The organism is Paraburkholderia phytofirmans OLGA172 (assembly GCF_001634365.1).
In the GTDB taxonomy this organism is placed as follows: domain Bacteria; phylum Pseudomonadota; class Gammaproteobacteria; order Burkholderiales; family Burkholderiaceae; genus Paraburkholderia.
This window is the reverse complement of record NZ_CP014579.1, coordinates 2698652-2756322: the sequence shown is the minus strand read 5'-3', so window position 1 is coordinate 2756322 and position 57671 is coordinate 2698652. Positions and strand designations below refer to the sequence as shown.

Here is a 57671-nt window from a genome sequence, read left to right as displayed (position 1 = left end):
TCTCGTCGCGGCCTTCGTGATTGGCTGCGACAAGCTTCGCCGCGCGCCCGGAGGCCGTCCATGACGACCTGGATGACCTGGCTCGCGGCGGCCTCGACGCTGATTCTGTTCGCTTACCTCGTGTATGCCTTGCTACGCGCGGAGGCTCTCGAATGAACTTCAACAACCTGTTTCAGCCCGGCCTGTTCATCGTCGTGCTGATCGCGCTCGCCATACCGCTTGGCCGTTACATGACCGGCGTGGTGGACGGTTCTTCGGTCGTCGTGCGCCGGATAGGGCGGCCGATCGAAACCGCGCTCTACAAGCTCGCCGGGGTCGACCCCAGCGCCGAAATGTCGTGGAAGCGCTATGCGCTGGCCGTGCTGGCGTTCAACACGCTCGGCGTGCTCGCGGTGTATGGATTTCTGCGTTTGCAGCAATGGCTGCCCGCGAACCCGCAGAGCTTCGGACCGATGACGCCCGACGCCGCTTTCAACACGGCAATCAGCTTCGTGACCAACACGAACTGGCAGGACTACACGCCGGAATCGACTGTCAGCTATCTCACGCAGATGGCCGCGCTGACGGTGCAAAACTTTCTTTCGGCTGCCACCGGCATTGCGGTCGTGGTCGCGCTGATTCGCGGTTTCGCACGCCATACGACGGCGACGATCGGCAATTTCTGGGTCGATCTGACGCGTATCACGCTGTATATCCTCGCGCCGCTCGCGACGGTCATCGCGCTCGTCTTCATCAGCCAGGGCGTGATTCAGAACTTCAAGTCGTACGAAGACGTGCCGACGCTGCAGGTGACGACGTATCAAACACCGAAGACCGATGCCCAGGGCAACCCCGTCAAGGACGCCAAAGGCAATCCGGTGATGGTGGACAACAAGGCCGACAAGCAGACCATCGCCATGGGGCCGGTCGCGTCGCAGGAAGCGATCAAGATGCTCGGTACCAACGGCGGCGGCTTTTTCAACGCCAATTCCGCGCATCCCTATGAGAACCCGACGCCGTTCTCCAACTTCGTTCAGATGATAGCGATGCTCGTTATTCCGGCTGCCTTGTGCGTGGTGTTCGGCCGGATGGTGGGCGACCCGCGCCAGGGCTATGCGGTGCTTGCCGCGATGACGATCGCTTTCGCGCTCGCCTGCTGGGGCGAGATTTCGTCGGAGCAGAACGGCAATCCGCTGTATACGTCGCTGCATGTCGAGCAAACGGCATCGGCCACGCAAGCGGGCGGCAACATGGAAGGCAAGGAAACCCGCTTCGGCATCGCGCAGTCCGGCATCTTCACCGTGGCGACCACCGCCGCGTCGTGTGGCGCCGTTCTCAACACGCACGATTCGTTGACGCCGATGGGCGGCTTCGTTCCGCTCCTGCTGATCGAGCTCGGCGAGGTGATCTTCGGCGGCGTCGGCTCGGGTCTGTACGGCATGCTCGTGTTCGCCTTGCTCGCGGTGTTCGTGGCCGGCCTGATGATCGGGCGAACGCCGGAATACATCGGCAAGAAGATCGAGTCGTACGAGATGAAGATGGTGTCGATTGCCGTGCTGCTTACGCCGCTGCTTGTGCTGGTCGGAGCATCGATTGCCGTGCTGACGGCAGCCGGCGTGGCTGGCATCGCGAACCCCGGCCCGCACGGATTCTCCGAGATCCTCTACGCGTATAGTTCGGCCGCCAATAACAACGGCAGTGCTTTCGCGGGCCTCTCGGTCAATACGCCGTTCTATAACGGGACGCTGGCCATCGTCATGTGGTTCGGCCGCTTTGGTTCGATTGTGCCGGTGCTGGCGATCGCCGGATCGCTCGCCGCAAAGAAACGCATCTCCGCGACCGCCGGCACGTTGCCGACGCATGGCCCATTGTTCGTCGTGCTGTTGCTCGGCACAGTGGTGCTGGTCGGCGCACTGACGTACGTGCCCGCGCTGGCGCTCGGCCCGGTCGTTGAACATCTGATCATGGTCGCGGGACATTGACTGAGAGGACAGCATGACTAACGAACTCCAACCGCCGGTTCATCAGCCTGGCAACATCGGTCAGGCACGCAACGCCGCGCGTTCGATGTTCGACCCGGCGATTGCGCGGCCGGCGCTCGTCGATTCGTTCAGGAAGCTCGCGCCACGCCATCAGTTGCGTAACCCGGTGATGTTCTGCGTGTACATCGGCAGCATTCTGACGACCGTTCTGTGGATCGCGGCGCTCGGGGGCCAGGCCGAAGCGCCCGCTGGTTTCATTCTCGCGATCGCGCTCTGGCTGTGGTTTACCGTGCTGTTCGCCAACTTCGCGGAGGCGCTGGCCGAGGGTCGCTCGAAGGCGCAAGCGGCTTCGCTGCGCAGCGCGAAGCACAACGTGATGGCGAAGAAACTGCAGGATGGGCATCCCAAGTCGCCGATCCTTATGACGACGGCCACCGATCTGCGCAAGGGCGACGTCGTGCTGATCGAAACCGGCGACGTGATTCCGGCGGACGGCGAAGTGATCGAAGGCGTCGCCTCGGTCGACGAGTCGGCGATCACGGGGGAATCCGCGCCGGTGATCCGCGAGTCGGGCGGCGATTTTTCGTCGGTGACAGGCGGCACGCGTGTGCTGTCGGACTGGATCGTCGTGCGGGTCAGTGTGAATCCCGGCGAGGCCTTCCTCGACCGGATGATCGCGATGGTGGAGGGCGCGAAGCGTCAAAAGACGCCGAACGAGATCGCGTTGACGATCCTGCTGGTCGCGTTGACGCTCGTGCTGCTGTTCGCCACCGCGACGCTGCTGCCGTTCTCGATGTTTTCGGTCGAAGCCGCGAAAGCAGGGCATGTCGTCACGATTACCGCACTGGTGGCGCTGCTGGTGTGCCTGATTCCGACCACCATCGGCGGCCTGCTGTCGGCGATCGGCGTAGCAGGCATGAGCCGGATGATGCAGGCGAACGTGATCGCCACCTCGGGCCGTGCTGTCGAAGCCGCAGGTGACGTCGACGTGTTGCTGCTCGACAAGACTGGCACGATCACGCTCGGTAATCGCCAGGCTTCGGCTTTCACGCCGGCGCCGGGCGTCACGGAGGAACAGCTCGCCGACGCCGCGCAGTTGTCCTCACTTGCGGACGAAACCCCGGAAGGGCGCAGCATCGTCATACTCGCGAAGCAGCGCTTCAACATCCGCGAACGCGACATGCATGCGTTGCAGGCAGTTTTCCTCGCTTTTAGCGCACAGTCGCGCATGAGTGGTGTCGATCTACCCGACCGTGAGATTCGCAAGGGCGCATCCGATGCGATCAAGCACTATGTTGAGGAGCACGGTGGCAGTTTCCCCGCGGAGCTCACGGTTGCGGTCACGGAAATCGCACGTCGCGGCAGCACACCGCTGGTCGTCGCGCAGCACGTCCGCGGCGAGAGCGGCGCACGCTGCATGGGCGTGATCGAGCTGAAGGACATCGTCAAGGGCGGTATCAAGGAGCGTTTTGCCGAACTGCGCAAGATGGGCATCAAGACCATCATGGTGACGGGCGACAACCGCCTGACGGCAGCCGCGATCGCTGCCGAAGCAGGCGTCGACGATTTCCTCGCCGAAGCCACGCCGGAAGCGAAGCTCGCCACGATCCGCACGCACCAGGCCGAAGGGCGGCTCGTGGCGATGACCGGCGACGGCACCAACGACGCGCCGGCGCTCGCGCAAGCGGACGTCGCGGTGGCGATGAACACCGGCACGCAGGCAGCGAAAGAAGCCGGCAACATGGTCGACCTCGATTCGAATCCGACCAAGCTGATCGAGATCGTCGAGATCGGCAAGCAGATGCTGATGACGCGCGGCTCGCTCACCACCTTCTCGATCGCCAACGACGTCGCCAAATACTTCGCGATCATCCCGGCGGCTTTCGCGACGACCTATCCGCAACTGCGGGTGCTCGACGTGATGCATCTAAGCTCGCCGTCGTCGGCCATTCTGTCGGCGGTGATTTTCAATGCGCTGATTATCGTGGCGCTGATCCCGCTTGCCCTCAAGGGAGTGAGGTACCGGCCGCTCGGCGCGGCGTCGCTGTTGCGCCGCAATCTGCTGGTCTACGGGCTGGGCGGCATTCTGCTGCCGTTCCCGTTCATCAAGCTGATCGATATGGTGCTGAACGTGTTCGGCTGGGTCTGACCACAATAGAGTGGTGAACATCATGAAAACGCTGCTTCGCCCGGTACTCGTCCTGTTCATCCTGATGACCGTGATCACCGGGGTGATCTATCCGATCGTTGTGACCGCAATCGGTCATGCGGCCTTCGCGGCGCAAGCGAACGGCAGCCTCCTCGAGCGCAACGGCAACGCCGCCGGCTCCGCGCTGATCGGCCAGCAGTTCGACGCGCCGTACTATTTCTGGGGACGCCTGTCGGCCACCACGCCCCAGCCCTACAACGCGCAGAACTCGGGTGGTTCGAACCTCGGCCCGACCAACCCCGCGCTCGCCGATGAAATCAAAGGCCGTCTCGATGCCTTGAAGGCAGCGGGTAACGACATGTCGCAGCCGGTGCCGGTGGATCTGGTGACGTCGTCGGGCAGCGGGCTCGATCCGGAGATCAGTCCTGCGGCTGCCGCTTATCAGGCGGAGCGGGTGGCGAAGGCCCGCGGCCTGCCGGTCGAACAGGTGAACGATCTTGTTGCGCGCAATACGTCGGGGCGGCAGTTCGGCGTTTTCGGCGAGGCACGCGTGAACGTGCTGAAGCTCAACCTGGCGTTGGACGATCTCAAGCCGATGCATTGAGTCCGTTGCTTTACTGCCGTTGTTTTGCCGGCGCGCATGAAGCGCGCCTGTCCAATAATCTATGGAGACTCCGCCTGGAAGTTGGCCGCGACCTCAGGGGGGCTGCCGACGTGGCACATTCATGAGCGATCCCACCGTAACAATCGTTGTGATCGACGCTGACAAAGCCATCCGCCGCTTCATTCGCACGAGCCTCGAAGCGGCCGGCATGAGTGTCTTCGATGCGCAGACCGGCGCACAAGGCCTGGCGCAGGCTGCCACGCGGCTGGCGGATCTCGTCATTGTCGATCTGAGTTTGCCGGACATGGACGGCATCGAGGTGATCCGTGAGTTGCGCGGCTGGTCCGCGATGCCGGTGATCGTCCTGTCGGCGCGCAGCCGCGAGGAAGACAAGGTTGCCGCGCTCGATGCCGGCGCCGACGATTACCTCACCAAACCATTCGGCTTGCCGGAGCTCAGCGCGCGGATCCGCGCGCATTTGCGCAGACAGGTCAACGGCGACAGGGTTGGTGTGCCTCAGGTTCGGTTCGGCCTCGTCACGATCGATCTCGGCGAGCGGAGGGTCGTGCGCGGCAGCCGGACCGTCCATCTCAGCCCCACCGAATATCGCCTTCTCTCCGCGCTGGTGCGCCATCCCGGGCGCGTATTGACGCATGAGCAGCTGCTCGGCGAGGTATGGGGTCCCTTGCAAACCGACAACCACCACTACCTGCGAATCTACATGGGGCATCTGCGCCACAAGCTCGAACGCGATCCGGCGCATCCGGAACACATCGTCACCGAAGCGGGGGTGGGCTACAGGCTGGTTGGCGTGCGGTGAATTTCACAAGATTTTTATATCGCCGGCGGCAATCGTTTCTCGGCCTTTATGGCGTTGTCCGTTGTGTGACATGCGGGCTGCTAACGCTGTGGCTGCAATCCGATGCGCGGCGCGCGTTCGGTTTCGCGCGTGAGAAGGGGTTCGTGAAGACGGTCGGCGAGCGCAAGCAGGAGCTGCAGATTGCCGAGGATTGTCCGAAGCGGTGGCTGGTGATTTTGCATATCGAGCTGAATCCCGCAGCGATACAGGCAACGTGAGGCTGCTTTGCGCCGCTGTGGAATTCGCTCGTACGCTGCCAGACAATACAGCCGGCTTTTTACGCCACGTTAACGGCGCATTGGCTAAGCTCAAAGTATCAGTTACCCGCCAGGAGTTCTCGATGATACGCATGCTGATCCCTGTTCTCGACCAGGGCGGCGCGATAGAAGCCGCGCGCTACGCGGCGTTCATGTTTCTGGAGCGCGGCGTAACCGAAGTCGAACTGCTGGAAGTACTCGAGCCTGTCGATCAGGGGCGCGCGGCAGCCTTCCACAGTCGAAGTGCATTGGTGCGCCGGGAAAAGCAGGCCATGCTGAAGGCCTTGATCGACGTCCGCACCATTCTCGAAGAAGCCGGCGTGCCGTATCGCTGGAAGCGGGTCTTCGGCCACCGTACGAAAGCGATCGCCGACTACGCTGCGACCACCCAGCCCGACGTGATGGTGATCGATGCCAGCCATATGGGCTTTTTCCGCAGGCTGGCCATGTTCGCGTCGCTCTCAAGGCGCACGGTGACCCCGGTGACGATGGTTCACTGATTTAGCCAACGTTCATCGGCAGCGGCACCATCTGTTTGCCATGCTGGTGCAGGCGCGTCTGGATTTCCAGCGGCGTGCGATTGCGCAACCACATCGCAAGTCGCGAAAATCGACAGATCGTGCCTTGCACAAGACCGCGACGCGCGGAACCTTCTAGCCGCGCATACCCAGGTCCGCAAAAGCGATGGTTTTCGCCTCGCATGCTTGCGTAAAAGCCGGGTCGTAGCTCGAGAAAAAGACCGTGCGGGTTTCGGCCAGCGTTTTAAACAGCTCGACCAGAACTCCGCGCGCCGAGGCGTCGAGTCCGCCGGCCGGTTCATCCGCGATCACGACTTTCGTCTCGCCGAGTACGGCCGCGCTCAGGAAGAACTTCTTGCGCGTGCCAAACGACATCTGCTCGAAGCGCTTGTCGAAATGCGGTTCGAGTCCCAAGCGATGGGCCAGCTCGAGCGCATGGCTGTCGACCGCTGTCTTTCTTTCCGACGCCACGCGCTCCAGATACGCGCGACCGGTCTGGTCCGGATACGTCATGCAGTCTTCCGGCACATGCGTGAGCACGGATTTCGCCTCATGCGGCGCGGTGCGCAACGAATGGCCGCCCAGCCACACTTCGCCGGCGTCGGGGCCGATCGTGCCGGCGAGGATGCCAAGCAGCGTCGACTTGCCGCTGCCCGATTCATCGTTGAGCGCCACGCATCCTGCAGCCGTGTCGTAGTGCAGTCCTTGAAAGATGATGTGTTCGCTATAGCGCTTGCTGAGGTTCTCGAATCGAAGCATGGCGTGCGGAGTGTGTCAGCCGAAGAAAGTGCCGCACGACGCTCACGCAGATTGCGATCAGCACGATGCCGGGCGACGAGGATTCTTTGGGAAGTGGGCAGTGCGCAAGTGTAGCAGCGCGGTCCGACGTTTTCCCGCGTTCGAGCGTGGGCGATGTCGCCGCGCTCGTCATCATCACGTCGTACGTGGCGCTTGCGGTCAACAGCGCCGGCCCGAGTTCCGTGCTGATCATGGAAGCGTTTCCGGCAACTCGGCGCGCGGCCGGACTTGCGGTGATTTACAGCTTCGGCGTGGTGCTGTTCGCCGGATGCGCGCCTTGCCGGCGCTTCGCAACCGCCTGCGTAAGCTCCTCCGCGCTGCGGTGCTGCAGGTCCAGCGCGTGCGCCCGCATATCCTGCGGGCTCATGTCGAAGGCACGGCGAAATGCGCGGGTGAAATCGGACGCGCTTCGGAAACCGAGTCCGTAAGCGATTTCCGTCACCTGAAGATGCGGAAAACGGACCAGTTCGTCCGCTGCTTCCCGCAACCGGCGATTGCGGATGTAGGCGCCGAGCCCGCCGTCGTGCTCGAACCAGCGATAGATGGTGGCGCGTTTCAGCTGTAACGCCTGAACCACGCTGGTCGGCGTGAGGTCGTCCTGGTGCAGGTTGGCTTCGACGTAGCGCCGCACCTGTCCCATCACGGCAGCCTGCAGCGCCGCCCGGCTCGCTCCGGTCAGGCGCGCCTCCTTGCGGAAGGCTGCGACCAGCAGTTGGGCGCCGGCATGGAGTGCCTCCGCCGCGGCGGCCGGGTCGAGCGTGGGGATTTCCCGGGCGACTGCCGCGAGGTGGTCCAGCACGAGGCCGGTCAGCGGCGAACCCTGCTGGACAATCCGGCCGTGAATCGCCGCGCCGTCGCCCAGTTCCTCGTCCACGATCGCGGACGGTACGAACAGGCTCAGAAGCCGGCATTCGGGCCGTTCGGCCCGAAACGGCTGGTTCAGGTCGAACGCGACGATGCCCTGCACCGAGTCCGGCGCGCTGCGTTTCTTGCGCATGCCCGTCACATGGCCGATTTCGCCTTCCACGAACAGGTGAAAGGCGTAATCGCGCCGCGAGTCTGTGGAGACGCGCGCGACCGACCGTTCCAGCCGCAGCGCTTGCGTGCTGCAGTCCGTAAACACCATGCCGCCGACTGCATAAAAATCGATTTCACCGCGAAAGCCCCTGCCGATCTGTTCCTTCGACGGCGGCGTGTCGACCACATGGCCCACGCGCTGGCGCCAGGCCAGAAATTGTTCCTCGGCTGCGAGCGCATGCGTGCTGAAGCGGCTCGTGGAAATGGCGGAGCGCGGTTCGGCTGGGGCTGCAGCGGCCAGGGATGGCGGCAAGGTGCGCTGATTCATGGATCGGTTGCTGCGAATGGAGGATGCGGTTCTGGTGAAGTACCGATGGTAACCAGGTATTTAACACGCCGTCGTCCAAAATTGAGACGGATGGTAAAGCCAATCAGAAAACCTGCGGTATCGTCGGATGATTAGATGCAGATCGCTTCTCGACCAGCTCGGGAGTGAAGCGCAGATGAAGCCGGGGCGGCGTACAGCCGCCTGAGTCTGACTCTGTCGAGGGAAAGGTTGCGGGAATCGGGGGTAGTTGCGGGAGAGCAGACCGGTGCCACAAGGTACCGGCAATAAAAAAGAAGAACCTGAGAGTGCGGCGAGATGCGGACGGGCCCAAAGAGGCCCGCCGCTCAGCTGCTCGAACGTTAGGCGCCTTGCCTATCGAACGTTTAGTTCATTCCACGATTTTTTCGCTATTTGCTGTAATTCTGACCGCTTTTTAATAGGGCGCGGGTACTTTCACGTATACAGAATACGCAGTGAATATAGCGCTGATAAACTGTGCGCCGGTGCAGCGGGTCGTCGCTTTCAAGGCGCCGATCGCTCCCCCAAATTCGACGATATAAATCGCCGGATAGACGGTAGAAACCGGTCTTTTCTGCAATATGGAAAAAGTGGCCACCCGGCATACTGACCGGCGTGCGAGCTGCTAAAAGGGACATGGAGTCGAATGTCCTTCTTTCCGCCATGCGCGCTGTCGCGTCAGCAGATTCCCTCTCGCCAGCCTCTACCACCTGATTTTGACCAGTATTGAAGGCCAGCCCTGGCCTGTTTTTGGAAGTGACTTATGAAGCCGGGAAAGAACTCGCTTGGGAAAAGACGCGTGCGCAAGATCGCCATGGGAGCTGGTGCTGTACTCATCGCGGTGTTGCTTGCGTTGAGCGTCTGGATTTACCAGCAGCGCGACGGGCAGGCCACGCCGGCGCTTACCGGCATCGCGAGCCAGATGCGCCACGATCCCTCGGCGTGGACGCGCGACGAGCAAGATGCGTCGCAAATGTTGCGTGACATTCACAGCGCCAACGTGGCCGCGATCGGCGTGAGCCCCAACGCGATTCTGGTGTCGACGCGCGAGGGCGCGAAATACTTCGTCACCGACCATAACGCAACGTTCTCGCACGCACTGCTGCTTGGCGAGCCCAAAGCCGGCGAGGCCGCGTCCTATCAGCTCGTGTGGCTGCCCGACGCCGATATCCGGACCGGCGCATCGCGCTGGGTTCCGGTGTTCAACCAGGTGCGCGATGCAATCGGCCTGCTGCTGCCGCTGCTGTTGATCGGCGGCATGGCGTGGTTCATGCGCCGCGAGATGAGGGGCGGCGCGTCGCTTCTCAGCCGTGCACCCAGGCTGCGTTTCGACGACGTGATCGGCGCGGGTGAAGCCAAGGCGGCGCTGGCGGACATCCGCGGCTACCTGTCCGATCCGAAGCAATTCACGTCGATGGGCGTGCGCGCGCCGTGCGGCATTCTGATGGTCGGCGGCCCGGGCGTCGGTAAGACGCGGCTTGCGCAGGCGCTCGCCGGCGAATGCGGCGCGAACTTCATTTCGATCACGGGCAGCTATTTCAGTGCGAAGTACTACGGCGTCGGCATCCAGAAGGTCAAACATCTGTTCGAACTCGCGCGCAAGAATGCCCCCACGGTCATCTTCATCGACGAAGCCGACGGCCTCGCCAAGCGTACGGATACCGGCGGCGGTCCCGTCGAAGCCGAGAGCAACCGGATCATCAACCAGCTGCTGGCGGAAATGGATGGCTTTGCTTCCAACGAAGGCGTCATCATCGTTGCGGCGACCAACCATCCCGACAATCTCGATGAGGCGTTGCGCCGTCCGGGCCGGTTCGACCGCACGGTGCAGGTCCGTTTGCCCGACCGCGAAGACCGCGCAAAAATTTTCCGCTTCTATGCGGAGAAGCTGAAGTCGAAGGCCGCCGACATCGACTACGACCAGCTCGCTCGCCTGACCACGGGCCTTTCTCCCGCTACCGTCGCGATGGTCGTGAATCAGGCGGGGCTGGTCGCGCGCAAGGCCGGCGAAACGGAAATCGCTTCGAAGCATTTCATGGAGGCGATCAAGATTGCGCGCATCGGCGACGTAAGCGGCGCGGAACGGGCACTGAGCGAGGACGAACGCACGCGTATCGCAGTGCACGAAGCAGGGCACGGTCTCGTTGCCGCGCTGCTCGGCACCGGCGTGCTGGAAGAGGTCACGATCTTGCCGCGTGGCGGCGCATTGGGTGTCGCGCTCATCACGAAGGCGCAGGACAAGCACCTGTACCGTGAAACTGAAATCCGCAACGAAATTCAGGTCTTGCTCGGCGGACGCAACGCCGAAATTCTCACGTTCTCCGAAGCTTCTAGCGGCGCTGCGTCGGATCTGCAGGAAGCATCGCGCATCAGCCTCGACATGGTGTCGAAGTTCGGCTTCAACCGCGACGGCGATCTGTTCAGCCTGGCGGCGCTGCCGTCGCAGTACGCGGGCCTGCAAATGAAAGGTGCCATCGAACACGCCAACGTGCTGCTCAAGGAATTGAACGAGTTGTGTTATGGGCTGCTGCACGCCTATGAGCCCGTACTGCGCGCCATTGCCGACGAACTGCTCGAGCGGGAGACCGTTCCTGGTGAAACCGTTTACCGGCTGGTCAAGGAGCATAAGAGCGCGCTGAAGATCGTCCACGAGCCGGCGGCCGCCTGATCCGCATTGCGCCGGGAAAGCGCGAAAACGGGCGGCGGTTTTCCTTGTTCCGCCCCGATTGGACAAGCGGGAAACTGCGGCCCCGTCGTTATAATCCGCCGCGCTTTTGTCCGATATTCCCGGATGCGCGGCCTATACTGAATCTCGCGGTGCAATCTTAATGCGCCGCTGACTCACGAAGTCAGCCAATGCGCGGATTTCCGTGCGATTCCTCCGCACGCGTCCGCCGGCACCGGGCTATCAATCATTTGCCCGGTGAAGCAGTTCGCCAATCACTATCTTCCGCTATCGGCCCCCCCGGCACCGCGCGCCTGCGCTGCTCGAATCGCCGACGATACCATGCCGTATTTCCGCTGGACGCGAGCCTGTTGAGGGGCTTCGTCCTTTTATCGCTGGCTGCGCGAACAGCGTCGGCCGGGTACGGGCGTGCCTGTTAAATCGCTTTGAAAGGTCCACTCGATTCAGTTAGGTAGCCGAAGTGTATGAATTGAGTTGGGCGTCTGATTTGCTTGGAAAGGAGATGAACATGAATAGCAAGCGTATAAGCGTTCTGTCGGCCACGGCTGTGGCGCTTCTGGCGCTCAGTGGCGCGGCAAAGGCCGCCGATAAGTGCTCGCTCGCCACGCTGAACGGCGCGTACGGCTTCAGCGCGCAAGGGAAACTGATTGGATTGTTGGATTCGACGGGGGGAGTCCATCCGTTTGTCACGCAACAGCTACTTAACGACGTTGCGCTCGTAATCTTCAACGGGTCCGGCCACTTCAAGCGGATCGACACCGGTACCGTCGGCGGCGCACCCAAGGGCGGTCAGACTGATTTCACCGGAAATCAGAGCGGCTACTACACGGTCAATTCGAATTGCACCGGTACGATGACGATCCAGTATGACAGCGGCGTGACGCTCCTTCTGGAGATGGTCGTGACCGATGATGCCAGATTGATCAAAGCCATTATCATCACCGAGACCCTCCCAGGCGCCGCGCCCACGATCGACAACACGCCCTGCCAGGCGCCTTGCGCTGAGGCGGTCGAGGTCAGTCTCGAGGGGCGCAAGGTGGAGGCTTTCGGATTCCGTTAATCGGCGGCGGATGCCGCTATTCTGGCGCCGCCGTAACCGCGGGGATGTCGCTTCGCGGGCGGTGGCGTTTCGCCCCTTTGAGGCAGCGGCTGATCGAGGCCCGGCTCGACCGGCTTGGGAATGGCGTCGCCAATGGGCCTGGACACTTCTGTGCCCGCGTGTCGCGCAAGGTTCGAAGCAGCCGGCTAAGTGAGGCCGCATGACACCGTGCCCTTACTCAAACCGCAGGAAAGAAGAACGTAATGAAGCCTTTAAGCGGCATCTGAAGCCGCGCCTTCATCCCTCAATGCGCGCCCGTTGCGAGCGACAAACGTGGCCGGTGTTTGCGTCGCCATAGGAGCCGTGGTGCGCGGCTGTGCGCGCTGTGTCTTCAAGCGAAGAATCGGCGCTTCGATCAGCCGCCAGGAGAGCACGGCCATCGTCAGCGAAATCAGGAACGACGCGACAATCCCGGCGACGTGCGCCCAGATCGGTACGGTGCCCCCGAAGAACGCCATGGCGTGGTGGTTGCGGGTCAGGTCCGGAATCAGATTGTGATAGAGATAAAAGCCGTAGCTGATGCGCCCGAAGTTCACCAGCCAGCCGGTTTCAAGCAGACCGATCACTGCCGCGTTACGGCAGCACGCAATCGAACACACAAGCGCCGCGATAGAGACGCCATACAACGCGCTGACCATCGTGAACGCAAGCGAACTGTCTAACTGACTCCACCTTGGCTCGGTCGCACAAAACCCCACAAGGCAAACACTCAACACGAACAGCGTCATGCCATGTCCGAGCATGACGCGTAAACGGCTTTCTTTCCCGGCGATCATCAAGCCGCCAATCCCGCCCAGCGCCAGCAACCAGAAGTTGGTCAGCGGATGCGTGTAGATGGTGATTTCCTGCCACTGTGCGGCCCGCATCGCCAGCAGAGAAACCAGACCAACCGCGACAATCGCGAGGCACACCGCGCGATGCCGTCGCGCCGCAACCAGCAGCAAGAACGGCGCAAAGACGAGATAGAACTGCTCCTCGATCGCGAGACTCCAGAGATGCGAGTAACACCCCGGCCAGTAATGCAGCACGGAGCCGATCCAGACGTTCGACAGATAAGCGAAATGAAACGGCATGCCGCTCGCTAACTCAGGGCTCGCCATCCCGAGCGCCATCAGCACGCACATCACCACCAGCATCAGGTAGTAGACCGGAAATATGCGTAGCGTACGGCGAAACAGGAAGCGCTTCAGTTCAGCGCCGAACCGGCTGCCGTTTGTTTCGATGCGCGTGCGTTGCGCGGACAGAATGCCGATGATCAGAAAGCCGCTCAGCGCGAAGAAGATCCATACGCCGAGGTGGCCGATTTCGCCAACGTCACCGAATAGCCGGTGCTGAAAAAAGACCATCAGGACTGCAATCGCGCGCAATCCGTCGAAGCCGGCAATCCTGTTGTTCATGTGTATGTCTTCCAACGGGCGTGCGGGAACCCATCCTACGATGAAAAAAAGCGAAAAAAATCGCGCACCGACATGGGTGATTTTTTTCCGTGGCCTTTACCGATTATGCTCACGCTGGACGCAATAAAAGCCGCAAAACTTGCCGCAAGACTTCCCGTCAACCCAAGCCGTGACGACGCAGTATTACTTCACGCCGACATCCGAATTTCAGATTGCTGCCACTTCGCCCACACTTAAAGGGAGGTTGTCAGCACGCGTCGGCGTGGTGCGCGGCATCGGTGGGAAAGTTTTATTGTTATGGAGTTCCTACTGGGAACACCGGTGTATAACCGCTTTTCTCGGCGCATTACACGCATGCGCCATCTTGCGAGAACCTGAATGGACACCCGTCGCGGACGCTCGATTGAAGTGGATTTTTTCCGCGGCGTCGTGTTGATCGTCATCGTGTTGGACCACATTCCCGGTAGCACGCTCTCGCATCTGATGTTGCACACCTATGCCTTGTGCGACTCGGCCGAAGTGTTCGTGTTCCTCGGCGGCTATGCGTCGGCGGCAGCGTATACGGCAGTACTCGCGGGCCGCGGCGAGAGTGCGGCGGCGATGCGCTTCATCAGGCGCTGCTGGGAGATCTATCGCGCCTATCTATTGACGGCCGTATTAACACTGCTGTCCGGCGCCGTTCTCGCGCAATTGCATCTGAACCAGCCGATGGTCGACCTCACCGGCTGGCAGCCGTTCGCGGTGCAGCCGTTGCGCGAGGCGTTCGATATTGCGGTGCTGCGGCGCCAGCCGTATCTGTCGAGCGTGCTGCCCATGTACGTGATCTTTGCGCTGTGCGTACCGTTCGTGGTGCCGCTGGCGCGCCGTTCCCCGCTCGCGGCGCTGGGCGCGAGCGCGACGGTCTGGTCGCTCGCCCGGCCGCTGGCCGCGCTATTCAGCATTGACGACATGGCCGACTGGGCTTTTAATCCGTTTGCATGGCAACTGATGTTCGTGCTCGGCGTTCTGTGCCGGGTGCAACCCATCAGCGAGCGCTTTCACGCCACCCGCACGGCGCACTGGTTCACGCGCGCCGCGGTAGTCGCGGTGCTGGCGTTCGCCATTGTCAAACTCTTTGTGCTGACGCAGCCGCTGCCCGGTGTGCTTAAACAGAACCTTTCCGTGGAGCGCGTGATCAACTTTGTCGTCATCGCCTGGCTCGCCGCGCAGTTCGTGCGCGTGGGCAGCATCGCGTGGCTCGCACAGCGGTTGCCGGCGGTGGTGACGGTCGGCCGTACCGGGCTTGTGTGCTTTGTCGCCGGAACGTTGGTGTCATTGATCGTCGATACGGCGACGCCGCATACGTTCCACGGTTTTCGCGGCACGCTGATCGGACTCGGCGGCGATCTGGTCGCCATCGGCGCGGTATTGATGATCGCGCGCGGCTGGAACGACTGGAAAGGGCAGCAGTCGCGCACGGCTGCCAATAGCGCGGGTTACGGATGAGGGCGCGTGCGCGCCGTACGCGCCATGTGAATCTGACGCGAGGGTCGCGCACGGTCATGACGCTCGCCGGTGCGATGCTATGGCTGAACGCCTCAGGGGCATTCGCCGCACCCAATGAAGCGTCGCTCGCCATGCATTGCGCGGAATTCGCGGGCGCGGTGTTGCCCCCTGAGTTGATCGCTTTGCCCACGGCCGGCGTGCAGATCGAAAGCGCGGCGATGGTGGCGGCCACCGCGCCGGGCAATCAGCAAGGCGGCGAATATTGCCGTATCACTGGCCGCATCAAAGCGCTCACAGCCAGCACACCCGATATCCGTTTCGACCTGAATCTGCCGCGCCGCTGGAACGGCCGCGCGCTGCAGATCGGCGGCGGGGGCTACAACGGCGTGGTGGTGAGCGGTACGGGCGTGATGCCGTTCTCTCCGGATCGTGCGCCGCTCGCGCAAGGCTATGCGACTTTCGGCGACGACTCGGGGCATGTGGGCGATTCGTCGCTCGCGATCTTTGGCCTCGTCGATGAAGCGGTGACGAACTTCGGCTACGCGCATCTGAAGAAAACGCACGACGCCGCGCTCGCACTCATTGCGCGCGCTTACGGCCGGCCGCCGCAACGGATGTATTTCGCCGGCGGCTCGACGGGCGGCCGCGAAGGCTACACGGCGATGCAGCGCTATCCCGACGACTACGACGGCGTGATCGCCAATTCGCCCGCGCTCAATTTTTCGGGCGTGCGTTTGATGGGCTTGAAGCTTGGTCAGGCGGAATATTCGACGCCTGGTGGCTTCATTCCACCGCTGTTGCTCGAGCATGTGTATCAACGCACGCTTGCGGTCTGCGACCGGCTCGACGGCGCGGCGGACGGCATCGTCAGCGACGTTGCCGGGTGCCGGGAACACGAAGCGGAAATCATCGCCTCGTTGCGCTGCGCCGGACGAACCCCCTCGCACGACGAGTGCCTCGCCGACGCGCAACTCTCCACCTTGCTGGTGATGCGCGACGGCCTGACCTGGCCCTACCCGCTGGCGTGGAATGTCACCGGTTATCGCGGCTACAACATCTTTCAGGGGACGCGTCTGACCGGCATGCTCGGGCTCGCGCATCAACCCGAGCGTTTGCCGGTGCCGAGCTTCTTCGCCAACGGCTACCTGTTCGCGCAGGGCGACGGCTACATTCGCTATTTCGTGACGCGCGACGCCCGGTTCGACTCGCTCACGTTCGACCCGCTCCATCCCGGCAAATATCGCGGGCAGCTCATCGCGCTGTCCCAGGCGATCGGCGCGATGAACCCGGACCTCGCACGCTACATCGCGCGCGGCGGCAAGCTCATCACGCTGCAAGGCCTCGCGGACGAAGTCATCAGCCCGAACCAGACGATCGCCTACTACGAAGCGCTGATCGATCGTTTCGGCGTCGACCAGGTCGATGCGTTCATGCGGCTCTACATGGTGCCGGGTTTTCAACATGGCGGCGGGGTGTTCATCCCATCCGTGGATCTGCTGGGTGCACTCGATAATTGGGTGACGCGCGGTATATCGCCCGAAACCTTGATCGCTACCGATATCGCGGCCGCGACCAACGGACGCTCGCGTCCGTTGTGCCGTTACCCGCTGTTTCCCCGCTATGGCGGGAAGGGCAATGTGAATCTCGCCAGCAGTTTCGCGTGCGCCGAACCGTGACAGGATCGGGCCTGTCTGGCATGAACCACGGCCGGTCTTGAAAGGCAGACGGACCTTGCCGACGGATCTTGAGCCAGCGTATCGGCTTCCTCCGCATCTCGAGATTGCGCTGCACGCTTTCTCACTTTCAATTACATTGCGGGTGCGGTCGCACATTCGCGCCGCCTTCCTCCAATCAAACACCGGTGTCTGCCATCGTCGAATCCATGCAGCCAATCGTTTCAGTCACGAATCTGTCGAAAACCTATGCCACAGGTTTTCATGCACTCAAGAACATCAATCTGGCGATCAACCGCGGAGAAATCTTCGCCTTGCTTGGGCCCAACGGCGCGGGCAAAACCACCCTTATTAGCATCATCTGCGGCATCGTCAATGCGAGCGTTGGCAGCGTGATGGTGGACGGCCGCGACATCGCGACGGACTATCGCGGCGCACGCTCGCTGATCGGTCTCGTGCCGCAGGAGCTGACCACCGACTCGTTCGAAACCGTCTGGGCGACCGTCTCGTTCAGCCGCGGGCTGTTCGGCAAGCCGAAAAACCCCGCTTACATCGAAAAGATCTTGCGCGATCTGTCGCTGTGGGAAAAACGCGATAGCAAGATCATTACGCTGTCGGGCGGCATGAAGCGCCGCGTACTGATTGCGAAAGCGCTCTCGCACGAACCGCGCGTGCTGTTTCTCGACGAACCCACGGCGGGCGTCGACGTCGAGTTGCGCCGCGATATGTGGAAGCTGGTGCGCTCGCTTACCGCCAGCGGGGTGACGATCATTCTCACCACGCACTACATCGACGAAGCCGAGGAAATGGCCGACCGCATCGGCGTGATCAATGCGGGCGAGATCATGCTAGTGGAAGAGAAGACGGAGTTGATGCGCAAACTCGGCAAGAAGCAGTTGACGCTGCAACTGGAGGGTCAGCTCGCGGAGGTGCCGCCGGTGCTGGCCGGTTATGGGCTGGATGTCGCCAAGGGGGGCAACGAGCTGATCTACACGTATGAGGGCGACGGCGGGCGCACCGACATCATCGCGCTGCTCAAAGCGCTCGACGACGCCGGTATCCGCTTCAAGGATCTGCATACGACACAAAGTTCGCTCGAAGACATCTTCGTCAGTTTGCTCCGAGGTAATTAATGAATATCTACGCAATTCGCGCGATCTATAAGTTCGAGATGGCACGCACCTGGCGCACGCTGATGCAGAGCATCATCGCGCCGGTGATTTCGACTTCGCTTTACTTCGTCGTGTTCGGCGCGGCTATCGGTTCGCGTATCAAGGAAGTGGACGGCATCAGTTACGGCGCGTTCATCGTGCCGGGGTTGATCATGCTGTCGCTGTTGTCGCAAAGCATATCGAATGCGTCATTCGGCATTTACTTTCCGCGCTTTACCGGCACGATCTACGAGCTGCTGTCGGCCCCGGTGTCGTATCTGGAGATCGTCGTGAGCTATGTGGGCGCGGCGGCCACCAAATCGATTCTGCTTGGCTTGATCATTCTGGCTACCGCCGGGCTGTTCGTACCGCTGCAAGTGCAGCATCCGTTCTGGATGATTCTGTTCCTGGTGCTCACCGCGGTGACGTTCAGTCTGCTCGGTTTCATTATCGGCATCTGGGCGGATAGCTTCGAGAAATTGCAACTCGTGCCGCTGCTGATCATCACGCCGCTCACGTTCCTCGGCGGCAGTTTCTATGCGGTGAATATGCTGCCGCCGTTCTGGAAGATCGTGACGCTGTTCAATCCGATCGTCTACCTGGTTAGCGGATTTCGCTGGAGCTTCTATGGCCTCGCCGATGTGGATGTCGGTGTCAGCCTCGGGATGACCACGTTGTTTCTGGCGGTGTTTCTCGTGATCGTCGCGTGGATCTTCAAGACCGGGTATCGGCTCAAGAGCTAACCGGGCAGGTGCAACGCGTCGATCAGGCGCCCCGTGAATTGCGGCGTCTCCGCAGCCGGCCAGATACGTGCGCCGGCCGCGGCTCGCCTCCGTCTATATCGCCTACGTCACATAGCCCTGCGCCACATTGATCAGCTGCACGCGATTGCGCACGTTGAACAACTGCCGCAGGCGCCGCAAGTGGTAGTCGACGTTATGCGGCGACAGCCCGAGGAAGTAGGCGATTTCCTTGTCGCGCTGTCCCTGCACAACCGCCTTCAGCACCGCATGCTGCAAGTCGCTCAGCGTGACGCGCTGCTGCTGCGCGGGCGCAATCCCGATCACGCTCTTCGCGTGCGTCCAGATGAATTCGTGGATCGTATGCGCGAACATCAGCGTTTCGGCCACGATCGACTCTGTCATCCAGCGCGGGTTGCCGATCTCCGAGTTGAAGCACAGGCTCGCGCTCAGTTCCGGCTCGGGCAGCGGCATTTGCGTGAGAATCCCGCTTTTGCGGCCGGTGGCCTCCAGCATGTCGATCAGGCCGCCGAGCCTTTCGCTGCGCATCTGCGCGCGCGGCAGGTCGGCGCGCATGTCGGCGGTGTTCCAGAGGAACGGCATGCCGGTCGGCGACGCCAGCGCGATGCGCGGATCCAGCTCGAAATAACGCTCGCGGAAATAGCGCGTGAGCCATGCCTGCGACTCGTAGCTGGTCAGCACGAACATCGTCTTGTGATGCGCGGTGGTGCGCGTGGCTGTATAGCTGAACGAGTCGAAGCCGAGTTGCCTGATGCGCCGCCGCACGAATTCCATGCGGTCCTGCGCGCTGCCAAATCGCACCAGCGGACTGATTATCGGTGCGGCCCGCCGCGCGATGGGCGAGGGCGTGCCAATCTCCTCCTCGGTGAAGAGCGTGAGAAAACCTGTGGGCACCATGCCTGATGCGGTGCGGGTGGATGCCCTGGATGCTTCAGCCGCGTGGGCTGATTCCTCGGGTTGCCGCGTGCCGGCCGGGTAAGCCGGTTGTGCGGCAACCGCTGAGTTGTAAGCCGCCGACAAGTGGCTGGCCTCGCCTTGCGGCGAGCCGGTCAGCCAATGTGGCAGCGTATCGCATTCGTGTTCCATGAAACGGTAGCTCCGGCGTTCGAAACGCGTGATGGACGACAACCCGGATGATTAACTATTTCCAAATATTACGGAAGCCGGTTCCTCGCTATCATTTTTGAGATCTTGCGCTGACCGAGTTGTCGCTTGGCGACGCGATGCAGTTTCACGATCCATTGATCGCCGCGATGCTCGGCGCATTGCATCGTGCCACGGGCGACCCCGCCGACTCGCGGCTGTACGTCGACGCGCTGGCCCACGCGCTCGCCGCTCATCTGTTGCAACATTACTCGCGCGGTCGTCACGCCGGGGCTGGCCAGCCCCGGCAGCCCGAGCGCCTGGTGCCGCGCCGCATCCGCCGTGTAACCGATTACATTCGCGCCAATCTCGCCGCCGATCTAGCCATCAGCGAACTGGCCGCGCAGGCCGGGTTAAGCAGCTTTCACTTTGCTCGTGTGTTCCACCGCGAGACGGGTGAAACGCCTCATCAGTTCGTCACGCGCTTGCGGCTCGAGGAGGCCGCGAGGCTGCTGCGCGCCACCGATCAGACGGTGCTGCAAATCGCGATTGCGGTTGGTTTCGAGAATGCCAGTCATTTCTCCGTGCAGTTCAAGCGTGGCTATGGCGTGACGCCGCTTGCCTACCGGCTGCGCGGCTGAGAGCCGGGTTGCGCGGCTGGATCGTATGGGTGGCTCGCTAGCGTGCGATGCGCGAGCGGCATCCCGACGATTGAAAGCACGCTGGCATTCGCCGGCGCCGATGCCGTGCAGCGCGGGAATGTTCGGTCGCCGCGTGGTACAACGTATCGAGGCCGGTCGCGGTAGGTCATTGAGGGCAAATGAATCACCGAAACGACAACTACGCACTTCGCACAGTTTGCTGGGCATTGCGTGGCTTGCAAACTACGAACTTTCGTGGCGCGATGGGAGATGGACCTGGCATGGCCGGGCCTGAATTCTGGTCCGACCAGTTCAGAAGCCATGATGTTCACTATGCAATGAACCGGAGGTCGCGGGTAACCATTGCAGTTGCTGGGTTTAGATGATATGCAGCGGGCTGCCATGGGTTGGCGGCGGCCTGCGCGATGTGCAGTAGCCGCTATCACTGGATCAACTGGCCTGACCAGATGTGTGGCAACTGTATCTGTCGAAGCATTGCACCGGCCGACAGAATGTTATGCCTGCAGCCTGGCTTCAGCCGGCGTCTGACCGACCCTTCCACTCAACCCCTCACACCGGATACCTAGCGATGACCCGACTTCGAATCACCTCCTGCGGCCACGTCTTTACCGCCGAAACGCATCCTGACGCGCCGCAAACGGTGGCCGCCTTTCTGAAGCTCCTGCCTTACCGTCAGAAGATCATCCACGTGCGCTGGAGCGGCGAGGGCTGCTGGGTTCCGCTTGGCGACTTCAAACTCGAAAACGACGGCGCGGCAGTCGGTTTTGAAAATCACACGAGCCATCCGTCGGTTGGCGACATTCTGTTCTACCCCGGCGGTTACAGCGAAACGGAGATCATTCTCGCGTACGGCTCGTGCTGTTTCGCAAGCAAGATGGGCCAACTCGCGGGCAATCACTTCCTGACCATCGTCGAGGGCAAGGAAAAGCTGCGCGAACTCGGCACCAAGGTGTTGTGGGAAGGTGCCCAAGACGTGCTGTTCGAAAGGATCTGAAGCGGCCGTGCGGTGTTTGCGCGGTCTGCGGCGAACGCAAACGCCCTGGTTGATTTTCTCTGCATAAAGCGCCTCGGCACTGAGTCATGTCTGACTCGGCGAACGGCACCGGACCGCTCGCTGACTTTGTTCGCTCGATGACCGTGTGACGCAGGGTGTCACGCGGGGTGTCACGTTGAGGGCTTAATGCCCATCCTCCTGGTTTAAGAAGCGCTAAGAACGCGTCTTAACACCGCCTAAAGATATCCGGTTGATTTAAGACGTTTGGCACTTTGCGTCCTAAACCAGGTATGCCGTTTGTACTTATTCAAGCTAAAAAATTGCTTTTAAGAGTTTTCGTATTCGCGATCTTGTAAGCGGACGGCAAACTATGGGCGTCGCGTTTGTTGGTCAAGGGGCAGCGCGACGCATTCTTAAGTCTCTCGACGGTTGAGATAGATATTTAGGATGTCTTAAGACAATTCTTGATGGATGGATTTCGATAAAAAGACTGGGAGGAATGTTGAACAAGACTTACAAAACCGTTTGGAATAGATCGACCCTCACCTACATCGCCGCATCGGAGGCAGCGAAGTTCCGTGGCGCGAAGGGTGCTTCGGCATGCGGGGCGCTGGTGGCCGGTGCGGGGTTGTTGAGTACGCTGGTGTATGCATTGCCGGCTAGTGCGGCGGGTTCTATCGATCAATATATCGCTGTCAGCACGACATTGACCGAGGGCAGTGAGCCTACGTCGGTGGACAATACGAAGTTGAACGCGATGGCCCTTGGCCCAAATGCGGTGTCGAATGGCAACAACGCTTTGGCGGTCGGCGCCAAGACACTGGCAAGTCTGGACGGCACGACTGCCGTTGGTTCGGCTGCTGCCGCATTGGCAGTGAATGCCACGGTGATCGGTGCGGGCGCCACGACCGGTGGTGACGCGCTGAATGGCGTGGCTATTGGTTATATGGCGTCTGCAGAAGGTGTCAACACGCTGGGTCTTGGCGCGCACGCAAGCGCGCTTGGCGATGATTCCATCGCGCTTGGTACCAATGCCTCGACATCCGACGGCGTGGCGAAAACCATCGCCATCGGTTCTGGCGCGTCGGCCAGTGCCGCCGGCGGGATTGCGCTCGGGGCCGGCTCAAGGGCGGATCGGGCCAATGCGTTGTCGGTCGGGAATTCGAGCCTGAACAGGCAAATCATCAATGTGGCTGCTGGCACGCAGAACAGCGACGTGGTCAATGTTTCGCAACTGAAGGGCGCGATGGAGGCCATTGGTGGAGGCGCTACCGTCAATGTTGACGGCACGATCAGGAAGCCAATGTACATGATCGGTGGTCAGACTTACGCCGATGTCGGTGCGGCTCTATCCGCTTTGGTGACAAGCACGGAAACAGCGAGCGCCGACTGGGTTCGATATGACTCGACCTCGCACGACGCCGTAACGTTGGGCAACACTGGCACCCCGGCTCAGCTCACCAACGTGCGCGCCGGGGCACTCGCCGCCGACAGCTCAGACGCCGTGAACGGCTCGCAACTGTTCGCGACCAACCAGGCGGTGGCGCAGAACACCAGCGATATCGCCGCCAACACCGGCAGCATTACCAACCTCGACGCGCGCACCACCACGATCGAAGGAGACGTGAGTAACATCACAAACCAGATCACGAACGGCGAGATCGGGCTTGTCCAGCAGGATCAGGTATCGCGCAATCTCACGGTCGCCAAAGACCTCGACGGCGCCAGCGTCGATTTCACCGGGTCCGGCGGCGCCCGCGAACTGACGGGGATCGCGGCGGGCACCACGGATACGTCCGCGGTGAGCCTTGGCCAGCTCAAGCCGGTGGTGGCTGCGCTCGGCGGCGGCGCGCAGATCAATGCCGACGGTTCGCTGACCGGTCCCACCTATCACATGCAGGGTGGCACGCAAGGCAATGTCGGCGATGCACTCGGCTCGCTCGACAGCGGACTCACGACGCTGCAGCAGAACATGCAGACCGGTGGCATCGGCATCGTCACGCAAGATCCGGTGTCGCGCATCATCAACGTCGGTGCAACGACGGACGGCGATCTGATCAACGTGGCCGGCACGGCGGGCAATCGTTTGGTCACCGGCGTCGCGCCTGGCGCGGTCAATGCCGCGAGTACGGATGCGATCAACGGTTCGCAACTCTATACGCACGCGGCAAGTACGGCGGTGGCGCTCGGCGGCGGCTCGACGGTCAATCCGGACGGTTCGGTGACGGCGCCCTCGTACAGCGTGGGTGGCACGGTCGTGAACAACGTCGGCAGCGCGATCAGCAATCTGGATGGCCGCGTGACGCAGAACACCAGTGACATTGCCGGACTGCAAACCACGATCGGCAACATCAGCGGGTCGGTGGCGAATGCGGTCCAGTACGACAGTTCCGCGCACGACAAGGTCACGCTTGGCGGCACGGCAGCCACTACGCCGAGGGTCACGCTTACCAACCTGCAGGATGGCGAAGTATCGGCCACCAGCACCGATGCGGTCACCGGCGCGCAACTGTGGAACACCAATCAGCAGATTGGCAACCTCGGTCAGCAAATCGGAGACCTCGGTCAGGCGGTGAAGAATACTCAGGTTACCGGCAGTTCATATGTGGCCGTCAATAGCTCAGGCAATGCGGCGCAGGCGATCGGCAACGGTACCGTGGCGATCGGCGGCGGCGCAAAAGCGAGTGCGCCAAACTCGGTTGCGATCGGCGAAGGCTCGGTTGCCGATCAGTCGAACACGGTTTCTGTCGGGGCGACGGGCAACGAGCGCCGCATTACGAACGTCGCAGCGGGACAGGCGCCCGGCGACGCCGTGAATATGCAGCAGTTCCAGGGCGGCATGAGCGATATGGCGCGCAATGCGTATTCGGGCACGGCGTCGGCTATCGCGTTGACGATGGTTCCGGAGGTCGATGCGAACAAGAACCTCGCAATCGGTGTCGGGACGGCCGGCTATAAGGGCTATCAGGCGGTGGCGGTGGGCTTGTCGGCGCGTGTCACGCAGAGCCTGAAGGTCAAGCTCGGCGCGGGCATCAGCTCGGCCACGACGACAGTCGGCGCCGGTGCGGCGTACCAGTGGTAGCGGGAAGCAGGGTAGGAGGACGCGCGCCGCTCGCGCGCGCGTCGGCAGGCTTTTCTCACGCCCCGCACGTTCGATCGTGCGGGGTGCAGTGCAACATTTACTCGGAAGCGTGTGCAGGTAGACGGGAGCGGACCAGGCGGTTCTCGGTCGAGCCTGTTTGCCGCATTGATCGAGCACGCTGACCAACACCCTGTTTTCCGTTTTGGCATGTGCCTTTACTCGTATTCCGCGGCACGCGGCGCATACCAGTCAGGCGGATCTCGAATCGGCATCCCTTGTGGTTTGAGATGAGTCACCGAGACCATTGATTTCTGTCTGACGCTGATAACTTAGTGAGGCGATATGCCTCGCCATTCATAAAATCCAGAGCAGATTGTGCACGCTAATATTGGATTTCGTCCGATGCCGCCAAAAATCCCGGTTTTATCCATCTATTACTAGTGCAGAGAGTCTTCCGAATGCCGATATACGAGTCAGAAGATATTAAAGACGTTAAAAGGCAAGGTGTGCGATCTCATTCAAAAATTATGGGTTCCAGGAGGCGCCGCAAGATTTCAAATTCGGCTGATGCGGATTCGCTATTTGTTTTTGATCCGCAACACCAGGCTAATGGGGATGCTACTGATGAAAATGACTTGACAGAAACAGAAAATAAAATCGTGGAACCGGCTGTTCGTTATGACGCAATAACCGGTATGTTAATCAATCTGATGTTTTCGATGCAGAAAAAAGCTATCGAAAAATTAATTGATGCTCTGCCAGGGAGTTGTCGGAATTTTATCTCGAAAGGCCACAAATTAGCGGCCTTGTATCGTTCGTTGTGGGAAATTCATCGGGATAATAATAGCGGTTTATCGGGGCGGCTCGAGGCCATGATTTCCGTAATTGAAAATCATGGGGAACTATTGCCCGACAGCGTTGTTGCGTTGAAATCCTGGTTAGTGCTGGCATCCGATGCTTTACTGCTGAAGGATATCAATCTGGGACGGGCGATGTCCGGAAGCCTGCAGGACATCCTCAGCAGGACCAGGACACTGCTCGAAAATGAGGCGTTGCAGTCTCTCTTGCCGGAAAAGTATGTCGAACAGTTTGTGTATCTGTTGGACCAGTGTTCACTCGCATCCGGACTGATTGCCAAGCTGAAGAATTTGCCCGAAGGGGCAAGCTTTGCGGACTACCTCCAGTTGTTTAAATCCGATCAGATTTTAAGGAATATTGTGCCGGAAAGTCTGCTCGAGCTCGCCGATTTTGCGGAAAAAATAAAAACTAGAATTGAGAGGCTGGATAAGGAAGTCTTGGGATTTCTGCCTGTTTATCCAGATCAAGGCGGATATTCTGAAAAGCTGGAGTGGCTAATTGAGGTCCTGAGTTCACAGCGTGTTCAGCGCGAATTGGGACCCTATTTGGACTCCCGTTGGATGGCGTTGTTCAGGACGCCCGCAGCATTAATGCACTTCTTTCAAACCTATCCGGTCGAAGCAGGTGCCCTCGAAAAATTGCATTGGATCGCCGCCCAGGCTGCCGCCTCGAACGAAGCGCGTCCGTTCGAGGGTACTTTGCTGGAGCCGGTTCTTCTAAATCTGCAGCGGTCATTGGTTGACGGCAAAGACGTCAGGCCTGTCATCGACATGATAATGAGTCGGCCCTGCAAAATTCAGTTTGCTTGACGCACGACGCCGATCGGGTATTTTGTCGGAGCGGGACGGTTAGCCCGCCGGAAGCGTTCCCGGTGCGCAAGCAGCGGATGCGACAGGACATCGGCGATCGAATGCAGCCAGGCGAGGACAAAAAAGATGGGCCCCAGACCCAGGCGAACAATCGCGCGCAACAGCCAGCGCAGGTTGTAGCCCGTGGCGCACAGCACGGCATGCAGCGCATCGCCGGTTTGTCCTTTGAGCCAGCAGCGACGCATACCGTGGTCGTGCTTCACATGGCCGATGATCGGTTCAATCGCCTGGCGTCGCTTGAGCCAACGTCGCTGCGTGCTGGTCAGTGTCCTGTGTTTGCCGCGATGAATCAGGTGTACTGATGATACCTCCACGTCGACGCCGCGAAACCCGAGATCGACCAACACGGTCTTCGGCTGTGGTGTACCGGGCAGGTCCTGCAACAGAATGGAGCTCTGTTCGAGTTGCTCGGCCAGCGTATGGCCGTCATAGGGGTTGCCGGGGAACGCCCGCGCACCGACGATCAACCCTTGTTTCTCCGTGATCGCGAGGCTCACCTTGACGCCGAACTCGTAGGGCTGGCGTGCCTTTCCTTTCCCAATGCATTCAACTTCAGGCGCATGCAGTGCGTAGAGTTTGTTCCTGTCCTTTGGACGTTGGTGGCAAATGCGCCAGGCCCGCTCAAGCCAGACGCGCAGTTGTGCCTGCCGTTCGTCTGAAGCTCCAGACAGCTTGCGTTCGATATCGCGCAGCAACCGTCCCAGTACCGTGCGCTGACGCTTGAGTACACGACGCAGGCGCCTGAACTGCTTCGCATGGGCATAGCCGCCCGCGCGGCGACGCAGTCGCTTGCCTTCGCGCTCGTACGTTTGCTTCAGCCCCAACCCTGCGCGTTGCGCCAACTGAACGAGTCTGGCCCGCGCCACCTCAAGCAGACGGCTGTCGGTCGGATACGCAATCGCCTTCTCCTGCACCGTGGTGTCGACAATCACGCGCTCGAATTCGACCGGCGTCACCGCCTTCATCTGCACCGCAGCCGCGATCGTCGCCGCGAGCAGCTCCTCGACACCGGCTTCGCCCAGCGCCTGCCGAAAACGCACCAGGTTGGTCGGGTCGCACGGCAGACGCGGCTGGAAATACTCCTCGCCGCAGAAGAACTGAAAGTACACGTCCTGTGCCCAGCGCTCGCACACCGTTTCGTCACTCTCGTTGTAGGCGTGCTTCAGGTACAGCAGACCCACCATCAGCCGCATAGGCAAGCGCGGACGTCCAGCCGCACTGACGCCACCGGCAAATTCCAGCGAGTTCGAGCCAAACAGGTCAACCGCTTCGCTCACCCGTCCATCGCGTGAACGTCGCTCGAACAGGGGAGCAAGCGTCGTTTCGATTGAAGCCCATGACATCTTCGTTGCCAACACGGCAAGCGGGTGACGTAGATCAATCATCGCGTCCAGACGGCTACGAAAGAAATCAGGCGTGCTCATTGGCGACCACTCCGAAACTCCCAGAATCTTTATCAGATCGATATTCGTTCTGGGAGTTCTATTACCCTCCAACAAACTGCATCGCTTGGCCAGGCGGGGCTTCACGAACTTCTGCAAGGCCGACTAATGAAGCTGACCGATCCGGAGGCTGGCCGATTTGAGCGAATGAAAACATTGCTGCAACCCATTGCTACGACTGAAAATATCGTAACGATGACTTCGTATCTAACGCAGTGGGGCGCAGCAGTCCGTGCAGGGTTTGATCTGTTTAGCTGGTATCAAACAATTCCTCCAGAAAGTAGCTGGGAACAGACCTTGGCGGCGCTTGTGGGAAAAATAAAAGAACTCGCCTCGGCCAATTCAGACTGGTTACTGTCGGGCGTTGGATTAACCGGAAAGGCTGCCGGTGATCTGAAATGTGTTTTTGACGCGCTAACAGGTATCCGGAGCGAATGGACTTGGGGGCAGACGGTTAGCTGGTTGCTCGACAGGGCGAAGGAAAGTCCGTCCGGACGTTGGTACTACGACCGCTTACTCGAGTTTTGTCTGGTGTGGCAGCTTGGTCAGGCCGCACAGGGACAGGATGCGAAGAAGGTCGCAGAGGTGCTGCAGCAAGCGGGTAGCGCCTTGAGAAGTTATCTACCCGGGATCAGCGGCGCTGCTTTCGATAAGATCGCTTCGGTGCTCCCTCTGCTTCCCGGATTAATGGCGTTGCGCCGCGAAGTGCCACATTTGCCGAACACAGCGTCGTGGATAACGTGGCTGAATAACGTGGTTGCCGTCGCGGGAAAGAGCAAGGATCCTTCAGTACGCCGATTGATCGAGCAGATAGACGAATTTGTCGAGAATGTCTGCACTGATGCGATGCTGACTGCGTTTAATAGCCTGTCAGGCGCTGCCGAGACGCTGATGCAAGACCCTTCGGCGCCAGGAGCGGCAGAGAACACCGCCTCAGGGGCGCCCGATTTCCCAACACGGTCAAGCCACATGGCCTTGGTGCGGACTATTCGCGAAGCGGGAGGGCATGTCGCAACTACGCTATCCCATTTATCCATTGCGGTTTCGCAGAGTATTGACGAGTTCATTGAATCCCGGCTAGCCATCGGACCTCGCCGGCATGCGTTGCGGGATCCGACGTCTCTGGTTGACTTACTTCTGCCGCTCGGCGCTTTGGGTGTGCTGCGGTACGAGCTTGTGGCTGGTTTTGCGGCGGACAATATTGGAGAACGCGATCCCGCCGCTAATAAACCGCACATAATCTGGGGCGACGAACATGTAAGAAGTAAAAAGATCTGGGCTGGTGCGGTACTGGCTGCTTACTGGTTAGCGACGAGTTGGGCACTGTACGCGTTGGTAAAAAAAAGGCGCCAGCCTTCAGCAAACGAACCGTTCTATAGCGCTCTTGCTGCGGACTCAGTTCAGATTGCCATGCCGCAGAACGGTGATCCTGCTGAAGGGGCATCAGGGGGCGCCACCGAGCTTGGCAGCATCGGCGCAGAACAGAAATTGACCGTCGCGACTGACGCCGGGGAGGTACCTCGCACGGCAACGGGACTGGCGAGGTTCATAGAGAAATACAAAGGCGAAATGGCGGTCGGCGGCACTGTATTGCTGGGTGCTGGATTAACTTTTTACCTCACAAAAAATTTCATATTAACGAGGCCTGCTTATCTTGATCTTTCCGATGTGATTGGAAAGATGGAATTTATAGACATTGCGGAAAGTCCTGATTTCAGAAAAATATTCGACGTTCCAACGCAATTCCCCAGTCGGAAAATTCTGTCCGCCGATGTCCCGGGAAATGCGGAAGAAAATTTAAAGCGGTACATCTCGGATTTGAGCGCGGGCCTTGCTCGAAATACCTTGCTGAGGCAATTCTTCGACGATCTCATGCATCGGCTTGCACCCAGGATAGCCCAAAACAAGAGTCTTATGACCAGGGTGGGTAATGAGTTTGCATTCCTGGTGGAGCTGGACCAGATGATTTGCAATATGCAAAACTACATCGTCACACGCGAAATTTATGCGGGAGATTATACTCATTTAAAAGCGATTTTTATACTTAATAAAATAAGAAATTACGTATTGGGCAGTCTGATTGATAAATATCAGGGGAGGGCAATCGATTACTATTCTATTTCAGGTGGAAAGGAAAATTTTAAGCGGCTGGAGAAATTCTGGAGTTCGGATCTTGTTTCCGTATATGTTCAGTATATGCTTCACGAAAACGGGGCGTCAGAAAGTGAGATTGAGTATTACGGTGAAGTATTAAGAATAATTATCGAGGCGGCAAGGCTTTCCGTGACAGAGTATACGGAGAGCGGTGGCGTAGGATTTGTCGATGAAGGAGGCGTCATAAAGCTGGCCATTGATGGCATAAGTGAGCGATTGATATATGCGAAAGGTCAGCTTTCCTGGGAAAAAAGAGCGGATGCCAGAGCCAGTACCGATACCGGTCACGGAGGGTCGAAAGATAGCGATTCGGTGGAGAGGTACACCAAACTTGTCGAATATCTGCGACAGGCCTCAAAAGACCTCGGGAGTACGGGTAGTCATGACTTCATCTATCCAGGCGACCTGCCGGGCAGGCTTAAGTCACAGTTTATTACGGAGCGCTGCGAGGAGATACTGGGCGACGCGGCCAGGAAGAAAATAATAATTCCCGTGACATACAAGGACGGACCCAATGCCCAGGTTGCGATGTTTAGTCTTGAGCAGATCATTCTGGGCGTCCACCTGAAGCATTCATATTACGATGGTCACGCGGAGATAAATTGGCCTGATGTTATTGAAAGCGCTCTGAAAACGCCGCTGCTCAATATGCGAGAGGAGGTGAGTTGGATATATAAGATTTTGTCAAATATAGACGTGGTTCAGAAGCACGTGGCGACGTTGAAGGGCGCGAATCTCGATGGGATCGTAGCGTTCGCAGACAAGTTAATTAAGGAAAAAGCGTGGGAACTGAGCATAACGAAAGACGTTAACTTCGAAACAACCGTATCCGTTACGACGACAGAAATAGTCGCATCGCGGCCCGGCGGTCGTCGTGAAAAGACGGCTGAGTATATGCTGGGACAGATCGCTTTCACGAAGTTGAGATCGCGCCAGAATATGCGTGTGTCTGATCCGGAATTTACAGAACTGGTCAAATTCCTTCTTGAATTTGATTTTCAGACGTCATATCAGCGACAGGTACTGGATGCGAGAGAGGATCCAACGTTGAAGAGCGCGTTCGACGCAATCACGCTCGCCAAAGTGCAGCCATTAATAGACAACGGGCTTCGCCTTCGTGCAATGAAATACTCCGGATACGAATTGGCGGGATTGTTTGCATTCGAAGATCTGGATGGAAAATTTAAGATAATCTCTCTTGTCGATAATACGATCAAAGTTTTTGATTCAATTCTCGGCGTGCGGGAAAAAATTCGGCGTGATCGTGATGTTCGAGAATGGCTCCTGGGACATTCTATCGATCCGCAGGCAAACTGGGCGTATGAAAATGGTGGTTACGGGGCAGGGGTGATTTTTCCGATCTCTTTTGATGAAGACGATCACACTTCCAATGCAATCACATACCATTCTGTTGACCATTCGGATATTTCATTTTTCAGGAAATTTGCCGAGAGGTTATATAATGAGGCCGACGCATTGGCCAAGTCGGAAAGCGAGATCATGTGGGGGAGGATTCTCAGTTGGCTGGATGTCCTGGGCTTTTTCATCCAACTTCTGACTGCTCCGTTGAGCGCATTGCCAGCGATCGCTATCAGTGCGGCCGCGGCGGGAATACCTGCTATCGGCAAGATCCTCATTGCGGACGACCCGGATGAGAAGAATGGACATATGCTCGAGCTGGCTCTTGGTGTCGGGATCGAGGGTGCAAGCGAGGCGGCCCCAGAATTGTTGGGTAGATTTTTTAGAAGGATAGGCTCGTCGGCAGCGTATCGTCGCTTTGCAACAAAAATGGCGAACGGAAAATTTGGCAGATGGCTTGATGAAGTGGATCTTCCAAAACCGGTTAGTCAAGGTGAATATCCCGGCTCTCTTGAGTTGGTCAGGGACATAAGCAATGAAGTTCGCGTGGAAAAGAACGCCGACGTTGTTGCGAAAATCAATGCGCTTGAGAATATTGTCCAGAATGATCCTGTCCTGCGCGATCACTTGTTATCGCCAGGGTGGCAAAATTCATTCGATGCAGGGGAGCGCTTGAAAAACCTGCTCCAGCCTTTCCCGGATCCGTCTTCCATTCCCGGCGAAAGTGGCGCGCGGATTCCGCTTGAGCTGAGCCAGTTATGTCGCGATAAAAACATCGTGCTTCGATATAGATCCATCAACGCCTGGAGTCGTCTCGCTCCAGACTCGCGGGTAAGTCATCTTGCGGTGGTCTGCGAGATTGACAAGGTGATGTACGTTGTCGATCCCACCTTATTCGAGGTAAGCGGCCGTCACGTTATCAAGGACGCCGTGTTACTGGAGCAGGAATGGTTTGAAAAGACCCGGGAACAGTTGAAGGGAGTGCTCGTCAGATATAAAGACTTTCCGAGTCTTGACGAGGCGAAGCAGTTCGGGCGCATGGATTATTTATTTGACGTAGATAAAACAGAGCCCGGGACCATCGTTCTCAACGCACCTGCCTGGTTCGAGTCCGATCTGCAGAATTACGCCGGATTGAACCGGGGATGGCGAGTGGAAGTCGATCTGGAGGGGATGAGTTCCGACGTGGATCGCGCTTATGCGTCAGGCGCAGATCCGGATGGCAAACGCTATATGAGGGACCTTGACGGAAGCGTCTATTGGGTGAAAAAAGACGTGGACGCGAACACGTGGCGCGTTGTCGATCCGGCGAATCCAACAGGATATGCGCCGCCCATTCGCCGCGAAATTTCAGGGCGGTTGGTGCGCCATCTCGACCTTGCGGGCAAAGGCGGCGCGCCGGTGCAGTTGCGGCAGTTGCATCTCGACGGTGCGAATTTGCGTGGCATGGAGGATTTCATGAGGCAAGGTAAGGTGCGTGCGCTGGAGCAACTCGATCTGGTAAGGCAATCTTTAAGAGCGAGCGGCGATGACGCAATGACGGCAAAACTTGCGGAAGCCTTGTGGGGGAGTAAATGGTCGGATGAATTAATTCGGCCCCAGCTCGTCGGGCAATTAACCGAAAAGATTGCCTTAATAAAAAAGAGGGTCGAGCGTTTTGATCCGGGTAAACATGTTGACTATTTTAATTTGAAAGTCGGAAAGAATCCGGACGGTTCTCCGCGTGTGAGCACGGAGACCGTGGCGGAACTCGATACCCTGCAGTACTCAGATTTTTCAGATCGCGGGATCAATGTAAAGTATATGAACGCGTACGAGAATGGCGTTGACTTTCTCAAGAGCCGGGACGATCTTGGATCTGATTATATGGGAAGAGTCATTGTTCATGAAATGACGCATGCGGTCGACAATGCTGGCGGCCTGTGCGCGGTTGATAATGCATATATCGGTATCAAACGACCCGATAAAAAACATGATTTGACTGCGTTGGCGAAGCTTGCTTCCGAGCCCGGAGATGCGGCGGCCAAAAATGCCGACTCTTACGCGACCTTTATTCACTACCTGTCGCATTTCAAAAAAAATCCGCAAAAATTTGCCGACTTTGAGAGGGCGTTCAAATTCTGGACGCAATCCAGAGTGCGGAGTGAGGGAATTGAATTTCTGTTCGATTTCAATGTTGAAATGATCCCGGGCCCCACGGTAACTATGGGCTACGCAGTACGGGATTCGTTCAGGAACATGGCGTGGAAACGAGCAAGTGACGAAGGGAAAATAGACAATCTGATTAGATACGCAATGCAATTGCCGGAAGCTCGCGAGCTCTCCTACCTTGCGGGAAAAAATACTGTGGAACTTTCCATCCGGAATAGTTTGCAATTTGATTTCGAGGGCGAGCGAAAAACGAGATTTTCATGGGGGACTACGCCGGCGGTCGACGTCGAGAAAGTCCGGCTACGCATCGCTCGCGATATTCGACGTTACCTTGAGGCGCACGCTCATCTCGATTCGTTAACCAGGTCCCCCCCGGACCTCGTTCGGGATCCGATCGACGCCGAGTCCCCCGAAACCGCGGCGGCGAAGTGGATTCTGAAGAGCAGCCGCTCCCGCAGTAACGAGATCGATGAAATAAAGCGCGTCATTGCGGATTTCAAGAACGAAGATCTGTTTGATCCGGTGACGATCGGCAAAGTGCATGACCGCGTCTACCGTCCTCCTGCGGGCGTGACTTACCGTAAGGCCCGAACCGCGGACAATTCGCTTTTCATGAGTCTGGATGTGGGCGACAGCCTTTTTGTCAAACAGGTTGAGAAGATGGTCGCCGACCCCGAGCATGCGGGGGATCAGTTATTTGCCACGCTTGTGCGCACCCATCCGTATGGGGACGGTAATGGTCGAACGGCAAGGACACTATACGCAATCCATCGGCTTCGCCTGAACGAACCTGGTTTCAGGGCATTGACCCCAGCGGACGAGGATGTGTTGAGCGGGCTCCCCCCTGTAGGGAGCAACCCGCCGAATCCGCTTCCGAAGGACCTGCCTGCGGCCTCTGGTGTCGTTCAGGAATTGGCAATGGGATCGCAGGTGGCTGCGAACCGAAGGCAATATCTGATTCTGGAGACGGGGGAGGACTTCCACCTCGGTTATGCGGCAATCGATGAACATGCTGCGCATGTGACATCCTGGCGAAAAGGCGAAAAGCCGCTTCAGAATCAGGCGGAAGACCTGGTCGTGCACGCTGGTGTCTTGCGGATGCGGACACGAGGCTTGCCGGGTAATAGCACCGCGCCAAGTACGACAAGCGAGTCTGGAAAGAAACTGATTTTCTACGCGCCCGGCACGTATAGGATACTCGATCCAGATCTGGTTGCGGCTGCCAATAAGCAGACCTCGAGTTCGCCAGATGGAGGGGCAGCAAATATCGCGGGATTTAAGCCGAATGAGTTCGAGTCAATGCACCATTCCAGAGGATATTATGCCGACGGAGCGGATATGCCTGAACCGTCGCTTGTTTATTCGAGTGAGATGCATCTTGGTGCTGCTGACGCAGCGGTCATAAGCGGAATTTCAGAATACGAATTCTCGCATTACGTGCCAGATTATATCGACACTGAAAGATTGAGTTTGCTCGATGGCTCGGCGGCTCGCGGAGCGAGCCGCACGGATATATTGTCTTTAACCGGCGAGGAGATGTCAATCGAGCAGATTCTGGCTCGCGTGTCTAAAACCGGGTTGAAATATAAGCGTGTGCATATTTGTGTCTGCCGTGAGCTTGCCGACACGGCGAAGCTGACGCGGGGGGCGCAAAAAATGGACTCGGCTGCGAATATCCTGGCTGGCGAAAATAGTGACCTGGACACACCCCGCCCGGCGCATGTCGAAGGTCGCATGATAACTCACCTGGTCACGCTCTTAACATTAGACACCGGGAGTGGAACGATTGAAGAGACCGTGCAGGGTGCAATTGCCAGAGTTTCGGGCGAATATCTGGAGATCTACGCCGCGGCTGGCGATATCTTGTCAATCCATGATTATGAACAGCTCAATTGGGGCACAGCGGAATACTGGGTGAAGATTAGCGACAGGGTGGTTGATGAAAGCGTCCCCGGAAAACCGGTAGTTGCGCAGCCGAAGATTGTCATAAAAGATCCGCAAAACATATACGTCGGTCAGGGCGTCTATTTGATGTACAGAAATGGTAAATTTACCCATGTGATGTCAGGTAACCTGAGTATTGGTGAGGTGGCCAATATAGTCTACGGCAGTGAGGTTCAGGATTTTAATCTGGCGGCGAAGAATTTAAAAAATCCAACGAATAGCGGACGCATTTCGATAAGCCAGATGGATGGCAGCGTGCTTGTCATGGCGGGCGCGGAGGTGGAGCTCCATAATCTTTACAGGGTAGGTTATGGAGAGACTTTAAAATCTGTAGCGCTGTCCAGGCTTGGCTCGACGAATTATGTCAGGCAACTGGCATTCGTGAACGTCGATTTACTTGAGAGCTTTGACGTCAACCGAATTCCGGTTAACTCGGATATCTTGATCGAACGGCTCGAAGAAACGGTGGATTACGATAAGGAAATTTTGCCCGGCTCTGTCCTCAGAATTCCCATGAAGTTAGAAGTCGGTGTCGATCTATTTAAACAGCGTGGTGACTATGCGTACAATTATTTAATGAAACAGGCTTTTGGTTACGAAAGTGCCTTTTTGAGGGCGAAGCTGAAGGTGTGGAATGACTTGAAGCTGCTGTCGCCGGGGCGAAGGATTGAGGAAATTCAGGACCAGAGCGGCGGACGTTACATCTATATCGCGCCGCTTTAGCCGTCGCCGGCCTTCCGGCAGCAAAGCGGGCCGGCACTGGCACCTTCGCCAGGCCGGCCCGCCGCAATAGTCATCGGCAAGAATCAGTCGACCGTGCGCCCGGTCTTCATCTTCGCCGCCACCAGCACCGAGATCAGGCAGCCGATCGCCAGGTAGGCCGCTACCGGATGCCAGGAGCCGCCGGCAAAGCTGACCAGCGCCACCGCGATAAACGGTGTGAAACCGCCGCCGACCACGCTCGCCACTTGATAACCGACGCCCGCGCCGCTGTAGCGATACTCGGTGCCGAACAGTTCGGTGAACATGGGTTGCTGCACGCTCACGACCATGTCGTGGGCAACGTTGGCGAGCATCACCGCGAAGATCACGATCCACACTGTCGAGCGGGCCTCGAGAGCGAGAAAAAAGGGCACCGCGCTGAACATGCCGACCAGCGCGCCGACGATATACACGCGCCGGCGGCCGAAACGGTCAGCAAGCCACGCGAAGCAAGGAATCGTCACGCAGCTCACGGCGCCGACCAGCAGGCCGATCGTGAGAAAGAACTCGCGCGGCATGTGCAGATTTGCTGTCGAGTAGTTCAGTGCGAATGCCGTCACGATATACATCGTGAACAGCTCGGCAAGGCGCAGCGCGATGATCAGCAGGAAAGCCTTGGGGTGTTTCAGCAATGCCTCGACGATCGGCAGCCGCACGCTGCGCTCACCGTGCTCGCCGACCTTCTCGACGAACTCCTTCGATTCTTCCATGCTCGAGCGGATCCACAGCGCAATCAGCACCAGCACCACACTGAACAGGAAGGGCAGACGCCAACCCCAGTTCAGGAACGACGCGTTGTCCATCGAGCGGCTAATGATCGCGACCAGCCCGGTCGAGAGCACGAGACCCACGCCATAGCCGACCTGCACGCCGCTGCTGTAGAACGCCTTTTTCTTCTCCGGCGCGCTTTCGACCGCCATCAACGCCGCGCCGCCCCATTCGCCGCCTACCGCGAAGCCCTGGATCGCGCGCAACGTCACGAGCAGCACCGGCGCCCACCAGCCGATGCTGGAGAAGGCCGGCAGCAGGCCGATCGCCGCGGTGGAGAGGCCCATCATCATTACTGTGAGCACCAGCATGCGCTTGCGTCCGAGCCGGTCGCCGTAGTGGCCGAACACGAAGCCGCCGAGCGGCCGGAACAGAAAGCCGACGCCGAACGTCGCGAATGCGGCGAGCGTGCCCATCGCCGGGCTGACCTTCGGGAAGAACTCGGCATTGAAGACCAGCGCGGCGACGATGCCGTACAGCAGAAAGTCGTACCAGTCGACCACGGCGCCGACGAAGCTGCCAAGCGCCGCCTTGCGCGCCCGGCTGCGCGCCGTGCGGCTGTCGGCGATGGCCATTTTCGGCGCTTTCGGGAGGGTGATACTCATGACGGTGTCTCCTTCGGATTCTCGGGATGCTGTCTGGAAGCGCGCGGCAGATGCAGGGCAGTGGCTGCTGCAGGCCCATCACAGGATTCCCGAAGGTTAATGATGGGAAGCCGTTCCCACAATCTGCATTAGGTGAAATTGCGCGATCATCGGACGCAGCTGCGCGCATAGCGCGCGTTTTGCGCGTTTACACGGAGCTTCGCCGGTTTGATTTGGGCACGCGGAGGAGTCGTCCGCAGGTCGCTCGTGCTACCTTGAACATGCCATCCTAAAATCGACGTGTACTGATATACTACATACGGAATATTGATTTTTGCGGCGATGCAGCATATGATTGAGTCATCTATTCGCTCAATTATTCGGAGTTACAAATGGAATTTGTTCCTCTCGCGCTGCTTGCCGTTGCTGTTGTGGGTTTAGGCTCTGCCGCCACCGTCCTGTTGACCCGCTGGATCCCGCAGCCGGTTGCGCAGCTTGCAGCGCAACATGGCCGGTTCATCGGCTTGGGCGAGCAAGACGGCGGAATGGCTGCGGCGGCGCCGTATCGTGGGCATGTTCAACAAGAGGCGATGAATGTCGTCAGAACTTCAAACTGAAGCAGTGGCCACACCCTTGACGCTGTCATTGCAGCCGATCGGCGCGAGCGTGAGCTTGCGCGATCAGGCGTATGCCATGCTCCGCCAGGCCATTGCCGACGCGGATATCTATCAGACCCGCGAAGAAATCCGCCTCGACGAGCGTGTGCTGAGCGAATCGCTGGGCGTGAGCCGCACGCCGGTGCGCGAGGCGATGACGCTGCTGGAACAGGAGGGTTTTCTGCGCATGGTGCCGCGGCGCGGCATCTACATCGTGCGCAAGAGCAAGCGTGAGATCGTCGAAATGATCCAGATGTGGGCCGCGCTTGAAAGCATGGCGGCGCGTCTTGCCACCCTGCACGCCACGGACGAGGAAATCGCCCGCCTGCGCCACATGTTCGACCATTTCCGCGACGCCATGCCGGCCGAGCACATCGCCGAGTATTCAGACGCCAACATCGCGTTTCATCAGGCGATCGTCGAGTTATCGAAGTCGCAGATCATTCTCGACACGATCAAGAACATCTTCATCCACGTGCGGGCGATTCGCCGCATGACCATTTCGCAAAGCGACCGCGCGTCGCGTTCGATCGTCGATCACCTGCGCATTATCGAGGCGCTGGAGCAGCGCGATACCGAACTGGCTGAGCGGCTGACGCGTCAGCATTCGCTCGATCTGGCGGCGTTTGTCGAAGCGAATTGCGATTTTCTGGATTGACGGCTGCTTAGGCGCCAGCTTGGCGCTAGGGATGAAAAAGGCCTGCGGTGATGACATCACCGCAGGCCTTTTTGCCTTTCTGACCCGCAGGTGCCAAACGACGCTGGCAGTGCGGGTTAAGTCGCGCTTGACGGTCTTTAAAATATGGTATGTGATATATCAACATAACAATCAAACGGCAATAATTCGGTGTTTTCCCTAGGATTAGCGTGCACAAGCGGGAACATTTGGCCGCAGCGAAGGCCAGGCAGGCCTTCAACACGGACACGCCCGGAACAGCCGGATCGAAATTTAACCTTGACCGTATGTGATATATTACATACGGTATATAAAGGCCGTACATCTGCATGAGCGGACGTTATCGAAGCGGACGCGTCGGTCGATAACCCTTGCATACAACTGACTGATCAGGAGACATGACATGAGCAAAGCACTCGACGGCGTGCGCATTCTCGATTTCACGCATGTGCAATCGGGCCCTACCTGCACGCAGTTGCTCGCGTGGTTCGGCGCGGACGTGATCAAGGTGGAGCGGGCCGGCGCCGGCGACATCACGCGTGAGCAACTACGCGATATTCCCGACGTGGACAGCTTGTATTTCACGATGCTCAATCACAACAAGCGCTCGGTCACGATCGATACCAAGAACCCGGAAGGCAAGCTGGTGCTCGAGGCGCTGATCCAGAAGTGCGACGTGCTGGTGGAGAATTTCGCACCGGGTGCGCTGGACCGGATGGGCTTCACGTGGGAGCGGATTCAGGAATTGAATCCGCGCATGATCGTGGCTTCGGTGAAGGGTTTCGGCCCGGGTCCTTATGAGGACTGCAAGGTCTACGAGAATGTTGCGCAATGCGCGGGCGGTGCGGCCTCGACCACCGGTTTCGACGATGGTCCGCCGGTGGTGACCGGTGCGCAGATCGGCGACAGCGGCACGGGTTTGCATCTGGCGCTAGGCATTGTCACGGCGCTGTATCAGCGCACGCAAACCGGGCGTGGGCAGAAGGTGCTTGCCGCGATGCAGGACGGCGTGCTCAACCTGTGCCGCGTGAAGCTGCGCGACCAGCAGCGGCTCGAACGCACCGGCACGATGAAAGAGTATCCGCAATATCCGAACGGGATGTTCGGTGAAGCGGTGCCGCGCGCGGGAAATGCGTCGGGTGGTGGTCAGCCAGGCTGGATTCTGAAGTGCAAGGGCTGGGAGACGGATCCCAATGCGTATATCTACTTCATCACTCAGGCGCCGGTGTGGACGAAGATCTGCAACGTGATCGGCAAGGAAGAATGGGCCTCCGATCCGGACTACGCAACACCTGCCGCGCGCTTGCCGCATCTGAAGGACATCTTTGCCGAGATCGAGCGCTGGACCATGACCAAGACCAAGTTTGAGGCCATGCAGATTCTGAACAGATACGACATCCCTTGCGGGCCGATTCTGTCGATGAAGGAAATTGCCGAAGAGCCGTCGCTGCGCAAAACCGGCACGATTGTCGAAGTGGATCATCCGACCCGCGGCAAATATTTGACGGTTGGTAATCCTATCAAACTGTCGGACAGTCCGACCGAAGTCAAACGCTCGCCGCTGCTGGGTGAACACACCGACGAGGTGATGACTGAACTCGGCTACTCGCCTGAACAGATCAGCGCATTGCGGACCGCTGGCGCGATTTGAGCACTCAAGGAGCGACGTATGGATACGTGGATGCGTTTCATGTCGAGCGACAATGGTGTCGTGTTCGGCCGGGTGGAAGGCGGCTATCTGCACGAGTACGAAAGTCTCGATCAACCGGTGCCGACTGGCGCTGTGTTGTCGACACGTGCACTCACGCCGCTCGCGCCTTGTGCGCCCGGCAAGATCGTCGCCTTGTGGAATAACTATCACGCGCTTGCGGCGAAGCTGGACAAGCCTGTGCCGGCGCATCCGCTATTTCTGCTGAAGCCGGCGGGATCGGTGACCGGTTCGGGTAATGCGATCCGGCGGCCGCTCAGCTACGCGGGCAAGATCGTCTATGAAGGTGAACTCGGCATTGTGATTGGGCGGCGCTGCCGCAATGCGAGTGCTGAAGAGGCTGCGAATTCGATCTTCGGCTACACGCTGGTCAACGACGTGACCGCAGCCGATCTGCTGAACGAGAATCCCCACTTCCCGCAATGGTGCCGTGCAAAGGGCTTCGATACGTTCTGCTGTATTGGACCCTCGATCGTCTCCGGTTTCGACTGGCGCACAGCGCGCCTCGTGACGACGCTCGACGGTGTGGAGCGGCAGAACTATCCGCTCGCCGATATGGTGTTTTCGCCTGCCGAGCAGGTGCGTCTGATTTCACAGGACTTGACGCTCGACCCGGGCGATGTGATCGCATGCGGCACGTCGGTCGGCGTTGGGTCGATCAAGGACGGTGCAACGGTAACGATCACGATCGACGGGATCGGCACGCTAAGCAATACGTTGGCCGCTGCGTGCGAGATCGCGATATGAGGCGACGGCCCGGCGCGTTGCGCCGAGCTTTTTACTGCTTATAGACGCTCAATTCCTTCACGCGGGTAATTTTCTCGATAAGACTCGCGCCTTCCTCCATCAGGAAGCGTTTGAAGGCGACTGCAACCGGCGGCAGGCGCTTGTTCTTCCGATGCACGACGTACCAGTTGAGCATGACAGGAAAGTCCTCGACGTCGAGCACGACCAGATGGCCGAGCTGCAACTCGAGGCTGATCGTATGGGCGGACAGGAAGGCGATGCCCATGCCGGCGATCACGGCCTGCTTGATCGTCTCGGTGCTCTTGATCTCCATCGCGATCTTGAGATTGGCGAGACGGCCGGCGAAGCCTTCCTCCATCGAATTCCATGTGTCCGAGCCGCGCTCGCGCACGATAAAGGCCTCGTCCGCCAACTGGTTCATCTTGATGTTGCGTTTGTGCGCGAGCGGATGCGTGGGTGCCGCCACGATCACGTAAGGGTGCGGCGCGAACGGCTCATTGGTCGCGTCGGTTTCGTGCGGCGGCCGCACCATCACCGCGAGATCGGTCTGGTTGGTTGCGAGTTGATGCAACAGTTCCGCGCGATTGTGTACCGCGAGATTGAGCACGACACCCGAGTAGCGCCGTGTGAATTCAGCCAGCAGGCGCGGAAAGAAGTAGTCGCCGGCGCTGATCACCGCGACGTTCAGCTTGCCGCCGGAGACGCCCTTGAGCTGACCCATGGCCTCGTCGACTTCGTGGAACTGCTGAATGATCGCGCGGCTGTAGTGAAGCATTTCGGTGCCGGCCGGCGTCAGATAGATTTTTTTGCCGAGCTGCTCGAACAGCGGCAACCCCGCGTGTTCCTCGAGTTGCCGGACCTGGGTGGAAACGGCGGGCTGCGTCAGATGCAATTCTTCCGCGGCGCGCGAGAAGCTCAGATGGCGCGCCACTGTTTCAAAGACCTTCAGTTGCCGCAGAGTCGCATTGCGCATCGTCATGGCCGATGTATAAGCAAATGTGAATCAACATAATAACAAACTTTAATTATTAGTAATTCAGCAATGACCCTAGCATGGGGCTGTATAAGAAGCGGGATTGTCGGTGCGGTGCTTGGTGCGGTAGTCGGCGCGGTAGTCGGGTTAACGCTTGGATTCGAGGCGCGGCGGGGGGCACCGAAAAGCTGAGGCACTGCCGATGCTTAATTGATCGGAATAAAGAACCGGCCTGTAAAGCGATGATTCAGGCAGGGCAGTATTTAAATAATGCGGATTAAAGACACAAAGATTAAATTTTCCAGAATGGCAATCTATTCGGGTCATAACCAGAAGGTGTCGCGGTGGCCGCGGGCATCTCGGCGAAGTTCATTCTCGCGCCAATGCGTTCGCGCTGGATCGAAGCGCGCAACGAGCCCCAGGGCGTGCTGGGACGCTGCTCGTGCATCGCCGCAATCGCTCCCTCAGACCCAACGCTGCAGCGGCGTGGGCGCAGTTTGCCGCGCCTGCCGGTGTGGCTTCCAATGCCGCCGGCGCGGCGCTGGCCGATCCGCGGCTGGTGAGCCCATGCAACATCCCATGCAACATCCCACGCAAGGAGCTTCATGATGGAAACTGAAACCGACCTCAGGCGCCATGATCTGCTGATCGACGGCAAGCGTTTGCCGCCCGGCACCGGTGAATATTCCGTCGACATCAACCCGGCGACCGAAGAGCCGATTGCACTGGTTGCACAAGGCAGCGCCGCCGATGTCGATAACGCGGTACGCGCGGCGCGTGCCGCGTTGAAAGTGTGGAACGCGATACGCGCGGCCGAACGGGGCCGCATCCTGGCGCGTCTCGCCGGCCTGATGCGCGCGAATCTGGAGGAGCTCGCCACGCTCGAAAGCCGCGACGCCGGCAAACCGATCTCGGCGGTGATGCGCCAGGATATTCCCGCGGCGATCGATACGCTCGAATACTACGCAGGGTGGTGTGACAAGATCAACGGTCAGGTCGTGCCGGTGCGCCCCGACGCCTTGACGTACACGCTGCGTGAACCGGTCGGCGTGGTCGCCGCGATCGTGCCGTGGAATTTCCCGCTGATGATCGGCATGTGGAAAATCGCTCCTGCGCTGGCGTGCGGTTGCACGCTGATCGTCAAACCTGCGGAGATTACGCCGCTGACCGCGTTGCGCATCGGCGAACTCGCGCTCGAAGCGGGCGTGCCGCCGGGAGTCCTGAATATCGTCACCGGCAAGGGTCGGGTGGTCGGCGATGCGCTGGTGGCGCATCCCGGCATCGATAAAGTGACTTTCACGGGTTCGCCTTCAGTGGGTCGGGGCATTCTGCAGGGCGCGGCCGGCAACTTCAAACGCGTCACGCTGGAGCTCGGCGGCAAGTCGGCGAACCTGATCTTCCCGGATGCGAATCTCGACAACGCGGTGCGAGCCGCGGCGTCGGGCATCTTCTTCAACACCGGCCAGGTATGTTCGGCCGGCTCGCGCATTCTGGCCCACCGCGCTGTCTACGACGAAGTTGTCGAGCGTCTCGCGGCGCGTGCGAAGGCGATCAAGGTCGGCGATCCGGCGGCGCGCGAAACGTCGATGGGGCCGCTCATCTCCGCGGCGCAGATGAAAACCGTGCTCGGTTATGTCGAGACGGGGCGCGCCGAAGGGGCGTCGCTCGTGACCGGCGGCGCGCGCGTGGGCGAGCGCGGCTTCTTCGTTGAGCCGACAGTGTTCGCCAACGTCGAGCATGAAATGCGCATTTCGCAGGAGGAGATCTTCGGGCCGGTGGCGACCGTGATTCGCTTCAACGAAGAAGCCGATGCGATCCGTATCGCCAATGGCACGTTGTATAGCCTCGCGGCCGGCGTATGGAGCGCGGATATCGGCCGTGTGCATCGGGTGGCGCGTGACCTGAAAGCGGGTACCGTGTGGATCAATACCTACGGCTATACCGACGTGCGCTTGCCTTGGGGCGGTTCCGGCGATTCCGGTTTTGGCCGCGAGCACGGCGATGTGGCGATTGAAAACTTCACCGAGCCGAAGGCGGTATGGCTGGCGATCGATCAATAGCGGTGCGAAAGAAAAGGATCGAATGCGTGGCGTTCGATCCTTTGCTGAAGCTTGCGAGAGAGGTGTTGGCCGCAGCGTGGGTTGGCGCTCAATCGCCCTGCAATGCCATTCGTTCGCGCAGTTTGATCAGGGCGAGCACGACGTCGATAGTCGGCGTGGGCTCGGCAACGAGATGCCCCATTTCCTGCACCACAGTCAAGAGCGGATCGATCTCCATCGGACGGCGGTTTTCCAGATCGACCAGCGTCGAGGTCTTATGTGCGCCGACCGCGCCCGCACCGTCGATGCGTTTTTCCACGTCGACGCGAAAATGCACGCCGAACTGATCCGCAATGCGTTTGGCTTCGAGCATCATCGTGCGTGATACCGCACGCGTGCCGGGGTCGCCGGTGAGGACATCGAGCGTAGCGTGGGTCAATGCGCTGATCGGGTTGAAACACAGATTTCCCCACAGCTTGAGCCAGATTTCATCGCGGATATTGTCGCGGATCGGCGCATCGAATCCCGCCGCCTGCATGATCTCGTGCAATTGCTGAATGCGCGGCGTGCGTTCGCCACTCGGCTCGCCGATCGGAAATTTCTTGCCGTACACGTGCTTGATGACGCCCGGTTCGGCGATCTCCGCAGCGGGATACAGCACACAGCCGATCGCGCGTTCGGGACCGAGCCTCGTCCATTGGCGGCCGTCCGGGTCGATGCTGGCGAGGCGTGTGCCGGCGAATTTTCCGCCGTGCTGATGAAAGTACCAATAGGGAATACCGTTCACGCCGGTAACGATGGCCGTGTGCTTGCCGAGAAGCGGCTGCATCGCATCGACCACGCCAGGCAGCGAGTGCGCCTTCAGCGTGACGATCACGAAGTCTTGCTCGCCGAGTTCGCGCGGGTCGGACGTGCAGCGTACCGGCACGCTGACCGTTTCGCCGTCCATGATCAGACGCGCGCCGTGTTCGCGCATTGCCGAAAGATGCGCCCCGCGTGCGACGAAACTCACATCCGCGCCGGCACGCGCCAGTTGCACGCCCATCAAACCGCCAATCGCTCCTGCTCCGAAGATGCAGATCTTCATGATGCCGCCCCTGTGACGATGAAAAGTCGCTTGCCCGATGCTGCGTATGGTCTTGCCGCAGTGGCGGGTCACTAATCGAGCATAAGTCTGCGAGGCGATTGCGGACAGTTAAAGTTTATCGGCCGATGTATTAGGGATTGGTTATAGACGTGCAGCAGTCAGATTTTGTGGAACAACCTCAAACTCAATGAAAAGTTCGGGTGATTTGTCTGAAAGTGCCGCGATGCGATTGAGAAACTTCTCATACTGGAACATTGCTCGGAAGAGCAGAATGGGCATTCTTTGAAAAAAGTGATGCATTCAAGTGGCATTGCAAACGGATTATTGGGAGCGATGCTATGAAGTTTCGTCAAACCGCAGGCCGCGATTTCGCGGAAATGGAGAGCGTCCTGGCGCGCCTGCTCGACGTGATGCTGGTCGCACTGGGCGCGGCGCTCGCATCGCTAACGGTCGTGACCGGTACGGCACATTCGATTCTCGAAGGCGCTTTCGCGGCGTTCGACATGGCGTTGGCGATTTTGCTGTTGCCCTTGTTCGGCATCTATGAATCGTGGCGCGGCCGCTCGAAATGGCGTCTTGTCTTTAACGTTGTGTTCGGTTGGATCGCAGTGCAGCTTTGCGGCCTTGCGATCATGTTTCTGCTTCACCGCACTGCGTCTGTGTCGCGGCTCTGGTGTGTGAGTTGGACCGTGATGACCGCAACCGGACTCGTCGCGTCGCGGCTGCTCGTGCACACGGTGCTCGGCCGGATCAGGCGCGCCGGGCGCAATCTGCGCATGGTTGCCGTGGTGGGCGCCGGTGCCCATCGCGATAGCGTGATCGGCAACATTGTCGGTTCGCCGGACGCCGGATTCCGGGCGGTTGCCACGCTCAACACGCGGCAGGGTAGCGAGCCTGATTTTCCGGGGCTGCCATCGTTCGCGTGTCTGCGCGAATTTGCGGACTGTGTGCGCCGTGAGCAGATTGAGGAGGTATGGCTCGCGCTATCGATGTCCGAAGAGGACACGGTATTGAGGGTCATGGACGAATTCAATGGTGATCTTGTCAATCTGCGTTTCATTCCGGACGTACGCAGTCTCGCGATGTTCGACCGGAACGTAGTCGATCTGATCGGTGCGCCGGCGATCAATCTGATGGCGTCGCCGATGACCCCGTACGCCCTGGTTCAGAAAGCGATTTTCGACAGGCTATTCGCGGCAACCGCGCTGCTTGCGTTGGCACCTGTGATGCTGTCGATTGCTGTGGCCGTCAAGGTGACCTCGAAAGGGCCGGTGTTGTTTACCCAGCAGCGCAAGGGCGCCGACGGGCGAGTTTTCCGCATCTACAAGTTTCGTTCAATGCGTGCGCACAAGCAACAGCCCGGTGTGCTCCGTCAGGCCACCCGCGGGGATCCACGTATCACGCGTGTCGGCGCGTTTTTGCGCCGCACGAGCCTCGACGAGCTGCCGCAATTTATCAATGTGCTGCGCGGGGAGATGTCGGTGGTCGGACCGCGACCGCACGCGATAGAACACGACGACCAATATCGGAGCGTTGTCGACGGTTATATCCATCGTTACAGGATCAAGCCGGGCATTACTGGCTGGGCGCAAGTGAACGGTTTTCGCGGCGAGACCGACCGGATCGAAAAGATGCAGGGGCGTGTGGAACACGATCTGTATTACTTGAGAAATTGGTCATTCTGGTTGGATATGCGAATCGTCTTTGTGACGGTGTTAAAGGGGTTGGGGCATCGGAACGCGTATTGATGCGTAGCCTTCTGGCGTTCCGCGAGGACGCCAGAAGGCGTGGCAGTACCTGGTGGGTCAGCTGGCTTCCATCTCAATGGAATATGAATCCTGTCTGCCTGATGTGGGGCAGCGAGAGTGGTGCTACGGCCCGCTTGCTTGAAGAATAGGTTGAACACGATGTTAGCGGTAATTCGAACGAGGCCGGTCTATCGGCTTGGTGCCTTGATGGCGGCGGTAACCCTGTTGACTAGCGCATGCGCGGGGGCGCCGGGGATGCGAATGGAGACGTCCCGTGTACAAAAAATGCCGAGTGCTTACGGCGCTTCCACCCCAACTGGAGACGCCGGCGAAGGTTCGGCAGATGAGAAGGCCGATGCGACCTCTAACACGCCGGATATTGCTATAACCGAGGTCAACGCGTCACTGATCTCGCGCCTCGCGCAAAGTCAGAAGCAACAGCAAGCTGAGCTTTCGCAGTTGCTGTCCGGAGCGCCCCAAGCTTATACCGTCGGGCCCGGCGACGTGCTGCAAATCGTCGTCTGGGATCATCCGGAGTTCGCGGCCGCACTGGGTTCTTCACAAACGCAGTCGTCGGCGCGACCCGGCGATCCACTGTCCGGATTCATCGTCGATCAGAACGGCAGTCTAACGTTTCCGTATGCAGGCACGCTGCACGTGGCCGGCCAGCGTACCGATGAGATCCAGCAGCGCCTGACCGGCGCGCTTGCGAAGTACTTCGTCAAACCCCAGTTGACTGTGCGCATGGCCTCTTACCGGGCGCATCAGGTCTATGTTGACGGCGAAGTGCGTAGCGCGGGCGCACTCGCGGTCAATGACGTGCCCATGACACTTTACGAAGCAATCGGCCGCGCCGGTGGCTTTAGCGAAGCCGCCGACCAAAGCGACCTCGTGCTCGTGCGCGACGGCGAGTCACATCGAGTGAACCTGACGCAGCTGCTAGCGCGAGGCGTGAGTCCGTCGCGACTCTATCTGAAGCCCGGCGATTTGCTGCGCGTCGCGTCGCGCGACGAAAACGACGTGTATGTGATGGGCGAGGTCAACAAGCCGGTCTCAGCGATTCCACGCAGAACCGGCCGCATCACGCTCGCGGACGCTCTCTCGCAGGCTGGCAGCGTGAATGCATCCACCGCCGATGCCGCGCAGATGTTCGTGGTCCGCGGCTCGTTGTCAGGGACGCCGCAGGTGTTTCACCTCGACGGCAGGTCGCCGGTCGCGATGCTGCTCGCCAAGGATTTTGAGTTGCAACCCAAAGACGTCGTGTATGTCGACGGCAGCGGCCTCGTTCGCTTCAATCGTGTGTTGAGTTTGTTGATGCCGTTAATCAGCACGGGTTTGACGGCCGGGGTGATCGCAAAATGATAAAGCGCGTGCTGGTTGTCTGCGCGGGAAACGTCTGCCGCAGTCCGATGGCAGAAGCCCTTCTCGCGCGGCGTATCGAGTCGGTAACGGTGGAGTCCGCCGGCATTACGGCGTTGATCGGTTACGGAGCCGATCCAGTCGCCGTGAGCCTGATGAGCGAACGAGGCCTCGATATACGGTCCCACCGTGCGCGTCAACTGGTGACATGGATGCCCGCTACCGCCGACCTCGTACTCGTGATGGACCGTCTCCAGCGGCAGCAACTTGAGCATCGGTTCGCGTCCATTTATGGACGCGTCTATCGACTCGGCGATATGTCAGGGGCGCCTCGCCATTCAGACGCGGGGTTCGATATCCCCGATCCGTATCGCAAAGGCCGCGCGGCATTCGAAGAAAGCCTAAGGCTCATCGAAGCCGGAGTCGAAGGATGGGCCGCGCGCATCGCGGGCCTATCCGGGGGACGTGTGACGTCTGCTCCCGTTCTCGGCGAATCGCCATCCTGACAGCCGGTAAAAATACCTATCTTTATACACAATGAAACCGTTGCAATCGCCCGAAAGCGAGGCGTTAAAACAAGATGATGAGATTGACCTGATCGGGGTACTGGATGTGTTTGTCGAGTACCGATGGGTCATTCTCAAGATTTGCCTCTGTTGCCTCGTGCTTGCGACGGCATTCGCCTTTCTGTTCCCTCCGCGCTATCAGGCGGATATCTCGGTTCAGGTAGGAGACGGCAGCGGCTCGGCTGCTGCGCAGAGTTTGCTGGGCAACGTGTCGTCGCTTTTCGACTACAACTCGCCCACGTCGGCCGAGCAGCAGATCATGGCGTCGCGGCTCGTCGTGACCAGTGTCGTCGACGAATTGCGTAGCTACATTGTCGTGCACCCACGCCGGTTTCCGTTGATCGGCAATTTCATATCCGGGTTCAATGACGCTGTGATGCGTCCAGGTGTCCTGGGTATCGGGGGCTGGGCATGGGGCACGGAAAGCGCCGACATCGTTCAGTTCGATGTGCCAAAGCGGTTGGAAGGTGATCAGTTCGCGCTCACGGTGCTTTCCGGTGACCGCTACCGTCTGTCCGGTTGGGATCTTGATGAGGCCGTTACCGGTCGGGTCGGCGCGGCCGAGGTGTTCCAGACGGGCAGTGGGCCAATGACGTTGCTTGTGAAGTCGTTCAACGCCGCACCCGGCACGAAGTTCAAGCTGACCCGGAAATCCCGGCTTGACACGATCATGAGCATGCAGAAGGGCTTGGAAATTCAGGAGAAGATCAAGTCGTCGGGCGTTCTCATTGCAACCCTCACCGCAGCAGATCCAGTGTTGGTTCGGGACCAGTTGCAGGCGATTGGCCGCTACTACGTGAAGCAGAACGTCGAACGCAAGGCCGCTGAAGCGGCGCAATCTCTCGCGTTTCTTGATACGCAGGTGCCGCTGCTCAGAAAGCAGTTGGTGGACGCTGAAGCGCGCTACACGCAGATGCGAAAGAAGCAGGGCACCGTCGATTTGCAGGAGGAAGCCAGGATCGCCATTCAGCAGACTGCGGATTCCAGAACGCGGATGCTTGAATTGCAGCAGAAGCGTGATGAGCTCGCTTCGCGGTTCACGAGTTCGCATCCTGAAGTGATTGCGCTTAACGCGCAAATCGCCACCCTTCGTTCTCAGCAAAGTGCGTTTGATCGGCAAATGAGGCTCTTGCCCGACGTACAACAGGACGCAGTACGTTTGATGCTCGATGTCAAGGTAGCGACCGATCTCTACACGGCGTTGCTGAACAATGTGCAGCAGCTGAAATTGATCAAGGCAGGCAAGACCGGAAGTGTGCGCGTTGTCGACACGCCTGTCATTCCCGAAAACGTCGCATTTCCTAACCGGTCCGTAACGATCGCTGCGGGTGCGTTGCTCGGACTGCTGTTGGGTGTCGGCTTCGCGTTCGTTCACAATTTTTTGTTCGCGGGGATTGCCGAAGCGGACGAGATTGAGAGTCATGTCGGTTTGCACGTGTACGCAACGATCCCGGAGTCACGCCACCAAAGGCAGATCAATCGGAACGATATCGACCACGCTTCGGACGTTCGCTTGCTCGTTGAAGCCTTTCCTCGCGAACCGGCCGTCGAAAGCCTGCGAAGCATGCGCACGGCACTCCAGTTCGCGATGTCGAACGCAAGAAATAACGTGATCCTTATCTCCGGCCCCTCGCCTGGTGTCGGCAAATCCTTCGTATCCGCGAATTTCGCGGCACTGCTGGCAACGAGCGGAAAGCGAGTGCTGGTGATTGACGGCGACCTTCGCAGGGGTTATCTCCACGAATACTTCGGTCGACAACGCGCGCGGGGTCTGACAGACGTCATTACGGGGGCACTCTCTCTTGATGAGGTCATTCATCGCAGCGTTGTTCCGAATCTTGACTTCATCGCCACCGGTGTGCTGCCGCCTAGCTCCGCCGAGATACTGATGCACGAGCGCGTAGGACAACTTCTTGAAGACAGCGCACACGATTACGACGTGGTACTCGTCGATTCGCCGCCGGTTCTGGCCGCGGTCGACGCGGTAGTGCTAGCGGAGCACTGCGCGACAGTGATGCTCGTTGCTCGGGCCGGTCATACGCGCGTTGGGGAGTTGACGGAATCTGTGAGGCAGTTCGCGCACGCTGGAGTCGCTGTTAGCGGTGCGCTTCTCAATGGTCTCGATCCAAAGTCCGGACGACGGAGCTACAACCGTAAGAATGGTGGTTACCGATACGTGCAGTATTGCTACGAAGACCCGCGCCCTGCATTGACGACCCGCTGGCGTCAACTGCTGACCCGTCTTGGTCAGGGGCAGTGATGGAAGTCAGTACGGTAGGTAGCGCCGAGCGGTCACGGTCGGCGGATGGCGGCATTTTTTTTGGCGCATTGCAGGTTCGTCGAGACTTGGGATCGCCTCCTTTGCGGGTGGCGCTCGTGGTTGAAGCGGCCGGTGGCGGCGTAGCCGTCCATATTGCTGATATGGTGCGCGGCCTGCGCGCTTGCGGCGGCTTCGACATCCATCTAATCGTCCCGATTGGAGCCCGTTTCGACGGAGTGATTCTCACCGAGGACCTGCTCGCGCAATGCGATACGGTTCATCGTGTGCCGATGCGCCGCTCGGTCGGCAGCGCTGACATGATCGCCTTCGCCCAACTATCCAGGTGCCTGCACAGGATCAGGCCGGACATCGTTCACAGCCACAGTTCGAAGGCAGGGGCGCTCGCGCGGATGTGCATTGGACCGTGGAAGCAGGTATACACGCCGCACGCTGTCTACACGCTGAATCCGTATTTGCCGCGAGCACAACGGCGGTTTTATGGGCTGATCGAAGGTTTCCTCGGTCGTGTTCGGAGCGACCGCCTCATCGCGGTTTCCGTCGACGAAGCGGAACATTTGCGGCAGGTGTTGCGTATTCCAGCGGATCGCATCGAAACGATTTTCAACGGCGTGCCTGCGCCTGCGTTGCTTCCGTCGATTGAAGCGCGGGTTGCACTCGGTTTGCCGCATGACGCTGTTGTTGTCGGCTTTGTGGGTCGTCTGGATTTCCAGAAGGGCGTTGATCGGCTCGTGCGGGTCGCACAGTGCCTCCTCGAGCGGGGCGTGGACAACGTCATTTTTGCGGTGATGGGTCCTGGTGACTTCGGCAGCGTTTCAGGCGTGAGCGAAGAGAGCATTCCCACGAACATACGCTTGCTTGGGTTGATTCCAGAGGCACGCCGTTTTTTCTCCGCCTTTGACATCTTTGCGCTTCCAAGCCGCTACGAAGGTTTTCCCTATGTCGTCCTCGAGGCAATGGCGGCCGGCATCCCGATTGTGTCTACCCGGGTGTCCGGAGCGGCGGAATTGATCGACGCGGAACAGATCGGCTTTGTTGTTCCCAATGAAGACGACACAAACCTTTTCGCGGACGCGACGGCGGCGCTTGCCCAGGACCCAATGATGCGCGAACGCATGAGCCGTAACTGCGAGCGCGCCGTCGAGCGATTCTCAGCTACAGCGATGGTTGAACGAACCGCAAATCTATACAAACGTCTACTTATGAAGGAGACCAATTAATGCCGAAAAACACGCATGTGGTCCTCCTTCACGCGTACAGCTCGAAGAACTCTGGAGATGGCCTGCTCGTCGACCTGTCGATCGACCTTTTGAAGGAGGCCTTTGGGGAGATGACGCGCGTATCGATCATTGCTGCTGATCCGGCTTCCTTCTCCCAATACTCCGATGTTCATCCGGCGCCGGTTCTTGCGGAAGCTGGTATCTCCCGTATTGCCGGCGCGGTCAGTATGGCGCTGCCGATCGGCAAGAATAGCCGGGCGCGCGAGTTGTTGCGGATTCTGGCCTCGGCTGATCTTCTCGTGGGTGTCGGCGGGGGATACTTGCGTGCGCGTAACTACATGGAAGCCCTCAAACTGGAAGTGGGCCACCTGCTGCAGATGCGTGCAGCGTGTCTGTCGGGCAAGCCGACCGTGTACTTGCCGCAAAGCATTGGACCTTCGATGCCGGCGAAGCCGTTGCGCTCGCATCTCATAGGAATGCTCGCAGGGTTTTCATGCGTGTTCGTTCGAGATGACCGCTCGGTCTCCTTCCTCGCCTGCAACGCGAACACCCGTCGCGCGCCTGATCTGGCTGTGCTGGACTTCGAGCGGCGCAGCGCACAGATCATGGAGCGAGCGGAGAAGGCTCGCACCAGCGTGGCTCACGTGGCATTCGTCCTGCGGCGGGCGCCGAAATGGTCGATGCAGCAGCGGGAACGGTACGAGACCGCCACGCAGCGGCTGATTCAACGGTTGAGGCAGACATGCCGGATCAGCTTTGCCGTGCAGAGTAGGGGCCGAGGCAACGACGACCTGGCGTACTACCGGAGCATCGGCGTCGACGGCGACCTTATGTCGCTGAAAGAAATGCTGGCCACGGATACGCCGGACTTCGTAGTGTCGGTCCGCTTGCACGGCTCGCTCGAGTCAGTGCTGAGTGGCGTTCCTTCTTACCACCTTAGCTATGAACGCAAAGGTTTCGGTGCGTATTCCGACCTCGGACTGGACGGTTGGGTGGTCAACGCGGCTGACTTCGACCCCGAGAAAGTTGCTGCGACGATCCTGACGCCGGGTGCGATTCGCAATTTTTGGGCGAACACCTCCTCTGGCTTCGAGCGCATCCGTGTTGCACGGGAACGGATACTTGCCGAGCTCCGGGCCGCGCGAGGCTCATAGCGCGGGATGGTGATGCACCTGTTCGTCCGGCTCGCCTTTCGCATCACGTCGCTAGCGCTGAAATTCGCGCTAACGATCGTCGTCGCCCGTATGCTCGGATTCGCAGCTGTGGCCGACTACGGTCTGGCGCTCGCAGTATCGGTTGTGTCGTCCAAATTGCTCGGACTAGGATTCAGCTCCGAAATGAACCGGCGATTGAGCGCTGTGAACCCGGCAGGCGCGATTCAGGACGCGGGCCGTCTACTGCTGCTCTATTGTGCCGTCTACGCGGCGATCGCCGTCGTCGTCTTGACTGTGCACAACTGTGTGGGCTTCGATGTGTTTCGTCGAATCCCACCTGGCGTTCTCTGGGGCGTGATGTTGGTGGCCTTCTCTGAGCATATTGGGCTTGAGACGACGTCTTATGTTTTTTCGCTGCATCGGCCGCGCCTGGGCGCGCTGCTGCTTTTCATTCGTACGGGTGCGTGGGCCGGTGTCGCGATTCCTGGTTTGCTCACCGGTGTGCTCCTTTCAGTTGAAACAGTTTTCGCGCTCTGGTGCGGGGCGAACGTCATTGCCGCGCTTGCGGCATGCTGGTGCATCTGGCGTCAGAGGCGTGAGGTAGGGTTGGCGCAGCCGGTGTCGCGCAAGGTGGGCGGCGTTCGCTCAGTGTGGGTGGCGGGCTTGCCGTTCTTTGTCGCGACCACCGTACTCTCTGGTCTGCAATACGGCGAGCGATTTCTCGCGAGCAGTGTGATCTCTGCTGATTCGCTCGGCCGCTACGTGTTTGCGTGGTCAATCGCGAACGCTATCCAGACGATCGCCTATGCCACGATCGTAGTGACGGCCGGACCACGGTTGGTACGCTCGTTGAGTGAGGCCGGCGGCGACTTCAGGGCGACATTGCAAATTTCGATGCGGTCTGCCGTTGGCATCACGATGATTGCCGCTACCGCGATTCTGATCGCTTACAAGCCGATCTTCCGCGTCGCCCGCGAGCCCGCCGGTAGTCATGAACTCACGATGCTGGGCATTCTGCTGGTCTCCTTCGTCCTCCGGTCTATCGCAGACGTTTATTGGAGTGGCGCAGTCGCACTGCGCCTGGGCAAGCAGGTCGCCGTTGCAATGGCTGTCGTAGCGGCCATCAGCATTCCGGGGGAATGGATATTGGTGACGCGGCTAGGCGCAACGGGCGCGGCGCTGGCGCACCTGGCAGCGAGTACTGGGATCGTAGCGATATTGGCGTTTCTCGTGATGCGTGCCCGTGCTGTACCCGAAGCTGAAGCGGTCAATAGAGAGGTTGTTCATGCTCCGTAAGGTACTCAATACCGGCCCGCGGCTTAGCAATGGTGTCGTTCGGTTGATCGCCAGTCTTGCGATCCTGTTGTATATGACGATGTATTGGAAAGCCAGCATGTTCTTGCCTGAGTTCGTGTTCCGCGACTCAGGCAAGATTCAGTCGCAGATTGGTGGGTCAAGTACATATCAGGACACCTCTTTCGACGCGGTCGCGAAGTTTTATTCTTCGCTCGGTAATATCGGCACCAACCTTTTCGTTGTGGGTATTGGCGCCTTGTTCATCTGGCTGATGTTCGGATATTCGAAGCGGCTTGGCGGTCTGTTGCTGAATACGGTGCTGATCGCGCCGTGCGTGTTTTTCAATTTATTCGTTGCCAGCAAAGACACGCTTGTCGTTCTGATGTCTATCGCGCTTATTCTGATCGGCCGGAGATGGCGGGTGCGGAATGTCATAGTCGCCGCAGTTGCTCTCTATGCGGGGTACGCGTTGACGGTACGGATTTATTTTGCGCTGATCCTTGCGATTGCCATTGGCGCGTGGATATTCCGTCGAGCATCGCTGCGACTGAAGACGGTTCTGATCCTTGCAGTTGTGGCGGGGCTGTATATGTTGCCGGACGCCGCGTACTACGTTCTGTTGCATCCGCGCGATATGGCTGTCGACTATCTCGTCGCCGGCTCGCCCTATGGCGCGCGCACAGGTTTCTACAACCTGCTCGAGCCGAATTCGTTTGCTGCTTTCTGCGTGGACTACGTCTACGCAATCCTGAAGCTGAACATTCCGGTTCTGTTTTATCCGGGACCAAAGGAATTCCTGATGCTGGTATTCGTATGGATCGCAGTCGGCTCCGTGTTCGGTCGAACATCTGACCGCGTGGAAGGAACCGGAACGGGTGCCATAGATGTGCTCGCAAGCCTGGTAATCGGTCACATGGCGGTTTCGATGTTATTCGAGCCGGACTTGGGAAGCTACATTCGGCACCTGTCAAGCGTTGCGCTTTTTTGCGCATGGCGGCTCAACTACTTAGGGGGCAGACCAGGTTCCTGGCTTAGACCTGGTGGTCGTATGCGCGCCCGGAGATATATGTCATGTTCTGATCAAAAAATGCTCGCGTGTCTGAATTGCCTGTTCAGGCAGTCGAAGGCCCGTGCACCACGTTTCTCATGATTTCATTTCAAAGTCTATTGAAGACGGGCGTAATCGCGCTTTGCATGGTCGGCATGACCATGCAAGCTCGGGCACAACCGTTCAGACAGCGGGTTTTCGATAGCGAAGGTCCCTCAAAGATAGGTACGCAAGTCAAGGTCGAGCGCTTCACATCGACATCTGCGATGCAGATCAAAGCTGCCGGATTTAACTTCGTTCGTTTTGGCGTATGGGTGAATTCGATGCAGACCACTGAATATCAAAAGCGGGTAGCCAGCGCGTTTGCCGCTGCTGAGGAGGCGGGCCTTCCCGTCCTTCTTACGGTGCGCTCGACAATCCCTCTTGCACGGCCTTTTCAGTCGGACGAGGCGGCTCGCAATGCACAACTGCGCGACGCCGCGAAGCAACTGATTCACGTAGTGAGCAGTCTGGTTGGCACTTACAGGAGCAATGTGCTTGCCATTGAACTCTGGAATGAACCGGAGTTGCCTACATATTGGCCGACGGGCGATATCGATGCGACGTTTCCGGTATATATGCGGGAGGTGTGCGCCGGACTGAAAAACGTTCACGCATTGACGCCTGTGATTGGATTCGGCTTCGCGACGGCCCCAGCATCCGGTTCCCGCTCGGACAAGCTGTTGCAGAGCCTTCAATCATCGTCGGATCACTGCATCGACGCCGTTTCGTACCATGCATACGGAATGAGCGAACGGCAGATTCAAGACGCATCCGCGCACGTTCTTTCCCGATATGGACTGCCGGCGCTTATTACAGAGTGGGGCGTCTCGTCTGGAGCAAAGGGGGGCATGACCGGTCAGGCGGCAGACATCCAGGCTTTTCTCATGAAGCGTGCTTCGTTGAGGACACCGCTGATCTCTATCTACGAATGGCAAGACACAGTCAATGGCAAGAACGCGCGCGAGCGCAATTTTGGTTTGGTGGACGCTTCAGAGACGCCGAAGCCGGCGCTCGAAGCGGCGTTGGCAGCGCTGCGCAGGCAATGACCGCCAGCTTAGCGCGGTGGCCGCGATTTGCCGATCCGTTCGGTCAACTTGCACACCAGTGCGGTCAGGAGCATGAGACAGACGAGTGTCTCGCCCGCGATGAAGGCGAGAGCCGTACCCAGGTGACGTTGAATCTTATCCATTCGCCGCTCCAGGGCGTTATATGCAGCGGTTCTATTACTATCCCTGCCGAACCAGCAGAAAGCTCACGCCGATCGCTGCCAGAAACGTCCCGCAGCAGCGATTGAACCACCGGCGAACCTTGGCGCGAACCAGCCACTTGCCAAGGTGCATGCCAGCCCAGGAATAGAGCGCGATCGCCACCCATTCGAGTACCAGAAAGCTCGCGCCGAGCACGGCGAACTGCGGCAGCATCGGTTTGGCGATATCGACGAACTGCGGCAAAAATGCGGTGAAAACCAGAATCGCCTTCGGATTGCCTGCCGCCACGAGACACTCCTGCCGGGCAATCCGCCAGAGCGACGCGTCGTCCTGCTGGGTCGTATCGATGGCCGGCGCGTCGCTGCGCCACAACTGGATGGCAAGCCAGATCAG

At 59.1% G+C, this 57671-nt stretch carries 44 protein-coding genes and 2 pseudogenes (2 of these 46 running past the window's edge); 33 read left to right on the top strand and 13 right to left on the bottom strand.

All coding sequences use genetic code 11. The features are described 5' to 3' along the window. The 7 genes from AYM40_RS42140 to AYM40_RS32210 form a co-directional block, all read left to right on the top strand. On the top strand, nucleotides 1–64 hold the 3' portion of the coding sequence (locus AYM40_RS42140; RefSeq protein ID WP_199203111.1) for a potassium ABC transporter ATPase. It extends 41 nt beyond the left edge of the window; 64 of the gene's 105 nt are visible here — the last part of the coding sequence; its start codon lies off the left edge, out of view; it ends in the stop codon at nucleotides 62–64. After that, nucleotides 61–156 carry a K(+)-transporting ATPase subunit F gene (gene kdpF / locus AYM40_RS32240; RefSeq protein ID WP_028193906.1) on the top strand — a complete coding sequence of 32 codons (96 nt, stop codon included), beginning with the start codon at nucleotides 61–63 and terminating at the stop codon, nucleotides 154–156. Before AYM40_RS42140 ends, kdpF begins: the two co-directional genes overlap by 4 nt. Then, a complete protein-coding gene (gene kdpA, locus AYM40_RS32235; RefSeq protein ID WP_063500039.1) occupies nucleotides 153–1961 on the top strand; it encodes a potassium-transporting ATPase subunit KdpA in 1809 nt (602 codons plus the stop codon). The genes kdpF and kdpA overlap by 4 nt, the downstream gene beginning before the upstream one ends. A 13-nt stretch (nucleotides 1962–1974) precedes the next feature. Next, nucleotides 1975–4110 (top strand): potassium-transporting ATPase subunit KdpB, encoded by a 2136-nt coding sequence (gene kdpB, locus AYM40_RS32230; protein ID WP_063500038.1) that lies wholly within the window; start codon nucleotides 1975–1977, stop codon nucleotides 4108–4110. Between the two features lie 22 nt (nucleotides 4111–4132). Then, on the top strand, nucleotides 4133–4714 hold the full coding sequence (kdpC, locus tag AYM40_RS32225; protein WP_063500037.1) for a potassium-transporting ATPase subunit KdpC: 582 nt from the start codon (nucleotides 4133–4135) through the stop codon (nucleotides 4712–4714). 121 nt (nucleotides 4715–4835) lie between these two features. Beyond that, nucleotides 4836–5534 carry a response regulator gene (locus tag AYM40_RS32220; protein ID WP_063500036.1) on the top strand — a complete coding sequence of 233 codons (699 nt, stop codon included), beginning with the start codon at nucleotides 4836–4838 and terminating at the stop codon, nucleotides 5532–5534. 274 nt (nucleotides 5535–5808) lie between these two features. After that, on the top strand, nucleotides 5809–6330 hold the full coding sequence (locus tag AYM40_RS32210; RefSeq protein WP_420488493.1) for a universal stress protein: 522 nt from the start codon (nucleotides 5809–5811) through the stop codon (nucleotides 6328–6330). A gap of 153 nt (nucleotides 6331–6483) precedes the next feature. Here AYM40_RS32210 and AYM40_RS32205 read toward each other — a convergent pair whose 3' ends face one another. The 4 genes from AYM40_RS32205 to AYM40_RS40915 all read right to left on the bottom strand — a co-directional run bounded on the left by AYM40_RS32205 (nucleotide 6484) and on the right by AYM40_RS40915 (nucleotide 9147). Continuing rightward, entirely contained in the window at nucleotides 6484–7107 is a 624-nt protein-coding gene (locus AYM40_RS32205; RefSeq protein WP_063500034.1) for an ABC transporter ATP-binding protein, read from the bottom strand. After that, nucleotides 7073–7339, bottom strand: a complete 267-nt coding sequence (locus tag AYM40_RS41625) for a hypothetical protein (RefSeq protein ID WP_063500033.1) — start codon at nucleotides 7337–7339, stop codon at nucleotides 7073–7075. Before AYM40_RS41625 ends, AYM40_RS32205 begins: the two co-directional genes overlap by 35 nt. Nucleotides 7340–7384: 45 nt before the next feature. Further along, nucleotides 7385–8491 (bottom strand): AraC family transcriptional regulator, encoded by a 1107-nt coding sequence (locus tag AYM40_RS32195; protein ID WP_063500032.1) that lies wholly within the window; start codon nucleotides 8489–8491, stop codon nucleotides 7385–7387. 407 nt (nucleotides 8492–8898) lie between these two features. Next, nucleotides 8899–9147: a hypothetical protein gene (locus AYM40_RS40915; RefSeq protein WP_148662371.1), complete on the bottom strand. Its 249-nt coding sequence runs from the start codon at nucleotides 9145–9147 to the stop codon at nucleotides 8899–8901. Between the two features lie 125 nt (nucleotides 9148–9272). Here AYM40_RS40915 and AYM40_RS32190 point away from each other — a divergent pair, with 125 nt between their 5' ends. Further along, entirely contained in the window at nucleotides 9273–11177 is a 1905-nt protein-coding gene (locus tag AYM40_RS32190; protein ID WP_063500031.1) for an AAA family ATPase, read from the top strand. Nucleotides 11178–11655: 478 nt separating this feature from the next. Further along, entirely contained in the window at nucleotides 11656–12255 is a 600-nt protein-coding gene (locus AYM40_RS32185; protein WP_148662370.1) for a hypothetical protein, read from the top strand. Between the two features lie 251 nt (nucleotides 12256–12506). On the opposite strand, the gene AYM40_RS32180 is transcribed toward AYM40_RS32185, so the two are convergent. Continuing rightward, nucleotides 12507–13691 carry an acyltransferase family protein gene (locus tag AYM40_RS32180; protein ID WP_063500029.1) on the bottom strand — a complete coding sequence of 395 codons (1185 nt, stop codon included), beginning with the start codon at nucleotides 13689–13691 and terminating at the stop codon, nucleotides 12507–12509. 378 nt (nucleotides 13692–14069) lie between these two features. On the opposite strand from AYM40_RS32180, the gene AYM40_RS32175 reads away from it, so the two are divergent. From AYM40_RS32175 to AYM40_RS32160, 4 genes are all read left to right on the top strand, one after another. Next, on the top strand, nucleotides 14070–15176 hold the full coding sequence (locus AYM40_RS32175; protein WP_063500028.1) for an OpgC domain-containing protein: 1107 nt from the start codon (nucleotides 14070–14072) through the stop codon (nucleotides 15174–15176). 56 nt (nucleotides 15177–15232) lie between these two features. Then, nucleotides 15233–16852 (top strand): tannase/feruloyl esterase family alpha/beta hydrolase, encoded by a 1620-nt coding sequence (locus AYM40_RS32170; protein WP_420488492.1) that lies wholly within the window; start codon nucleotides 15233–15235, stop codon nucleotides 16850–16852. 206 nt (nucleotides 16853–17058) lie between these two features. Beyond that, complete coding sequence (locus tag AYM40_RS32165) at nucleotides 17059–17982, top strand: ABC transporter ATP-binding protein (RefSeq protein ID WP_063500026.1); 924 nt, start codon at nucleotides 17059–17061, stop codon at nucleotides 17980–17982. Then, nucleotides 17982–18743 carry an ABC transporter permease gene (locus AYM40_RS32160; protein ID WP_063500025.1) on the top strand — a complete coding sequence of 254 codons (762 nt, stop codon included), beginning with the start codon at nucleotides 17982–17984 and terminating at the stop codon, nucleotides 18741–18743. The genes AYM40_RS32165 and AYM40_RS32160 overlap by 1 nt, the downstream gene beginning before the upstream one ends. A gap of 102 nt (nucleotides 18744–18845) precedes the next feature. On the opposite strand, the gene AYM40_RS32155 is transcribed toward AYM40_RS32160, so the two are convergent. Continuing rightward, complete coding sequence (locus tag AYM40_RS32155) at nucleotides 18846–19847, bottom strand: helix-turn-helix transcriptional regulator (protein WP_063500845.1); 1002 nt, start codon at nucleotides 19845–19847, stop codon at nucleotides 18846–18848. A gap of 116 nt (nucleotides 19848–19963) precedes the next feature. Here AYM40_RS32155 and AYM40_RS32150 point away from each other — a divergent pair. The 4 genes and pseudogenes from AYM40_RS32150 to AYM40_RS32135 all read left to right on the top strand — a co-directional run. Further along, nucleotides 19964–20485 (top strand): annotated as a pseudogene (locus AYM40_RS32150) (helix-turn-helix domain-containing protein); the annotation flags it as partial. 589 nt (nucleotides 20486–21074) lie between these two features. After that, nucleotides 21075–21500 (top strand): DUF3830 family protein, encoded by a 426-nt coding sequence (locus AYM40_RS32145; protein WP_063500024.1) that lies wholly within the window; start codon nucleotides 21075–21077, stop codon nucleotides 21498–21500. A gap of 499 nt (nucleotides 21501–21999) precedes the next feature. Further along, entirely contained in the window at nucleotides 22000–24582 is a 2583-nt protein-coding gene (locus AYM40_RS32140) for a YadA-like family protein (protein WP_063500023.1), read from the top strand. Between the two features lie 458 nt (nucleotides 24583–25040). Further along, the gene (locus tag AYM40_RS32135) at nucleotides 25041–26249 is read left to right on the top strand and encodes a hypothetical protein (RefSeq protein WP_148662369.1); all 1209 of its coding nucleotides are present in this window, start codon (nucleotides 25041–25043) and stop codon (nucleotides 26247–26249) included. Here the strand turns inward: AYM40_RS32135 and AYM40_RS32130 are convergent. Further along, nucleotides 26237–27733, bottom strand: coding sequence for an IS5 family transposase (locus tag AYM40_RS32130; protein WP_063494538.1), 1497 nt, complete (start codon nucleotides 27731–27733; stop codon nucleotides 26237–26239). The genes AYM40_RS32135 and AYM40_RS32130 overlap by 13 nt on opposite strands. Before the next feature lie 126 nt (nucleotides 27734–27859). Here AYM40_RS32130 and AYM40_RS32125 point away from each other — a divergent pair, with 126 nt between their 5' ends. Then, entirely contained in the window at nucleotides 27860–36082 is an 8223-nt protein-coding gene (locus tag AYM40_RS32125) for a putative adhesin (RefSeq protein WP_063500021.1), read from the top strand. 83 nt (nucleotides 36083–36165) lie between these two features. On the opposite strand, the gene shiA is transcribed toward AYM40_RS32125, so the two are convergent. Beyond that, a complete protein-coding gene (shiA, locus tag AYM40_RS32120) occupies nucleotides 36166–37494 on the bottom strand; it encodes a shikimate transporter (RefSeq protein WP_063500020.1) in 1329 nt (442 codons plus the stop codon). 371 nt (nucleotides 37495–37865) lie between these two features. Here shiA and AYM40_RS32115 point away from each other — a divergent pair, with 371 nt between their 5' ends. From AYM40_RS32115 to AYM40_RS32100, 4 genes are all read left to right on the top strand, one after another. After that, nucleotides 37866–38090, top strand: a complete 225-nt coding sequence (locus tag AYM40_RS32115; RefSeq protein ID WP_063500019.1) for a hypothetical protein — start codon at nucleotides 37866–37868, stop codon at nucleotides 38088–38090. Next, on the top strand, nucleotides 38068–38787 hold the full coding sequence (locus AYM40_RS32110; RefSeq protein ID WP_063500018.1) for a GntR family transcriptional regulator: 720 nt from the start codon (nucleotides 38068–38070) through the stop codon (nucleotides 38785–38787). Before AYM40_RS32115 ends, AYM40_RS32110 begins: the two co-directional genes overlap by 23 nt. 421 nt (nucleotides 38788–39208) lie before the next feature. Beyond that, on the top strand, nucleotides 39209–40456 hold the full coding sequence (frc, locus tag AYM40_RS32105) for a formyl-CoA transferase (RefSeq protein WP_063500017.1): 1248 nt from the start codon (nucleotides 39209–39211) through the stop codon (nucleotides 40454–40456). Nucleotides 40457–40474: 18 nt separating this feature from the next. Then, complete coding sequence (locus tag AYM40_RS32100; protein ID WP_063500016.1) at nucleotides 40475–41260, top strand: fumarylacetoacetate hydrolase family protein; 786 nt, start codon at nucleotides 40475–40477, stop codon at nucleotides 41258–41260. Nucleotides 41261–41291: 31 nt separating this feature from the next. Here AYM40_RS32100 and AYM40_RS32095 read toward each other — a convergent pair whose 3' ends face one another. Continuing rightward, nucleotides 41292–42239: a LysR family transcriptional regulator gene (locus AYM40_RS32095; RefSeq protein ID WP_063500015.1), complete on the bottom strand. Its 948-nt coding sequence runs from the start codon at nucleotides 42237–42239 to the stop codon at nucleotides 41292–41294. A gap of 427 nt (nucleotides 42240–42666) precedes the next feature. Here AYM40_RS32095 and AYM40_RS42950 point away from each other — a divergent pair. Further along, nucleotides 42667–42852, top strand: a pseudogene (locus AYM40_RS42950) (hypothetical protein); the annotation flags it as partial. Further along, on the top strand, nucleotides 42842–44293 hold the full coding sequence (locus AYM40_RS32085; protein ID WP_063500013.1) for an aldehyde dehydrogenase family protein: 1452 nt from the start codon (nucleotides 42842–42844) through the stop codon (nucleotides 44291–44293). The pseudogene AYM40_RS42950 and the gene AYM40_RS32085, both read left to right, overlap by 11 nt. Nucleotides 44294–44381: 88 nt before the next feature. Here the strand turns inward: AYM40_RS32085 and AYM40_RS32080 are convergent, their stop codons facing one another. Then, nucleotides 44382–45359: a 2-dehydropantoate 2-reductase gene (locus tag AYM40_RS32080; protein ID WP_063500012.1), complete on the bottom strand. Its 978-nt coding sequence runs from the start codon at nucleotides 45357–45359 to the stop codon at nucleotides 44382–44384. A 338-nt stretch (nucleotides 45360–45697) separates the two neighbouring features. On the opposite strand from AYM40_RS32080, the gene AYM40_RS32075 reads away from it, so the two are divergent. The 4 genes from AYM40_RS32075 (at nucleotide 45698) to AYM40_RS32060 (ending at nucleotide 51292) form a co-directional block, all read left to right on the top strand. Further along, a complete protein-coding gene (locus AYM40_RS32075) occupies nucleotides 45698–47107 on the top strand; it encodes an undecaprenyl-phosphate glucose phosphotransferase (RefSeq protein WP_063500011.1) in 1410 nt (469 codons plus the stop codon). A gap of 207 nt (nucleotides 47108–47314) precedes the next feature. After that, nucleotides 47315–48469 carry a polysaccharide biosynthesis/export family protein gene (locus AYM40_RS32070; RefSeq protein ID WP_082855419.1) on the top strand — a complete coding sequence of 385 codons (1155 nt, stop codon included), beginning with the start codon at nucleotides 47315–47317 and terminating at the stop codon, nucleotides 48467–48469. Further along, on the top strand, nucleotides 48466–48972 hold the full coding sequence (locus AYM40_RS32065; RefSeq protein WP_063500009.1) for a low molecular weight protein-tyrosine-phosphatase: 507 nt from the start codon (nucleotides 48466–48468) through the stop codon (nucleotides 48970–48972). The genes AYM40_RS32070 and AYM40_RS32065 overlap by 4 nt, the downstream gene beginning before the upstream one ends. Nucleotides 48973–49003: 31 nt before the next feature. Further along, nucleotides 49004–51292, top strand: coding sequence for a polysaccharide biosynthesis tyrosine autokinase (locus AYM40_RS32060; protein ID WP_063500008.1), 2289 nt, complete (start codon nucleotides 49004–49006; stop codon nucleotides 51290–51292). 32 nt (nucleotides 51293–51324) lie between these two features. On the opposite strand, the gene AYM40_RS42945 is transcribed toward AYM40_RS32060, so the two are convergent. Continuing rightward, entirely contained in the window at nucleotides 51325–51495 is a 171-nt protein-coding gene (locus AYM40_RS42945) for a hypothetical protein (RefSeq protein ID WP_236721139.1), read from the bottom strand. On the opposite strand from AYM40_RS42945, the gene AYM40_RS32055 reads away from it, so the two are divergent. From AYM40_RS32055 to AYM40_RS32035, 5 genes are read left to right on the top strand one after another with little or no spacing between them, the layout of a single operon-like run. Next, nucleotides 51454–52530 carry a glycosyltransferase gene (locus tag AYM40_RS32055; protein WP_236721127.1) on the top strand — a complete coding sequence of 359 codons (1077 nt, stop codon included), beginning with the start codon at nucleotides 51454–51456 and terminating at the stop codon, nucleotides 52528–52530. The two genes, AYM40_RS42945 and AYM40_RS32055, sit on opposite strands and share 42 nt — an antisense overlap. Further along, complete coding sequence (locus AYM40_RS32050; protein WP_063500006.1) at nucleotides 52530–53684, top strand: polysaccharide pyruvyl transferase family protein; 1155 nt, start codon at nucleotides 52530–52532, stop codon at nucleotides 53682–53684. The genes AYM40_RS32055 and AYM40_RS32050 overlap by 1 nt, the downstream gene beginning before the upstream one ends. A gap of 12 nt (nucleotides 53685–53696) precedes the next feature. After that, nucleotides 53697–54980, top strand: coding sequence for a lipopolysaccharide biosynthesis protein (locus AYM40_RS32045; RefSeq protein ID WP_082855527.1), 1284 nt, complete (start codon nucleotides 53697–53699; stop codon nucleotides 54978–54980). Next, nucleotides 54970–56130: a hypothetical protein gene (locus AYM40_RS32040; RefSeq protein WP_063500004.1), complete on the top strand. Its 1161-nt coding sequence runs from the start codon at nucleotides 54970–54972 to the stop codon at nucleotides 56128–56130. Before AYM40_RS32045 ends, AYM40_RS32040 begins: the two co-directional genes overlap by 11 nt. Before the next feature lie 44 nt (nucleotides 56131–56174). Continuing rightward, on the top strand, nucleotides 56175–57116 hold the full coding sequence (locus AYM40_RS32035) for a cellulase family glycosylhydrolase (protein ID WP_158515367.1): 942 nt from the start codon (nucleotides 56175–56177) through the stop codon (nucleotides 57114–57116). 8 nt (nucleotides 57117–57124) lie between these two features. Here the strand turns inward: AYM40_RS32035 and AYM40_RS43320 are convergent, their stop codons facing one another. Next, the gene (locus AYM40_RS43320; RefSeq protein WP_256390488.1) at nucleotides 57125–57259 is read right to left on the bottom strand and encodes a hypothetical protein; all 135 of its coding nucleotides are present in this window, start codon (nucleotides 57257–57259) and stop codon (nucleotides 57125–57127) included. A 37-nt stretch (nucleotides 57260–57296) separates the two neighbouring features. Continuing rightward, nucleotides 57297–57671, bottom strand: partial view of a LysE family translocator gene (locus AYM40_RS32030; RefSeq protein ID WP_063500002.1) — the 3' portion only. The gene runs 246 nt beyond the window's last position; the window shows 375 of its 621 coding nt (coding positions 247–621); its start codon lies off the right edge, out of view; its stop codon occupies nucleotides 57297–57299.

Excerpts from the sequence above, each read along its gene's own strand:
- kdpF (WP_028193906.1), top strand. The coding sequence starts at position 61 with ATGACGACCTGGATGACCTGGCTCGCGGCGGCCTCGACGCTGATTCTG.
- kdpA (WP_063500039.1), top strand. The coding sequence starts at position 153 with ATGAACTTCAACAACCTGTTTCAGCCCGGCCTGTTCATCGTCGTGCTG.
- kdpB (WP_063500038.1), top strand. The coding sequence starts at position 1,975 with ATGACTAACGAACTCCAACCGCCGGTTCATCAGCCTGGCAACATCGGT.
- kdpC (WP_063500037.1), top strand. The coding sequence starts at position 4,133 with ATGAAAACGCTGCTTCGCCCGGTACTCGTCCTGTTCATCCTGATGACC.
- AYM40_RS32220 (WP_063500036.1), top strand. The coding sequence starts at position 4,836 with ATGAGCGATCCCACCGTAACAATCGTTGTGATCGACGCTGACAAAGCC.
- AYM40_RS32205 (WP_063500034.1), bottom strand. The coding sequence starts at position 7,107 with ATGCTTCGATTCGAGAACCTCAGCAAGCGCTATAGCGAACACATCATC.
- AYM40_RS41625 (WP_063500033.1), bottom strand. The coding sequence starts at position 7,339 with ATGATCAGCACGGAACTCGGGCCGGCGCTGTTGACCGCAAGCGCCACG.
- AYM40_RS32195 (WP_063500032.1), bottom strand. The coding sequence starts at position 8,491 with ATGAATCAGCGCACCTTGCCGCCATCCCTGGCCGCTGCAGCCCCAGCC.
- AYM40_RS40915 (WP_148662371.1), bottom strand. The coding sequence starts at position 9,147 with ATGTCCCTTTTAGCAGCTCGCACGCCGGTCAGTATGCCGGGTGGCCAC.
- AYM40_RS32190 (WP_063500031.1), top strand. The coding sequence starts at position 9,273 with ATGAAGCCGGGAAAGAACTCGCTTGGGAAAAGACGCGTGCGCAAGATC.
- AYM40_RS32180 (WP_063500029.1), bottom strand. The coding sequence starts at position 13,691 with ATGAACAACAGGATTGCCGGCTTCGACGGATTGCGCGCGATTGCAGTC.
- AYM40_RS32175 (WP_063500028.1), top strand. The coding sequence starts at position 14,070 with ATGGACACCCGTCGCGGACGCTCGATTGAAGTGGATTTTTTCCGCGGC.
- AYM40_RS32170 (WP_420488492.1), top strand. The coding sequence starts at position 15,233 with ATGACGCTCGCCGGTGCGATGCTATGGCTGAACGCCTCAGGGGCATTC.
- AYM40_RS32165 (WP_063500026.1), top strand. The coding sequence starts at position 17,059 with ATGCAGCCAATCGTTTCAGTCACGAATCTGTCGAAAACCTATGCCACA.
- AYM40_RS32160 (WP_063500025.1), top strand. The coding sequence starts at position 17,982 with ATGAATATCTACGCAATTCGCGCGATCTATAAGTTCGAGATGGCACGC.
- AYM40_RS32155 (WP_063500845.1), bottom strand. The coding sequence starts at position 19,847 with ATGGAACACGAATGCGATACGCTGCCACATTGGCTGACCGGCTCGCCG.
- AYM40_RS32145 (WP_063500024.1), top strand. The coding sequence starts at position 21,075 with ATGACCCGACTTCGAATCACCTCCTGCGGCCACGTCTTTACCGCCGAA.
- AYM40_RS32140 (WP_063500023.1), top strand. The coding sequence starts at position 22,000 with ATGTTGAACAAGACTTACAAAACCGTTTGGAATAGATCGACCCTCACC.
- AYM40_RS32135 (WP_148662369.1), top strand. The coding sequence starts at position 25,041 with ATGCCGATATACGAGTCAGAAGATATTAAAGACGTTAAAAGGCAAGGT.
- AYM40_RS32130 (WP_063494538.1), bottom strand. The coding sequence starts at position 27,733 with ATGAGCACGCCTGATTTCTTTCGTAGCCGTCTGGACGCGATGATTGAT.
- AYM40_RS32125 (WP_063500021.1), top strand. The coding sequence starts at position 27,860 with ATGAAGCTGACCGATCCGGAGGCTGGCCGATTTGAGCGAATGAAAACA.
- shiA (WP_063500020.1), bottom strand. The coding sequence starts at position 37,494 with ATGAGTATCACCCTCCCGAAAGCGCCGAAAATGGCCATCGCCGACAGC.
- AYM40_RS32115 (WP_063500019.1), top strand. The coding sequence starts at position 37,866 with ATGGAATTTGTTCCTCTCGCGCTGCTTGCCGTTGCTGTTGTGGGTTTA.
- AYM40_RS32110 (WP_063500018.1), top strand. The coding sequence starts at position 38,068 with ATGTCGTCAGAACTTCAAACTGAAGCAGTGGCCACACCCTTGACGCTG.
- frc (WP_063500017.1), top strand. The coding sequence starts at position 39,209 with ATGAGCAAAGCACTCGACGGCGTGCGCATTCTCGATTTCACGCATGTG.
- AYM40_RS32100 (WP_063500016.1), top strand. The coding sequence starts at position 40,475 with ATGGATACGTGGATGCGTTTCATGTCGAGCGACAATGGTGTCGTGTTC.
- AYM40_RS32095 (WP_063500015.1), bottom strand. The coding sequence starts at position 42,239 with ATGACGATGCGCAATGCGACTCTGCGGCAACTGAAGGTCTTTGAAACA.
- AYM40_RS32085 (WP_063500013.1), top strand. The coding sequence starts at position 42,842 with ATGGAAACTGAAACCGACCTCAGGCGCCATGATCTGCTGATCGACGGC.
- AYM40_RS32080 (WP_063500012.1), bottom strand. The coding sequence starts at position 45,359 with ATGAAGATCTGCATCTTCGGAGCAGGAGCGATTGGCGGTTTGATGGGC.
- AYM40_RS32075 (WP_063500011.1), top strand. The coding sequence starts at position 45,698 with ATGAAGTTTCGTCAAACCGCAGGCCGCGATTTCGCGGAAATGGAGAGC.
- AYM40_RS32070 (WP_082855419.1), top strand. The coding sequence starts at position 47,315 with ATGGCGGCGGTAACCCTGTTGACTAGCGCATGCGCGGGGGCGCCGGGG.
- AYM40_RS32065 (WP_063500009.1), top strand. The coding sequence starts at position 48,466 with ATGATAAAGCGCGTGCTGGTTGTCTGCGCGGGAAACGTCTGCCGCAGT.
- AYM40_RS32060 (WP_063500008.1), top strand. The coding sequence starts at position 49,004 with ATGAAACCGTTGCAATCGCCCGAAAGCGAGGCGTTAAAACAAGATGAT.
- AYM40_RS32055 (WP_236721127.1), top strand. The coding sequence starts at position 51,454 with ATGGTGCGCGGCCTGCGCGCTTGCGGCGGCTTCGACATCCATCTAATC.
- AYM40_RS42945 (WP_236721139.1), bottom strand. The coding sequence starts at position 51,495 with ATGGATGTCGAAGCCGCCGCAAGCGCGCAGGCCGCGCACCATATCAGC.
- AYM40_RS32050 (WP_063500006.1), top strand. The coding sequence starts at position 52,530 with ATGCCGAAAAACACGCATGTGGTCCTCCTTCACGCGTACAGCTCGAAG.
- AYM40_RS32045 (WP_082855527.1), top strand. The coding sequence starts at position 53,697 with ATGCACCTGTTCGTCCGGCTCGCCTTTCGCATCACGTCGCTAGCGCTG.
- AYM40_RS32040 (WP_063500004.1), top strand. The coding sequence starts at position 54,970 with ATGCTCCGTAAGGTACTCAATACCGGCCCGCGGCTTAGCAATGGTGTC.
- AYM40_RS32035 (WP_158515367.1), top strand. The coding sequence starts at position 56,175 with ATGGTCGGCATGACCATGCAAGCTCGGGCACAACCGTTCAGACAGCGG.
- AYM40_RS43320 (WP_256390488.1), bottom strand. The coding sequence starts at position 57,259 with ATGGATAAGATTCAACGTCACCTGGGTACGGCTCTCGCCTTCATCGCG.